Source organism: Lysobacter sp. HA35, from assembly GCF_054061195.1.
Genome location: NZ_JBSSDY010000001.1, coordinates 2246481 through 2304151 on the forward strand (window position 1 = coordinate 2246481; position 57671 = coordinate 2304151).

General features: G+C 68.0%; 44 protein-coding genes, 1 tRNA gene and 2 pseudogenes (2 of these 47 cut by a window edge). 24 read left to right on the top strand and 23 right to left on the bottom strand.

Features of this window, described 5'->3' with window-relative positions:
* Together ACVWZN_RS11120 and ACVWZN_RS11125 are read left to right on the top strand one after the other, a co-directional pair.
* Positions 1–577 carry the end of a family 1 glycosylhydrolase gene (locus ACVWZN_RS11120; protein WP_456953862.1) on the top strand. 740 nt of this gene lie to the left of the window's left edge, so 577 of the gene's 1317 nt are visible here — the last part of the coding sequence; the start codon falls outside the window, past its left edge; the stop codon is at positions 575–577.
* Between the two features lie 10 nt (positions 578–587).
* Positions 588–1331 (top strand): SDR family NAD(P)-dependent oxidoreductase, encoded by a 744-nt coding sequence (locus tag ACVWZN_RS11125; protein ID WP_456953863.1) that lies wholly within the window; start codon positions 588–590, stop codon positions 1329–1331.
* A 48-nt stretch (positions 1332–1379) separates the two neighbouring features.
* Here ACVWZN_RS11125 and ACVWZN_RS11130 read toward each other — a convergent pair whose 3' ends face one another.
* Positions 1380–3881 carry an Ig-like domain-containing protein gene (locus ACVWZN_RS11130; protein ID WP_456953864.1) on the bottom strand — a complete coding sequence of 834 codons (2502 nt, stop codon included), beginning with the start codon at positions 3879–3881 and terminating at the stop codon, positions 1380–1382.
* A gap of 392 nt (positions 3882–4273) precedes the next feature.
* Here ACVWZN_RS11130 and ACVWZN_RS11135 point away from each other — a divergent pair, with 392 nt between their 5' ends.
* On the top strand, positions 4274–5470 hold the full coding sequence (locus ACVWZN_RS11135) for a sensor domain-containing phosphodiesterase (protein ID WP_456953865.1): 1197 nt from the start codon (positions 4274–4276) through the stop codon (positions 5468–5470).
* Here ACVWZN_RS11135 and ACVWZN_RS11140 read toward each other — a convergent pair.
* Positions 5467–7077 (bottom strand): EAL domain-containing protein, encoded by a 1611-nt coding sequence (locus ACVWZN_RS11140; protein ID WP_456953866.1) that lies wholly within the window; start codon positions 7075–7077, stop codon positions 5467–5469. The genes ACVWZN_RS11135 and ACVWZN_RS11140 overlap by 4 nt on opposite strands.
* 476 nt (positions 7078–7553) lie before the next feature.
* Between ACVWZN_RS11140 and ACVWZN_RS11145 the strand changes: the two genes are divergently transcribed.
* From ACVWZN_RS11145 to ACVWZN_RS11155, 3 genes are all read left to right on the top strand, one after another.
* On the top strand, positions 7554–8330 hold the full coding sequence (locus tag ACVWZN_RS11145; RefSeq protein WP_456953867.1) for a hypothetical protein: 777 nt from the start codon (positions 7554–7556) through the stop codon (positions 8328–8330).
* Positions 8331–8652: 322 nt separating this feature from the next.
* Positions 8653–10842, top strand: a complete 2190-nt coding sequence (gene katG / locus ACVWZN_RS11150; protein ID WP_456953868.1) for a catalase/peroxidase HPI — start codon at positions 8653–8655, stop codon at positions 10840–10842.
* A gap of 87 nt (positions 10843–10929) precedes the next feature.
* Entirely contained in the window at positions 10930–11961 is a 1032-nt protein-coding gene (locus ACVWZN_RS11155; protein WP_456953869.1) for an NAD(P)H-dependent flavin oxidoreductase, read from the top strand.
* A 53-nt stretch (positions 11962–12014) separates the two neighbouring features.
* Here the strand turns inward: ACVWZN_RS11155 and ACVWZN_RS11160 are convergent, their stop codons facing one another.
* The 8 genes and pseudogenes from ACVWZN_RS11160 to dtd form a co-directional block, all read right to left on the bottom strand.
* Positions 12015–14279 (bottom strand): PAS domain-containing protein, encoded by a 2265-nt coding sequence (locus tag ACVWZN_RS11160; RefSeq protein WP_456953870.1) that lies wholly within the window; start codon positions 14277–14279, stop codon positions 12015–12017.
* 147 nt (positions 14280–14426) lie between these two features.
* Positions 14427–14855, bottom strand: coding sequence for a helix-turn-helix domain-containing protein (locus ACVWZN_RS11165; RefSeq protein WP_456953871.1), 429 nt, complete (start codon positions 14853–14855; stop codon positions 14427–14429).
* Positions 14856–15093: 238 nt separating this feature from the next.
* On the bottom strand, positions 15094–16206 hold the full coding sequence (locus ACVWZN_RS11170; protein WP_456954759.1) for an autotransporter outer membrane beta-barrel domain-containing protein: 1113 nt from the start codon (positions 16204–16206) through the stop codon (positions 15094–15096).
* 30 nt (positions 16207–16236) lie between these two features.
* Positions 16237–16488 (bottom strand): annotated as a pseudogene (locus tag ACVWZN_RS11175) (Ig domain-containing protein); the annotation flags it as partial.
* Positions 16489–16555: 67 nt separating this feature from the next.
* A pseudogene (locus ACVWZN_RS11180) lies at positions 16556–20434 on the bottom strand (beta strand repeat-containing protein); the annotation flags it as partial.
* A gap of 464 nt (positions 20435–20898) precedes the next feature.
* Positions 20899–20971 (bottom strand) — tRNA-Ile (locus tag ACVWZN_RS11185).
* 82 nt (positions 20972–21053) lie between these two features.
* A complete protein-coding gene (rpoD, locus tag ACVWZN_RS11190) occupies positions 21054–22907 on the bottom strand; it encodes an RNA polymerase sigma factor RpoD (RefSeq protein ID WP_027081704.1) in 1854 nt (617 codons plus the stop codon).
* Between the two features lie 95 nt (positions 22908–23002).
* On the bottom strand, positions 23003–23440 hold the full coding sequence (gene dtd, locus ACVWZN_RS11195; protein ID WP_456953872.1) for a D-aminoacyl-tRNA deacylase: 438 nt from the start codon (positions 23438–23440) through the stop codon (positions 23003–23005).
* Between the two features lie 91 nt (positions 23441–23531).
* Between dtd and ACVWZN_RS11200 the strand changes: the two genes are divergently transcribed.
* Together ACVWZN_RS11200 and ACVWZN_RS11205 are read left to right on the top strand one after the other, a co-directional pair.
* Positions 23532–24452 (top strand): lauroyl acyltransferase, encoded by a 921-nt coding sequence (locus ACVWZN_RS11200; protein WP_456953873.1) that lies wholly within the window; start codon positions 23532–23534, stop codon positions 24450–24452.
* A 24-nt stretch (positions 24453–24476) separates the two neighbouring features.
* Positions 24477–24776, top strand: a complete 300-nt coding sequence (locus ACVWZN_RS11205) for a hypothetical protein (RefSeq protein ID WP_456953874.1) — start codon at positions 24477–24479, stop codon at positions 24774–24776.
* Here ACVWZN_RS11205 and ACVWZN_RS11210 read toward each other — a convergent pair.
* On the bottom strand, positions 24766–25887 hold the full coding sequence (locus ACVWZN_RS11210) for a glycosyltransferase (protein ID WP_456953875.1): 1122 nt from the start codon (positions 25885–25887) through the stop codon (positions 24766–24768). The genes ACVWZN_RS11205 and ACVWZN_RS11210 overlap by 11 nt on opposite strands.
* Positions 25888–25966: 79 nt before the next feature.
* On the opposite strand from ACVWZN_RS11210, the gene ACVWZN_RS11215 reads away from it, so the two are divergent.
* Positions 25967–26731 (top strand): glycosyltransferase family 2 protein, encoded by a 765-nt coding sequence (locus tag ACVWZN_RS11215; protein WP_456953876.1) that lies wholly within the window; start codon positions 25967–25969, stop codon positions 26729–26731.
* Here ACVWZN_RS11215 and ACVWZN_RS11220 read toward each other — a convergent pair.
* The 4 genes from ACVWZN_RS11220 to def all read right to left on the bottom strand — a co-directional run bounded on the left by ACVWZN_RS11220 (position 26691) and on the right by def (position 31300).
* Complete coding sequence (locus ACVWZN_RS11220; RefSeq protein ID WP_456953877.1) at positions 26691–28394, bottom strand: ArnT family glycosyltransferase; 1704 nt, start codon at positions 28392–28394, stop codon at positions 26691–26693. The two genes, ACVWZN_RS11215 and ACVWZN_RS11220, sit on opposite strands and share 41 nt — an antisense overlap.
* A gap of 40 nt (positions 28395–28434) precedes the next feature.
* The gene (gene rsmB, locus ACVWZN_RS11225; protein WP_456953878.1) at positions 28435–29757 is read right to left on the bottom strand and encodes a 16S rRNA (cytosine(967)-C(5))-methyltransferase RsmB; all 1323 of its coding nucleotides are present in this window, start codon (positions 29755–29757) and stop codon (positions 28435–28437) included.
* A 7-nt stretch (positions 29758–29764) separates the two neighbouring features.
* A complete protein-coding gene (fmt, locus tag ACVWZN_RS11230) occupies positions 29765–30685 on the bottom strand; it encodes a methionyl-tRNA formyltransferase (RefSeq protein WP_456953879.1) in 921 nt (306 codons plus the stop codon).
* Between the two features lie 108 nt (positions 30686–30793).
* Positions 30794–31300 carry a peptide deformylase gene (gene def, locus ACVWZN_RS11235; protein ID WP_027081695.1) on the bottom strand — a complete coding sequence of 169 codons (507 nt, stop codon included), beginning with the start codon at positions 31298–31300 and terminating at the stop codon, positions 30794–30796.
* A 201-nt stretch (positions 31301–31501) separates the two neighbouring features.
* Between def and ACVWZN_RS11240 the strand changes: the two genes are divergently transcribed.
* The 10 genes from ACVWZN_RS11240 to ACVWZN_RS11285 all read left to right on the top strand — a co-directional run bounded on the left by ACVWZN_RS11240 (position 31502) and on the right by ACVWZN_RS11285 (position 41311).
* A complete protein-coding gene (locus ACVWZN_RS11240; protein ID WP_456953880.1) occupies positions 31502–32632 on the top strand; it encodes a LysM peptidoglycan-binding domain-containing protein in 1131 nt (376 codons plus the stop codon).
* A gap of 75 nt (positions 32633–32707) precedes the next feature.
* Complete coding sequence (dprA, locus tag ACVWZN_RS11245) at positions 32708–33832, top strand: DNA-processing protein DprA (protein ID WP_456953881.1); 1125 nt, start codon at positions 32708–32710, stop codon at positions 33830–33832.
* A gap of 85 nt (positions 33833–33917) precedes the next feature.
* Complete coding sequence (locus ACVWZN_RS11250; protein WP_456953882.1) at positions 33918–34406, top strand: DUF494 family protein; 489 nt, start codon at positions 33918–33920, stop codon at positions 34404–34406.
* 42 nt (positions 34407–34448) lie between these two features.
* Positions 34449–35216, top strand: coding sequence for a GYF domain-containing protein (locus ACVWZN_RS11255; RefSeq protein ID WP_456953883.1), 768 nt, complete (start codon positions 34449–34451; stop codon positions 35214–35216).
* Positions 35213–36169, top strand: a complete 957-nt coding sequence (locus ACVWZN_RS11260) for an RDD family protein (protein WP_456953884.1) — start codon at positions 35213–35215, stop codon at positions 36167–36169. The genes ACVWZN_RS11255 and ACVWZN_RS11260 overlap by 4 nt, the downstream gene beginning before the upstream one ends.
* Positions 36170–36363: 194 nt before the next feature.
* The gene (locus ACVWZN_RS11265; protein ID WP_456953885.1) at positions 36364–38889 is read left to right on the top strand and encodes a DNA topoisomerase I; all 2526 of its coding nucleotides are present in this window, start codon (positions 36364–36366) and stop codon (positions 38887–38889) included.
* A 4-nt stretch (positions 38890–38893) separates the two neighbouring features.
* Complete coding sequence (locus ACVWZN_RS11270) at positions 38894–39361, top strand: hypothetical protein (protein ID WP_456953886.1); 468 nt, start codon at positions 38894–38896, stop codon at positions 39359–39361.
* Positions 39358–39924 (top strand): Sua5/YciO/YrdC/YwlC family protein, encoded by a 567-nt coding sequence (locus ACVWZN_RS11275; protein ID WP_456953887.1) that lies wholly within the window; start codon positions 39358–39360, stop codon positions 39922–39924. The genes ACVWZN_RS11270 and ACVWZN_RS11275 overlap by 4 nt, the downstream gene beginning before the upstream one ends.
* 77 nt (positions 39925–40001) lie before the next feature.
* Complete coding sequence (locus ACVWZN_RS11280) at positions 40002–40703, top strand: DUF4124 domain-containing protein (protein WP_456953888.1); 702 nt, start codon at positions 40002–40004, stop codon at positions 40701–40703.
* Positions 40700–41311: a DUF4124 domain-containing protein gene (locus tag ACVWZN_RS11285; RefSeq protein ID WP_456953889.1), complete on the top strand. Its 612-nt coding sequence runs from the start codon at positions 40700–40702 to the stop codon at positions 41309–41311. The genes ACVWZN_RS11280 and ACVWZN_RS11285 overlap by 4 nt, the downstream gene beginning before the upstream one ends.
* Positions 41312–41336: 25 nt before the next feature.
* Here the strand turns inward: ACVWZN_RS11285 and ACVWZN_RS11290 are convergent, their stop codons facing one another.
* On the bottom strand, positions 41337–43433 hold the full coding sequence (locus ACVWZN_RS11290; protein WP_456953890.1) for a transglycosylase domain-containing protein: 2097 nt from the start codon (positions 43431–43433) through the stop codon (positions 41337–41339).
* Positions 43434–43646: 213 nt separating this feature from the next.
* Between ACVWZN_RS11290 and ACVWZN_RS11295 the strand changes: the two genes are divergently transcribed.
* On the top strand, positions 43647–43862 hold the full coding sequence (locus ACVWZN_RS11295; RefSeq protein ID WP_027081684.1) for a KGG domain-containing protein: 216 nt from the start codon (positions 43647–43649) through the stop codon (positions 43860–43862).
* Positions 43863–43946: 84 nt separating this feature from the next.
* On the opposite strand, the gene ACVWZN_RS11300 is transcribed toward ACVWZN_RS11295, so the two are convergent.
* Positions 43947–44726 carry an SDR family oxidoreductase gene (locus ACVWZN_RS11300; protein WP_456953891.1) on the bottom strand — a complete coding sequence of 260 codons (780 nt, stop codon included), beginning with the start codon at positions 44724–44726 and terminating at the stop codon, positions 43947–43949.
* 67 nt (positions 44727–44793) lie between these two features.
* Between ACVWZN_RS11300 and ACVWZN_RS11305 the strand changes: the two genes are divergently transcribed.
* Positions 44794–45024, top strand: a complete 231-nt coding sequence (locus ACVWZN_RS11305; protein ID WP_456953892.1) for a hypothetical protein — start codon at positions 44794–44796, stop codon at positions 45022–45024.
* 19 nt (positions 45025–45043) lie between these two features.
* Here ACVWZN_RS11305 and ACVWZN_RS11310 read toward each other — a convergent pair whose 3' ends face one another.
* From ACVWZN_RS11310 to ACVWZN_RS11325, 4 genes are all read right to left on the bottom strand, one after another.
* Entirely contained in the window at positions 45044–45454 is a 411-nt protein-coding gene (locus tag ACVWZN_RS11310) for a response regulator (RefSeq protein WP_456953893.1), read from the bottom strand.
* A gap of 136 nt (positions 45455–45590) precedes the next feature.
* Positions 45591–48587, bottom strand: coding sequence for an ATP-binding protein (locus tag ACVWZN_RS11315; protein ID WP_456953894.1), 2997 nt, complete (start codon positions 48585–48587; stop codon positions 45591–45593).
* 121 nt (positions 48588–48708) lie between these two features.
* Positions 48709–50598 (bottom strand): signal peptide peptidase SppA, encoded by a 1890-nt coding sequence (gene sppA, locus ACVWZN_RS11320; RefSeq protein ID WP_456953895.1) that lies wholly within the window; start codon positions 50596–50598, stop codon positions 48709–48711.
* A 70-nt stretch (positions 50599–50668) separates the two neighbouring features.
* Entirely contained in the window at positions 50669–52054 is a 1386-nt protein-coding gene (locus tag ACVWZN_RS11325) for an MATE family efflux transporter (RefSeq protein ID WP_456953896.1), read from the bottom strand.
* Positions 52055–52190: 136 nt separating this feature from the next.
* On the opposite strand from ACVWZN_RS11325, the gene ACVWZN_RS11330 reads away from it, so the two are divergent.
* Together ACVWZN_RS11330 and ACVWZN_RS11335 are read left to right on the top strand one after the other, a co-directional pair.
* Positions 52191–53456 (top strand): DUF3667 domain-containing protein, encoded by a 1266-nt coding sequence (locus ACVWZN_RS11330; RefSeq protein ID WP_456953897.1) that lies wholly within the window; start codon positions 52191–52193, stop codon positions 53454–53456.
* Positions 53446–53769: a DUF4286 family protein gene (locus ACVWZN_RS11335; protein ID WP_155914075.1), complete on the top strand. Its 324-nt coding sequence runs from the start codon at positions 53446–53448 to the stop codon at positions 53767–53769. The genes ACVWZN_RS11330 and ACVWZN_RS11335 overlap by 11 nt, the downstream gene beginning before the upstream one ends.
* A 7-nt stretch (positions 53770–53776) precedes the next feature.
* Here the strand turns inward: ACVWZN_RS11335 and ACVWZN_RS11340 are convergent, their stop codons facing one another.
* Together ACVWZN_RS11340 and ACVWZN_RS11345 are read right to left on the bottom strand one after the other, a co-directional pair.
* Positions 53777–54403: a DUF3106 domain-containing protein gene (locus ACVWZN_RS11340; protein ID WP_456953898.1), complete on the bottom strand. Its 627-nt coding sequence runs from the start codon at positions 54401–54403 to the stop codon at positions 53777–53779.
* A complete protein-coding gene (locus ACVWZN_RS11345; protein WP_456953899.1) occupies positions 54393–55301 on the bottom strand; it encodes a hypothetical protein in 909 nt (302 codons plus the stop codon). The genes ACVWZN_RS11340 and ACVWZN_RS11345 overlap by 11 nt, the downstream gene beginning before the upstream one ends.
* 444 nt (positions 55302–55745) lie before the next feature.
* Here ACVWZN_RS11345 and ACVWZN_RS11350 point away from each other — a divergent pair, with 444 nt between their 5' ends.
* Positions 55746–57671, top strand: partial view of a primosomal protein N' gene (locus tag ACVWZN_RS11350; RefSeq protein WP_456953900.1) — the 5' portion only. It continues 285 nt past the right edge of the window; only the first 1926 of its 2211 coding nucleotides appear in the window; its start codon is at positions 55746–55748; the stop codon falls past the right edge of the window.

The following is a 57671-nucleotide window of genomic DNA, read 5'->3' on the forward strand; positions in this document are numbered from 1 at the left end:
ACACGAGTACAAGCACAACTGCATCATGGGCAACGACTACTACGTCACCAACGAGCATCGCGTCTGCGCCGACGGCAGCACGCGCTCGTCGGGCGAAGTGTTCGGCTACCACGTGATCACGCGGCAGTACCACGACCGCTACCGCCTGCCCGTCATGCACACCGAAACCAATCTTCGGCAGGGCCCGAACGGCGACGAGCCGGTCAACTGGCTGTGGAAGGAATGGGCGAACGTGCTGCGCGTGCGCAACGACGGTGTGCCGGTGGTCGGATTCACCTGGTACTCGTTGACCGATCAGGTCGATTGGGACACCGCGCTGCGCGAGCCGAACGGACGCGTGTTCGAAGTCGGCCTGTACGACCTCGATCGCAAGATCCGACCGGTCGGCACCGCGTACAAGCAGCTCATCGCCGATTGGCAACAGGTGCTGCCGACGAACAGCGTCTGCCTGCAGGTCCCGGTGACGATGCCAGCGGACTACGCCAGCGCGCACGACGAAGAACAGAAGGCCGACGCCGCCGAAAAGCGCGACGACACGACGACGGCGCCCGCGAACACTCCATCGACCGAAACCTGAGGCACGCATCATGGATCGACGTTTCGAGAACAAGGTCGCACTGGTGACCGGCGGTGCGAGCGGTATTGGCCTCGCCATCTGCAAACGTCTCGCCAGCGAAGGCGCGCGCGTGGTGATCGTCGACTACAACCAGGCGAACCTTGATCACGCCGAACCCGAGGTGCGCACGGCCGGCGCGGCGGACGTGCTGACCAGCCTTTGCGACGTCAGCGTTGAAGCACAGGTCGAAGCGACAGTGAAAGCCACGCTCGATCGTTTCGGGCGTTTCGACGTGCTGGTCAACAACGCGGGCCTGATGCAGTTCAAGCCGCTGGAAGAACTGACCGGCGACGACTGGCTGCGCGTGCTCGGCGTCGACCTGCTGGGCGCGTTCTTCTTCACCAAGCAAGCGTTCCTGCACATGGGTACCGGCGGCGCGATCGTCAACGTATCGAGCATCCACGCGGTGGAAACCACGCCGCACGTGGCGAACTACGCGGCGGCCAAGGCGGCACTGGTATCACTGACGCGTTCGACATCGCTGGAAAGCAAGCCGCGCGGGCTGCGTGCCAACGTGATCCTGCCGGGCGCGATCGATACGCCGATGCTGCGCGAGAACCCGAACGTCAAGAGCGGCGTCGAGACCATCGACGAGAACGACGTCGGCAAGCCGGAAGACGTGGCGGCGCTGGTCGCGTACCTCGCATCCGACGACGCGCGCTTCGTGCAGGGCGCGGAAGTCCGCGTGGACGGCGGACGCCTGGATCGCCTGTAAAAAAAAAGCGCCCCGGTTAACCCGGGGCGCCGTTGTGTTGCGCGTTGCTTACTTCGACTGCAGGGACACGTCGTCGACGAGGAACGACGTCGCGACCTGCGAGCCTTCGACGCCTTCGAAGTACACGCGCACCGTCTGGCCGCGGTAGCTCGACACGTCGAAGGTCTTCTGCACGTAGGTCGAGCCCTTGTTGAGGTTCGAGTACGTCGCGAGCGTGGTCAGCACCGTATTGCCGGAATTGCGCAGCTGCACCTTGAGCGTGTCGTAAGCGCTGGTCGTGGTGGTTTCATCGCTTGCCACGCGCAGCCAGAACGACAGCGTCACCGTGATCGCGGTCGACGGAATGGCGATGGTCTGGTAGCCGTAATCCGTCGCGGCCGAACCGTAGCCGTTGAGCCACAACTTGTACGTGCCGCCGTGCGCCGCGTACGTGCTGCTGTTGGTGATGTCGCCGCTGGTCGCGGTCCACGAGGTGGTACCGGATTCGAAGCCACCGTTCTTGACCAGTTCGGTCGTGGTGGTCGTATTGCTCACCGAGAACGCGACGCTGGACGACGAACCCACATTGCCTGCCGCGTCGTAGGCCTTGGCGACCAGCGTGTGCGAGCCGTTGGCAAGCGTGGTCGAGTCGAGCGTCATCGAGAACGGCGACGTGGTGTCGCTGCCCTTGAGGCTGCCGTCGACGTAGAACTCCACCTTCGTCACGCTGACGTTGTCGGTCGCGCTCGCCGAGAATGTGACCGTGCCACTGGCGCCTGATTCGGACGCGCTCACCGTCGGTGCCTGCGTGTCGCCACCGCCGCCGCCCGTGCCCTGAGTCACCCACACCGGCGCGGACCACAGGCGAAGGCCGTTCGCCTGCGTGATCTGCGCGTAGTAGAAGTGCGCGCCGCTTGCGGGCGTGAACGTGGTGGTGTCGCTGCCTTCGTACAGCTGCGTCACCGTGCCGTTGCGGCCGGGCACGCCTTCGAAGATCTGCACGCGCTGCGCGCTCTGGCCGCTGGTGCTGGCGTAGTTCGCGGTGAGCGTGAGCGGGCCGCTGTTGTTGAACGACTCGCCCATCACATGCCCGTTCGCGGTGAGCACGAGCTGGCCGGTGCGGTCTTCGGTCGCGAACGTGCGACGCGCCTTGAGTGCGTCGTAGAAGTTCGTCGTGTTGAGGGCGGCGCCGTTCGGTAACAGCACGCCGGTGCGGTTGGTGAAGCTCAGGCCCCAGTTCGCGCAGTGGTTGTCCTGGTCGCTCGCGGGCGCCACCTTGTAACCGCGCTCGAGCAGGATGTTCCAGGCCGTCTGGTAGCTGCTGCGGCCGGTCTCGGTCTCGGTCATGTTGGTGGAGAACGCCGAGGAATTCAGCACTTCGGCGAGCACCATCACCTGCGCGCCGTTGGCGTCGTAGCCCAGCGCGGTGCCATTGACGAGGAACTGCCCGCTGCTGGCCGGATGATTGAACATGCCGATCCAGCTGTGCGCCTTCATCGTCGAATACAGCGCCGGGTAGTCGCTTTTCGGCGTGTTCACTTCGCCGATCAACTGGCCGGAGGAATTGGTTTCCCACTCGGCGAGCTGGTCGACGTTGAGGATGTTGAGGTGGCCGCCATTGCTGATGACGCCCCACTCCAGACCGTACATCGCGAGGAAGGTGGGATGCGCGCTGCGGTAGTTGCTCGCCAGCGTCAGGCCGCTGTGGAACAGGTTGATCGCGGTGGTCGGGTTCGCGCTCGCGTTAGTGCTCGTCGAGCCGTCGAACATGTGGTTGTGTTCGGACGTGAGCAGGAAGTCGCCGTGCGCCTGGTTCTGCATCATCGTGTAGGCGTCGGTCGGGCCGTAGGTGCCCGCCTGCGGGTTCTCCGCGCCACTGCACTGCGCGAGCGGCGTGCCGCCGTCGCTGTGATTGGTCTGGCTGTGCAGGTTGCCGTAGTAGACGGTGTAGGCGAGCCCGCCGGTCGCGGGCGCGGCCTGCGCGGTGAGCGACTGCGGCGCCGACTGCGCGGTCATCGTCTGCGTCGAACCCGCAGCCGACTGCGCACCGATGCGCAACGGCGCGCGCGGCGTGACGTGCGCGGGCGCGACGTTGCCGACCTGCACGTCGTAGCTCTGCTCGACGGTCTCGTCGCCGAACAGGCGGAAGGCTTCGTCGATGCGCGTGCCGATCGGGCGCGCGTCGCTGGCGTCGACCACGGTCGGCACCGCGCGCAGGCGCAGCGTGTAGTAGCCAGCGGGTGCGGCGCCGCCCTGTTGCATGCCGCCGTTCCAGGTCGCCGGCACGATGACGTGGCGTCCGCCGAGCTTGGTCAGGCCGCGGTCACTGGCGATGACGCGGCCATCGGGGGCGACGACATCGAACATCCACGCCGCAGCGGTGCGATCGCCGGCGCCGGGGTAGTCGAAGTGCAACTGCACTGGGAAGCGCCCGGCCTGCGCGTGGAACGGCGCCGCGATCGACGCGTCGAATTCGTAGTGGTCGGGATGGGCGAACTCGGTCGCGGAGGCGGCGGTCGCAATGGCGGTAACGGCCAGCGCGAGCGCGGCGGCAAGAGCGGATCGGGTCATGGGGGCGTCCGTGGGAGTCCGCATCCATGCGCGGGGTGTCCTGCCCGTCGATGGTCGACGCGGTTTCCGCCACTTTCGTGACGGAGCGCGCCATTTCCGACGAACGGCGGCCGGATCACTGATCGGAACTCGTTAGGTGAGTGCGATCGGGGCCGGCCGATCCCGACAATTCCCTTTCCCGACGCGGGTTTAGCCGTCCGCGGACCGCCAGCCCGGGTTCGCCCGCGCGTGACGGACTTCACGCTCTGCCGCTGCAATGCACCACGGTCCCGCGTGGCCGCCGCAGCCGACGGGCCGCCTGCCGCGGCCGGTTCACGCCTCGAATACCCGTCGATATGGAACCGTCGGAACGTCGGCGCGATATCGCCGGCGTCAACGGGATTCGGCTTCGCATGGACACGAATGCACATCCTTCGCCGCTGGCGCAGCTGGACGATGCCGCCGCGGCATTCCTGCAGCGCATCGCGACCTCCGCGCGCGACTACCTCGGCGCGCATGTCAGCTTCGTCGCCGAACTCACGCCCGACGCCAAACTCATCCGCGTGACCGCCGGCCCCGCCGACGCGGCCGGGCTGTCGGTCGGCACGCGCTTCGAGCTCGACGACACCTACTGCCATCGCATGCTGCAGGGGCGCCTGCCCGAAGCCATCTACGACGCCGGCCACGACGCGCGGTCCTGCGACATCCCGCTCACCGCGCGACTCGGCATCGACTCGTACATGGGCGTGCCGGTGCAGCTACCCGACGGCCGCGTGCTCGGCACGCTCTGCTGCATCAACTTTCCGCCGCATCCGGAATCGCGCACGCGCGATCTCGGCGTGCTGCGTTTTCTCGCCGGGCTGGTCGGCGTGCAGCTCGACGAATCGATGCGCGCGCACGACCTGCGCATGCAACGACACGACGCCATCGACGCGGTGCTGCGTCGCGGCGGCCCCGGCATGGTGTTCCAGCCGATCGTGTCGCTCGACGGACGCGGTGCGATCGGCGTCGAAGCCCTGTCGCGGTTCAATGCTCCGGTGCAGGCCGCGCCCGACATCTGGTTCCGCGAGGCCTGGGCGGTCGGGCTCGGCGTCGACCTCGAACTGTGTGCAGTGCGTAACGCGCTCCCCGTGCTCGAGCATCTGCCGCAGGGCATGTTCCTCTCGCTCAACGCATCGCCTGAAACCGTCGGGCGCGCGGAGTTCATGGAGGCGATCACGCGCGTCGATGCATCACGTCTCGTCGTCGAGATCACCGAGCACGCGGCGATCGACGATTACGCGCCGCTGCTCGATGCCGCGAAGCGCCTACGCGATGTCGGCGTGCGCATCGCGATCGACGACGTCGGCGCGGGTTACTCCAGCCTGCGCCATGTACTGCAGCTCGCACCCGATATCGCCAAGCTCGACATGAGCCTGACCCGCAGCGTCGACGGCGATCCGGTGAAGCAGGCGCTGGCCATCGGCATGATGGCGTTCGCTGCACACACGGGCGTCACCGTAGTGGCGGAAGGCGTGGAAACCATGGCCGAGGCCGATGCATTGCGCATGGCCGGGGTGCGCTATGCGCAGGGCTTCCTGTTCGGCCTACCGGATGCCACGCTGCACTAGAACGCGACCGTCGAATCGATAGGTGACAACACGGGCAGCCGCGCGACGAACTCTTCGGCCGGAAGCGGCTTGGAGAACAGCCAGCCCTGTCCGAACGGCACACGCCATTCGGCGAGAATCGCGGCCTGGTGTTCCTGCTCCACGCCTTCGGCGACCATCTCCAGCGACAGCCCGCGCGCCATTTCGACGATGTGGAACGCGACGTGGCTGGTCACCGCATCGCTGCCGACGGTGTCGACGAACGCCTTGTCGATCTTCAATGCATCGAGTTCGAACGTGGTGAGCTGCGCGAGGCTCGAATAGCCCGTGCCGAAATCGTCGACCGACACCTGCAGGCCCAGCGCGCGCATGCGCTTGAGCATCTCGCGCACTTCGCCGGTATTCGCGAACGCACGCTCGGTGACCTCGACGTGCACCTGCCCCGGCCTTGCGCCGGTGCGCTCGACGAGCCCACGCAACAACTCGAGCGTCTCGTTGCGCAGCATGTCGGCGGGCGACAGGTTGATCGACAGGAAGAACAGGTCTTCGCGCATCGCGAGTTCGGCGAGCACGGGTTCGACCAGCCGCAATACGCGTGCGGTCACCGCCTCGATCAGGCCGGCATCTTCCGCGGCGGGAATGAAAAGGTCCGGGCGCACCATGGCGCCGTCGGGCCGCTGCCAGCGCAGCAGCACTTCCGCGCCGACCCAGCGGCGATCGATCAGGCTGACGATCGGTTGATACACGGCGAAGAATTCGTCGCGCTGCAGGCCGCTGCGGATCGCTGCCGCCGATGTCATTTGCGAGCGCGCAGCGCGCAGCGTCGCGTAGGCCATCAACACGCCGAGCAGCACGCCGATCGGCACCAGCACGCGCGCGACACGCGCCACCGCGCCGCTGTAGCTGCCGGGGTCGAGCGTGGCCACCGCAACGATTGCGAAGTGCTTCGACCGGTATTGCGCGACGGTACGGCTGTCGACGGTGAACGTGCGATGCGCGCCCGGCTTCAGCGACGTCGCGCCCTTGGCCCACGCCGGGTCGAAGCGCCCGCGCGTCGCGAGCAGGCGATCCTCCGTCAACGCGACGACGGCGAGCGACGTGCCCGATTCGGTGACCGTGGTATCGACCGGCAGCAATTTGTGCACGACCGCCGCGAAGTGGCCGTTGTCGACGACGATGAAGCGGTTGGTTGGTGCAAACGGCAGCGCCACGTTCTGGCGCACGTGGATGCCGACGGAGGACGTGTAATCGACCGGCCCGAGGTCGATGGGCGGATCCAGCGCACCGTACGACGAGCAATACAGCAGGTTGCCGCGCAGTATTCCGATCGACTGCACGTAGCTCGACGATGCATCGATCCCCTGCAGCACGTTGCGCGCGGCCGGGCCGCAGCTGTCGACGCCGGGCGTTGCGCCGAGGCGCTTGAACGCGTCCTGGATCTGGCCGGCGGCACTGTCGCTACGGCGCAGCACGTCCTGCGCATAGACCGATGCACGGCGCCCCTGGTCGGCTCTCGCCTGCTCACGCGCCAGCAGCAGCGATGCGACAACGGGCAATGCCGTGGCCACGACGATCAATGCGACCGCGATCCAGGCCACGCGCGAGCGATGGATCTCTAGCGACGTCATGTCGGCTCCGATCTTCCTGTCGCGGCCCGGCGCCCGGGGCCGCTTGCCGATCATGCGCGCGGGCGCTCGCGCATTGCACGTGCCGGTGGACGGTATTGGGACGGGGTCGGCGGCCGGCCGTCAGCTTGCAACGATGAGGCGTCCCTTGGCGCCGCGGCCCCTGGGACGGCTCGGCTACCATGCGGCCGAGGGAGGGACCATCGATGCGCAAGCTACTCGTCTTCGGTCTGATGGCCGTGCTGCTGGCCGGCTGCGCGGGCATGCACGCGACGCGCGATGGCGGGCCGACTGCGGTGATGTCGGTTCCACCACCACCACCGCCACCACCGCCACCGCCTCCTCCGCCTCCTCCGCCTCCTCCGCCGCCTCCGCCGCCTCCGCCGCCGCCATCTGTCGACGATGGGTCGGCGCGGGCTGCGGGGTCAGCGACGCCGCATGCATCACGTCCTTCGCGGCGCGCGGCTTCATCCGCAGCGATGACGTCATCGAACGACGCCAACGCGTCGACGCCCACAACACCGGCAAGCAACACAACGTCGGCAGCGACGGCGACGCGCGCAAGCGACGCACCGGCAACAACGCGCGCGAGCCAAGCGGATGGGAGCGACACCGCGACGCCGCGAACTGCAGCATCGCCCGACGATGTCACCACGAGCGCAGCAAGCTCGACCGCCATCGTCGACCGCCTGCTCGCCCAGCTGCAGCCCGGCCACGTCGCGTTCAATGCGCCGCAGGCGGTGAACATCGAGCAGACCGTGCTCGTGCAGCTGGTCGTCAGCCCCGATGCCAGCGAAGCCACGCTGCGCGAGCGCATCGAAGGGCCGGGCAAGGTTGCGAGCGAGTCCGTGCAGGTCGCCAACATGATGCAGGCGCGGCTTACGGGCGAAGGCTTCCGCATCGTCGCGCAGACGCCCGAACGCCAGCTGGTGTCGTCCGGCGTCACCGAGTGGGCCTGGGAGATCACACCGCAGGCGCCCGGGCATCACACGCTCAATCTCTCGCTGGACGCGCTAGTGTCGCTCGACGGCCAGACCGTGCCGCGCACGCTGCGCACCTTCCGCAAGCCGATCGACGTCGACGTCACCACGCGCCAGCGCGTGACGTCGTTCCTCGACGCCAACGGCAAGTGGGTCTGGACCACGCTGCTCGTACCCGCTTTCGGCTGGTTCGCGAAGAAGCGCAAGGATGCGAAGGCCGCGAAGGACGAGCTCGCCAAGAACGATTCAGCGAAGAGTGACGACGCGAAGAGCTGAGCGTCGTCGCCAGTCATTGTCCAAATGCATCGCGCGTCGACATCACGCACGGTGACGGCGCATCCGGACAACTTCCGCCTCGGCGCCTATAGCCCCGCGCTATAGCAGCGATCGGAACGTTCGATTTTCGTAATCGGCCGTGCAGGCCTACGTTAGGCCGGCGACGACGCGGCGATAGCGTCGTCGGCCGCACCCTGCATCGCCATGCACCGCGACGTCGACGTCTAGATGCAGTCGCTCATCACGGGCAGGTCGCCCACGAATCCCGCATGCACCCAGGTCGCACCTGCCAGCGCATGCAACGCCCAAGGAGATCTATCGAATGAACGCCGAATCGAAGTGTCCGGTCGCCCACCATCCGAAGCAGACGCGCAACAACGCGCACTGGTGGCCCGACCAGTTGAATCTCGGCGTCCTGCATCAGCACTCGGCCTTGTCCGACCCGATGGTCGAAGGCTTCGATTACAAGGCGGAGTTCCGCAAGCTCGACTTCGATGCGGTGATGCGCGACCTGCATGCGCTGATGACCGATTCGCAGGAATGGTGGCCAGCCGACTACGGCCACTACGGCCCGTTCTTCATCCGCATGGCGTGGCATGCCGCGGGAACGTATCGCATCTTCGACGGCCGCGGTGGTGCGCGCTCCGGCGAGCAGCGTTTCGCGCCGCTCAATTCATGGCCCGACAACGGCAACCTCGACAAGGCGCGCCGCCTGCTGTGGCCGATCAAGCAGAAGTACGGCAAGCGCCTGTCGTGGGCCGACCTGATGATCCTCGCCGGCAACGTCGCGCTGGAATCGATGGGCTGCAAGACGTTCGGTTTCGGCGGTGGTCGCGAAGACATCTGGGAACCGCAGCCGATCGACTGGGGCCCGGAATCCACGTGGCTTGGCGACGAGCGCTACAGCGGCGAACGCGAACTCGCGAACCCGCTTGCCGCGGTGCAGATGGGCCTGATCTACGTGAACCCGGAAGGGCCGAACGGCAAGCCCGATCCGGTGGGCTCCGCGCGCGACATCCGCGATACGTTCGGCCGCATGGCGATGAACGACGAAGAGACGGTCGCACTCGTCGCGGGCGGTCACACCTTCGGCAAATGCCACGGCGCGGGTCCTGCGCATCACGTCGGCGCCGAACCGGAAGGTTCGAACATCGAGGAACTCGGCTTCGGCTGGAAGAGTTCGTACGAAAGCGGCATCGGCGCGCACGCCATCACCAGCGGCCTCGAAGGCGCGTGGACCGCGACGCCGACGCGCTGGGACATGAGCTACTTCGAGACGCTGTTCGGCAACGAATGGGAGCTCACCACGAGCCCCGCCGGCGCACAGCAGTGGAAGCCCAAGGGCGATGCGAACCGCAACGTGCCCGACGCGCACATCCCCGGCAAGGTGCACCAGCCGATGATGACCACCGCCGACCTCGCGCTGCGTTTCGATCCGGTCTACGAAAAGATCTCGCGCGACTTCATGGCGAATCCCGACAGGTTCGCCGATGCGTTCGCGCGTGCCTGGTTCAAGCTCACGCATCGCGACATGGGCCCCAAGGTGCGCTACCTCGGCCCGCTGGTGCCGCAGGAAGACCTGATCTGGCAGGACCCGCTGCCGCCGGTCAACCACGCACTCATCGACGATGCCGACATTGCGTCGCTCAAGCAGCGCCTGCTCGATTCGGGTCTCGCGATCCAGCAACTGGTCAAGACGGCTTGGGCGTCGGCTTCGACGTTCCGCGGCACGGATCTTCGTGGCGGTGCGAACGGCGCACGCATCCGTCTCGAGCCGCAGAACAACTGGGAAGCGAACGAACCCGCCGAACTCGCGCAGGTGCTGTCGACGCTGGAAGCGATCCAGCGCGACTTCAATGCATCGCAATCCGTCGGCAAGAAGGTGTCGCTGGCGGATCTCATCGTGCTCGGCGGTTGCGCGGCGGTCGAAGCTGCAGCGCGCAAAGCGGGACACGATGTCACCGTGCCGTTCACGCCGGGCCGTGTCGATGCATCACTCGATCAGACCGACGTCGATTCGTTCGAAGTGCTGGAACCCGCCGCCGACGGCTTCCGCAACTACACGCGCGCCGGTAATGAAGCCGCCGCCGCAACCGCGCTCATCGATCGCGCCGCACTGCTCACGCTCACCGCACCGGAGATGACCGTGCTCGTCGGCGGCCTGCGTGCGCTAGATGCGAACACCGGTCACGCACCGCACGGCGTGTTCACCTCGCGGCCCGGCACGCTGACGACCGACTTCTTCATCAACCTGCTCGACATGCGCACCGCGTGGCAGAAGTCCGAATCCAACCCGGGCGTGTTCGAAGGCCGCGACCGCAAGACCGGCGAACTGCGCTGGACGGCGACGCTGGTCGACCTCATCTTCGGCTCCAACTCGCAGCTGCGCGCGCTGTCGGAGGTGTACGCGGCCAGGGATGGCGAAGCCGACTTCGTGCACGACTTCATCGCCGCATGGACGAAGGTGATGGAGCTGGACCGCTTCGACCTGCGTTACCGGCAGGCGGCGTAACCGGCTGCAACGAACACGACGGCATCGACACGCCGTCGCGTTCACCGCGGTATCGTCGCAATGCGGCGGCCCCGCGCGGAGCGATGCATGAGCGTCCTGCAATCCCTGGGAATCGCACTGCCCGTCATCCAGGCGCCGATGGCAGGCGTGCAGGACGAAGCGCTCGCGATCGCCGTGTCGTCGGCTGGTGCGCTCGGCTCCATGCCCTGCGCACTGCTCGGTCGCGAGCAGATCGAACGCGCGCTCGATCGTTTCGCGTCGCTCGACGCACCCATCAATCTCAACTTCTTCTGCCACGAGATGGCGGAGCCGGACGCCACGGAACTGCAGCGCTGGCGTGACGCGCTCGCGCCGTACTACCGCGAAGCCGGCCTCGAGATCCCGCCGCCGAGCAACGCAGGCGCGCGACGACCGATCGATGCCGAGACCGTGGCGCTGCTCGAACGCTATCGACCGCGCGTGGTCAGTTTCCACTTCGGCCTGCCGGCGCCCGAACTACTGGCGCGCATCAAGGCCTGGGGTGCGCTGGTGCTGGCCTCGGCTACAACACTCGACGAAGGCCGCTGGCTCGAACGCAACGGTGCGGATGTCGTGATCGCGCAGGGCATCGAAGCCGGCGGCCATCGCGGGCATTTCCTGTCGGACGACCTCGCGCAGCAGCCGTCGACACTCGATCTCGTCGCATCGCTGTCGTCGAATCTTTCGGTGCCGATCCTCGCGGCCGGTGGCATTGCCGACCGCGGCGACGTGCAGCGTGCGCTCGCCGCCGGCGCCATCGCGGTGCAGGTCGGCACGGCGTATCTCTCCTGCGCGGAAGCGACAACCACGTCGGTGCATCGCGCTGCACTGAAGGATGCGGAACGCGAAACCGCGATCACCAACCTCTTCAGCGGCCGGCCCGCACGCGGCCTGGTCAATCGTCTGATGCGCGATCTCGGCCCGCTGTCCGATCTCCCGCCGACGTTTCCGTGGGCATCGCAGGCACTCGCGCCGTTACGCGCGCACGCGGAAGCATCGGGCCGCGACGACTTCACGCCGCTGTGGTCGGGCATGAAGCGCAGCAGGTTCGACGGAATGAGTGCCGCGGAAGTGACGCGTGCACTGGCAGGCGTCGACTAGAAAGGAGCGCGGTTGTTCGACACGCAGTCGAACGAAACGTCGTCGAACGCAACTCAGTTCGAAGCGCGCACGCCGTCTTCCATCGACTTCAGCAGTCGAATCAGTAACGGAATCGCCACCGGCTTCACCAGATGGTGGTCAAAGCCCGCAGCCAGCGCGCGTTCGCGATCGGTCGCCTGACCCCAGCCGGTGAGTGCGACCAGCGGAATCGTCGCGCCTTTCGAGCGCAGCATCGCGGCGACGTCGTACCCGGTCACCTGCGGCATGCCGATGTCGACGATGGCGACGTCCGGACGAAAGCGGTCATAGGCCTCCACGCCGCTGGTGCCGTTGTCTTCCACCTGTACCTCGGCACCGGCCATGCCCAGCGTCTGCGCGAGGCTGTTGCCGACGTCGACATTGTCGTCGACGACCAGCACGCGCAATGACAGCTGCGGCAGCGATACGTCCACGGCTACGGGTTCCGTCATGTCGGCGCCTTCGACGCACGGAAGCGTCAGCGTGAACGTGCTTCCGGTGCCCGGGCCGGCGCTGGTCGCGTCGAGCGAACCGCCGTGCAGCGTCGCCAACCGCCGTGCCAGCGCAAGCCCGATACCGAGCCCGCCCTGATGCGTCGCCTTGACGCGATCGCCGCGCGTGAACATCTCGAACAGGTGCGGAATTTCCGAGGGTTCCATGCCGATGCCGGTGTCGCGGATCGACAACATGACGTTGCCGGATGCGGCGGACGCCAGCACTGCGATCCGTCCATCGGGATCGGAATACTTCGCCGCGTTGTTCAACAGGTTCGCGACGATCTGCGCGATGCGCACGCGATCGCCCTGCAGCCAGACCGGTTCGTTCGGAAGTTCGATAGACAACTCGTGACGTCCGGCATCGATCACCGGCCGCGCCGCCTCGACCGCGCTTTCGATCACGGACTCGAGCGTGAACGTCTCCATGTGCAGCGGCACATTGCCGCGCGTGATGCGCGACACCTCCATCAGGTCATCGACGAGGCGAACCAAGTGGTTCACCTGTCGCTCCATCATCGAATGCACGCGCGCCTGCGGTCCGGTCGCGTCGGACATCCGTCGCAGGATTTCGACGCCGTTGCGCAGCGGCGCGAGCGGGTTGCGCAGCTCGTGCGAAAGCGTCGCGAGAAATGCGTCCTTTGCGCGATCGGCGTCGCTCAGGCGGTCCGCGTGGTCGCGCACGATCTGCTCGGCTGCCTTGCGTTCGGTGACGTCGCGCGTGGTGCCGGCGACCGCGACCACGTCGCCCGAGGGGTCGAGCACCGGCGCGAAGATGTAGTCGTAGATGCGCCGGCCATTGGTGCCGGTGAATGGAATCTCGCCGCGTATCGGCGCCTTCGTGGCGATCACCTGCGCGAGTTCGCGGTCGTGCATGTCGGCGTGCCACTGCTCGTAGCCGAGATCCATCCACGTCTTGCCGCGCACGTCGTCCACCCCCCAGACCTTCAAGAGCGCCTCGTTCGCGTAGAGCGCGCGGTGATCGATATCGAAGATGTAGACGAAGTCCGGCGTGTTGTTGAGCGCGGTCTCGTACAGGCGCGCCTGGCGCTCCGCATCGAACGCGACACGCTCGCGTTCCTGCTCGGCCAGAACCTGCGTGGTGACGTCGCGGAAGTAAACGGAAATACCTTCCGGCGCGGGATACGCGGTCACTTCGTACCAGCTGTCCATGCCCGCGTAGAACGCGGTGAACGAACTCTTGCGACGCTCCTGCATGGTGCGCCGATAGTGGTCACCGAAGGCGCTGTGCTCACTGCCCGGGAACTGTTCCCAGATCAGCTTGCCGCGCAGCGAGCCCGGCTCATGCCTGAGGATGCGGTGTGCCTCGGGATTCACGTAGTTGAAGCGCCACTGCCGGTCGAGCGTGAACACGCCTTCGGTCATCGCATCGAGGATGGCCGTCGAACCGCTGCGGGCCTCGGTCGCTGCATCCTCCGAGTGATGGAGGATGTAGGCGACGTTGCCGTCGTCATCGAAGATCGGCGTGTTGAACGCCGACCAGTAGCGCTCTTCGAATCGGCCGGCTTCATGATTGAAGACGTCGAAGCGTTGCTCGTGACGCGCCGCGAAGCGCGCCGCGATGACGTTGTCGAACGAAGCGGCGAGACGCGCAACGCTGCCCGGCGCTTCGGGTGATTCCGGAAAAACATCGAAAAGCGGCCGGCCGATGACGTCGTTCGCGTCCGCCGCGAACCCTGCGAGCTGGCGGCTCACCGCCACGATCGGGTAACCCGGCACGGCGCCCAGCAACGCGTAGTTGCCCGGAAGGCACTCGATCACGCGCATTGCGTCACGTGAATTCATGTCGAGCGCCGAGCCGTGGGAGCGCGGAGTTTACGTCAGGGGTACGCAGCGCCGCGTGGACGGCGGCGCTGTTCGGGGTCGGTCGGGGCGCGCGCGGTTGTCGAAGAACGTCCCGCGAAGGAGCGGCCCGACCGCGCCGTCAATCGCTCAGGACAGCGCCTCGAGACGCTTGACCGCCTCGCGCTTGCCCAAGCCGCGCACCGCGGCGAGCGCAGCCTGCTGGCCGTCGCGCGGCACCGTCTTGCCGGTTTCCCAGTTGTAGACCGACTGGCCGCTCGCGCCGACCAGGCGTCCGAAGTCCGCGGCCGACAGCCCGAGCCGCGCGCGCAGGGATTTCAGGCCCTTTGCGACGAAACGCGTACGCACGCCGCCTTCGTCGTCCGCGGGTGCCGCCGCCCGCGTCGTCTTCGACGAAGCCTTGAGCTGGCGCTGCAGCTGCGCCACCTGGCGCTTGAGCTCCGCGATTTCCCGGCGGTAACCCGCATTGGACTTACGAAGCGGATCGACCGCCGTCTTGATCTCCTTGCGGGCCAGACGCGTGATCTCGCTCTTCAGGACAGTACTGAGGTTGGGCATGGGGGCAGCCTTCGGAATAAGTGCCGTCACTCTATACACCTAAGGCGACTTCGTTCAGCCGTGCGGGTCCTCACGAAGTGGTCCTGTCGACGTTCGACAGCGAATCGCCGAGCTTCCTATCCGCTCCAATTCATCACGCGCCGCTTTCAGCATCGCAGCACCGCCGAGGCGACCCTTCCGGATCCGCCTCGGCTGCAATGCGGGGGCCACTCGTGGCCGATGGCGCGCGCTTAGGTCCTCAATACGACTTCTGGAAGTTCAGCTGGATGCCGTTGTCGCGATCGCCCGACGTTCCAAACATGCCGCGATAGTCGAGGCGGATCGAGAAGTCATTGCGCAGCACCCACGTGGCGCCGGCGCCGATGAGATAGCGCGTGCGGTCGAAGCCGACGACGGTCGCGGTGTACAGCGCGCCGGACGGCAGGTCGGCGTAGTGCATCGACGCGTCCCCATCGTCCTGGAAGTCGTGCTGGTATTCGACACGGAACTCCGGCGCGAATGCACCCCACGACGTGGCGCGGCGCGTGCCGAAGCGAATGCCGAGATCGCCGGTGGTGCCATCGACCGACTGCTCGTTGTACGCGAGCGCGTACAGAGCATCGCCGTGTTCGGTGTACGCATCGAGCGTCGCGCGGGTGATGTCGACACGCGCGTACGGCGTGACCAGCCAGCCGCCGTGCAACAGGTCGGCGCCCGCCGATATGGAACCGAACCACTGGCTACCGTCGCGCGAGCCTTCGACCGTGCCGCCGTTCACCGTGACATGTCGACGCGTGTCGAACGACAGTCGCTCGTAACCGACGAGACCGTCGATGAAGAACGCGCCGCCCGGATGGAAGCTCGCGTAGGCGGCCAGCGCGTAGGACTCGCCCTTCGTGCGCGTGTCGAAACTGCCGATGTCGGTGGCATCGCGGCCGTAGCCGACGCCTCCACCGATCGCGAACGTATCGGTGACGCGGTAGTCGGCACCGGCACTGACGCCGTCGGTTTCGAAGTCGAGCGACGAGGAGCCCGAATGCCCGCCGGTGCTACCCGAGCGCAATGCACCGCCGATCCAGAGGCCGCCAGCAGACGACGCTTCCCTCGCGGTCGGACCGTTCGATGCCTCCACATCTGCACCGCCCGCGTCGGCCGCGCCGATGCCGGGGCGTTCGATGCGTGTATCGATGCAGGCATTCGTCGAGTGCGGATTGTCGCTGCAGTGCGCGCTGTCGCTGAAGCTCAGCGAATTGTGCGAGCTGCCTTCGCGACCACCGCCGTGCAGGCTCTCCAGACGCGATTGGAAGTTGTTGATCTGCGCGTCGGCAAAGCGGTGTGTCGCCTGTGCCTGCGCATCGACGAGGCCACGCACTTCCGCGTCACGCGACGGATCGGGACGCGGAGCGACTGTGAACGCATACGCACGCGTTGCGGTGAAGCCGAGCGCGTCGGTCGCGGTGACGGTGAACGCAAATGTGCCATCCGCGGTCGGCGTGCCCGACAGCCCGCCGTTCGACGCGACCGAAAGACCGGCCGGCAGCGTGCCCGCGCTGATGGTGAAGCGATACGGCGCCGTGCCGCCGCTCGCGCTCAATGCCTGCGAGTAGGCCGTGTTCGCGACTCCGGCAGGCAAGGTGGCCGGCGTGATCGCGATGGATGGCGCCGACAGCGTCAGCGTGTAAGCGATGACGATCGATGCCGGGCGCGCCTGCGGTGCTGTCGGTCGCGCGGATCGAGATCGGGAACGCGCCTGCGACGGTCGGGGTGCCGGACAGCACGCCGTTGTCGGCATTGAGCGTCAGGCCCGCGGGCAACGTGCCGGATGCGAGCGCGTAGTGGTACGGCGCGATGCCACCGCTTGCGACGAACGTCTGCGTGTAGGCCGTCTCCGCGGTACCGGTGGGCACGGTGGCAGGCGTCATCGTCAGCGTGGGCGCTGCGATCGACAGCGTGTAGTGCGCACTCGTCGCGCCAGGCGTGCCGGCCGTGGCGTCGCTGACATTGACGTCGAACGCGAATGAACCGGACTGCGTCGGCGTGCCCGACAGCGTGCGCGTGGCCGCGTCGAACGTGATGCCGGTCGGCAGCGTGCCGGCCAGCGTCGTCGTATACGGCGCGATGCCGCCTGTCACGGCGAACGCCTGCGAATACGGCGAGCCTGCGGTGCCGGACGTGACGGTCGTCGGCGACAGCGCGAGCGTCGGCGCCGCGATGTCGAACGCATAGGCTTGCGTAGCCGACTGCCTGTGGACATCCGACGCGCGGACGGTGAACGCGAAGTGGCCGGAAGCTGTCGGCGTGCCGGATACCAGGCCGTTGGACGCGAGCGTCACGCCGGCAGGAAGGGTTCCGGCGACCACGTCATAGGTGTACGGCGCAACGCCACCGGTCGATGACAGCGACTGCGAGTACGCAGCGGTCGATGCGCCGTTCGGCAGCGTCAATGGCGTCAGCGAGATCGATGGCGCAACGACCTGCAGCGTGTATGTCTGCGACGCGGTGAACGGCGCGCCGGCGCCGGTCGAGCCGGTGTCGGTCGCGGTGATCGTAATGCCGTAGCTCCCCGGCGCGGTCGGCGTGCCCGACAGCGTGGCGCCGTTGAACGACGTGCCAGCCGGCAGCGCACCCGTAAGTGCGTAGGTGTAAGGACCGACACCGCCGGAAGCGGCGAATGCCTGCGTGTAAGCAGTGCCGTAGGGCGCAGTGAGCGAGCCGCTGGCCGGCGAAAGCGCAAGCACGGGCGCGGCGACCGTCATTACGAAGGTCTGGCCAGCGGCATACGGACCGTTGCCGGTGCTGCTGTCGGTGGCCTGCACGGCGACGTTGAACGTACCTGCCTGCGTCGGCGTGCCGGATACGGTCACGCTGTTCGTAGCGTTCGATGTGATCGAGACGCCCGCGGGGAGACCGGTTACCTGGTACGCGTCGTACGGCGCGTTGCCGCCCGACCACGTAAACGTCTGCGTATATGCCGCACCGACGGTCGCGTTGAGGCTGCCGGACGGCGTGACGGTGACGGTCGCATCACTGATCGTGATCGTGACGGTCGCGGGCGCGGTCGTCGTCAGGCCGTCGTTCGCGGTGTACGTGAAGCTGTCGGCCCCCGCATAACCGGCCGCGGGCTGGTAGGTGATCGTCGTGCCGCTCGCGATCGCCGTGCCGTGCGACGGCGCCGTTCCGATCGCGACGGACGTCGCCGTGCCGAGGATGTCGAGCGTGATCGGCGTGGCGCCTGCCGCGTACGACACCGTTGCGCTAACCGGCCCGGCAGCGAGCGGCGGCTTCGGCGTAACGGCATCGGACGGCGTCGATGCAGCGCCCGCACCGGCGGTGTTCGTCGCGGTAACGGTGAACGTGTATGCGGTGCCGTTGACGAGACCGGACACGACGATCGGGCTCGACGCACCTGATGCGGTAAACCCACCCGGTGCCGACGTCACGGTGTAACCGGTGAACGCCGCGCCGCCGGTGTTCGACGGCGCCGTGAACGAGACCGTTGCCTGCGCATCGCCCGCGACCGCGCTCACCGAGGTCGGCGCCCCAGGAACGACGGCATTGACGGTGAAGCTGCGACTGACGCGAGACGCGGGCATATACGCGGCATCGCCCGCCTGGTCGGCGTCGATCATGCATGTGCCGGCGGCAAGGAACGTCAGCGTGCCCGACGACGTGACCGAGCACACCGCGGGCGTCGACGAATCGAACGACACCGGCAGGCCGGATGTCGACGTGGCAGTCAGCGTCGGCGAGGTGCCGTACGACTGCGCGCCTGGATTCGCGAACGTGATGACCTGCGGTCCTGCCGGGGTAACGCTATTGGATTGCGACGACGCTGCGCCTGCGCCCGCCGAATTCGTCGCGGTAACTACGAACGTGTACGCGACACCGTTGGTGAGGCCGTTGATCGTGATCGGCGACGTACCACCGGTCGCGGTGATTCCGCCCGGCATCGACGTCACGGTGTAGCTCGTGACCGCGGCTCCACCCGTCGAGGCGGGTGCGACGAACGAGACGATCGCCTGCGCGTCGCCTGCGGTCGCAGTGCCGATCGTCGGCGCACCCGGCGCGACGGCTGCGACGGTGAAGCTGCGCGACACGGTCGCCGCGGCATTCGTCGCGCTGTCGCCCGACTGATCCGCATCGATGCTGCAGGTGCCAGCCGATACGAACGTCAGCGCGCCACCCGAGGTGACGGTGCAAACGCCGGTCGTGGTCGAGCTGAAGGTTACGGTCAGACCTGAGGTCGACGTGGCCGTCAGCGTCGGCGTGGTGCCGAACGCCTGCGTGCCCGGGTTGGCGAAGCTGATGCTCTGCACGGCTTTCGGAGTGACCGTCGCGGATGCGCTCGACGCTGGACCCGTGCCCGCGGAGTTGGTGGCCGTTACGGTGAACGTGTACGCGGTGCCGTTGCTCAACCCGCTCAGCGTGATCGGGCTTGTGCCTCCGGTTGCGGTAATCCCACCCGGTGCCGAAGTGACGGTGTAACCGGTGACCGACACGCCGCCCGTGTAAGCCGGTGGCGTGAACGTAATCGTGGCGGCTGCGTCACCCGCTGTGGCGGCGGTGATGCTCGGCGCGCCCGGAGCGACCGCATTCACTGCGAACGATTGCGCGACGACGGGTGCCGCGGAGAACGCGGCGTTACCCGCCTGGTTCGCGTTGATCGTGCAGGTGCCGACCGACACGAACGTCAGCGCGCCTCCGCTGGTGACGGTGCACACGCCGGTCGTGGTCGACGAGAAGTTCACCGACAAGCCGGACGAAGCCGTGGCCGTCAGCGTCGGTGCGGTACCGAAGTTCTGCGCGCCGGGATTCGCGAACGTGATCGTCTGCGGCGCGGTCGGTGTGACGCTATTGGACAAGCCCGACGCGGCGCTCGTACCCATGATGTTCGTGGCGGTAACCGAGAACCGGTATGCGACGCCATTCGTGAGGCCGGTAACCGTGATCGGGCCGCCGGTGCCGGTCGCGGTGAATGCGCCCGGGGTCGACGTCACGGTGTAGCTGTCGACGGGGTAGCCGCCGTCAAAATCCGGCGGGTCGAACGCCACCGTGGCCTGCGTGTTGCCCGGCGTAGCGGTGCGAATGATCGGTGCGTCGGGCTGGCGCGGCGCAGCGAACGAGACGACCAGCGTGTTGGTCGCGCCACTGCGCGCAGCGCCGGTCGGGCGCGTTGCGCGCCAACGCCCGATCGCCGAGATGCTGCCGATCGCGACATCCATCGCCTGCGTCGTGTACGTGAACGTGCAGTTCTTGGTCGTGCCCAGGGCCGCCGGCATACCGGGGCAACTCAGCGCGGACATCCCCGCGGGGCCGCCGCTGGTGAACGTCAGCGAGTCGATATCGGTGTTACCGGTCGACAGCTGCACGTTGAACGTGAGCACCTGGCCTTCGCGCGCGAAGGTCGCCGGCCTCGAGCCGGTGATCGTCACCGTCGTGGCGTTCTGCGCTGCCACTGGAGTCGCGACCAGAGCCGTCAGCGCCAGCAGGGCTGCGCCCGCGAACCGTCGAATACGGGTCCGGAGACCAACGGACGAATTTTCCGCGGACGATCGAACGCCCACGCCGAACCGGCGCGGGTTCGCGCTCTGCTGCCACATGTGACTTCCCCCTGACGATCCGCGGCGCAGGTCACCCCAAACGTGTGACGGGCTGCGCGGCGAAGCGCGTATGAGATCACATTTCGTTCACGAAGGCTCGTGTTGACACCCGGGGCGGCTCGGGCGGTCAAGGCGCTATCGCGCAGGACACGCGGAACCCGGGGTTTCCGGCGATCGCGCACTGGGCTAGAAAACTGTTCCGGCGACGCGCGGTTCGGAAAGCTTTATGCGTCGACGATCCCAACCATCGCTGCACGTCCGCGGTGTTCCCTATGCGTTGGCTCGCGTAGCAACACTCGTGCGAAACGGAATGACGATAACTAGCTCGCCCCCATTGCATCACGTGCGACATGCGCTACGTCGACGCCGCGCACTTAAATGCTCGTCAGCCCAATCAGCGAAGCCGCGAAGCGGTCACGCGGGCGATGAGACCACTACGTCGAGGCCGCGCGCGCAGCTAGCAATGGGCCCACCAGGATTCGAACCTGGAACCAAGGGATTATGAGTCCCCTGCTCTAACCGTTGAGCTATAGGCCCGCAGCGGAATCGATTGTAGCGGCTGCATAAACGACGAGCCCGCCAATCGGCGGGCTCGTGTGCATTGCGGTGGCGCGTTCGATCAGTCGATGTCGAGGAACGAGCGCAGCTGTTCCGACCGGCTCGGGTGACGCAGCTTGCGCAGCGCCTTCGCCTCGATCTGGCGGATCCGCTCGCGGGTCACGTCGAACTGCTTGCCGACTTCTTCCAGCGTGTGATCGGTGTTCATGTCGATGCCGAAGCGCATGCGAAGCACCTTGGCTTCCCGCGGCGTCAGGCTGGCCAGCACGTCGCGCACCGTTTCCGACAGGTTGATGTCGGTGGTCGCGTCGATCGGGGACATCACGTTCGTGTCCTCGATGAAGTCGCCGAGGTGCGAATCCTCGTCGTCGCCGATAGGAGTTTCCATCGAGATGGGCTCCTTCGCGATCTTCATGACCTTCCGGATCTTGTCCTCCGGCATGTCCATTTCCTTCGCCAGCTCCTCCGGCGTGGCCTCGCGGCCGTACTGCTGGAGCATCTGGCGGGAAATGCGATTGAGCTTGTTGATCGTCTCGATCATGTGCACCGGGATACGGATGGTGCGCGCCTGGTCGGCGATCGAGCGCGTGATCGCCTGGCGGATCCACCACGTGGCGTACGTCGAGAACTTGTATCCGCGGCGGTATTCGAACTTGTCGACCGCCTTCATCAGGCCGATGTTGCCTTCCTGGATGAGATCGAGGAACTGCAGGCCGCGGTTGGTGTACTTCTTGGCGATCGAGATCACGAGGCGCAGGTTGGCCTCGACCATCTCCTTCTTCGCCTTGCGCGCCTTCGCTTCGCCGTAGGCCATCGCGCGGCTGATTTCCTTCAGCTCCGCCAGCGTGACCTTCATGCGCTGTTCTTCGTCGATCGTCGCCTGCTGTTCGAAGACGATGCGATCCTTGACGTCGCGCAGCGCCGACGCCCACTTCTGCTTGCGCTTGAGCAGCTCGTCGACCCACTCGAGGTTGGTCTGGTTGCCGTCCCACGCGCGGATGAAGTCCTTGCGCGGCATCTTCGCGATGCGCACGGACAAGTCGAGGATGCGGCGCTCGTGCTCCTTCACCTTCGCGACGGACTCGCGCAGGTTGCGCACCAGTGCGTCGGTGAGGTTCAACGGAAGCTTGAGCGTGACGAAGATCTCCGCCATTTCCTCGCGGATCTTCTTGGTCGCCTTGTGATCCGGGCCGTTCTTGGCGTGCGACTTCTCGAACTTGCCGTAGAGGTCGGCCAGCGCGCCCATGCGATTGGCGACTTCCAGCGGATCCGGACCGGTCGGGCCGGCTTCCTCGGCCGTATCGTCACCCTCGACGTCGTCTTCCTCGACTTCGGCATCGACGTCCACGACTTCCGGCACCGGTGCCGGCTCCGGCACGTCATCGATCTGGTCGAGGAACCCGACCACGACTTCGGCGAGGCGCTTCTTGCCGCCCTTGTGGAGTTCGTAGTCGCCGAGGATCTGCGCGATCGTGCCGGGGAACGACGCGAGCGAGGCTTGGACCTGGACCAGGCCTTCCTCGATCCGCTTGGCGATGGCGATTTCGCCTTCGCGGGTCAGCAGTTCGACCGTGCCCATCTCGCGCATGTACATGCGCACCGGGTCGGTGGTGCGGCCACCTTCCGAATCCAGCGACACGAGCGCCGCCGCGGCTTCTTCCGCCGCGGTGTCGTCGACTTCGCGGTTACCGCTGGCTTCGCCTGCGAGCAGCAGCGTCTCGGCATCGGGCGCGGTCTCATGGACCTGGATGCCCATGCCGTTGATCATGCCGATGATGTCTTCGATCTGTTCCGCATCGACGACGTCATCAGGCAGGTGGTCGTTCACCTCGGCATAGGTGAGGTAGCCCTGCTCCAGACCCTTGCTGATCAGTTGCTTGATGTCCGACTGCGGGGTCTGACGTTCGTTGGCCATGGGCTGCGCCACCATCTAAAGGGAACAAGGGAACCGTCTATTATACCAGCGCCGCTTCCCGGGCAGGCCGGATGGCGGGCTGGAATCTGAGCGGGTCAGGCCCGCAGCAGGAACGTGACCGGGCCGTCGTTGACCAGGCTGACCACCATATGGGCACCGAAACGTCCGGTTTCCACCACCGGATGGCTCGATCGGCAGGTCTCGACGAGGCGGTTGAAGAGGGGTTCAGCGATTTCCGGCGGTGCGGCAGTCTGAAACCCCGGCCGCATGCCCGAGGCAGTGTCGGCCGCCAGCGTGAACTGGCTGACGAGCAGCAGTCCGCCGCCGGACTGCGCCAGCCCGAGGTTCATGCGGCCGGCCTCGTCAGCGAACACTCGATAGCCGAGCAGGCGCTGCGCCATCCGCGCGACCTGCGCCTCGCCGTCGCCGGGCTCGATGCCGACCAGCGCGAGCAGGCCCGGCCCGATCGCCCCGACCGTCGCGTCATCCACCGTCACTTCCGCGCGCGTTACGCGCTGGATCAGGGCGAGCATGGGCGGGCGCCGGCGGTCATGCCGCGAGGCTAGCAGAGGCCTCACGTCGTCGGCCGCGTCGCGCAAAACGCGCGCCCCTTAGACTGGCCGGATGCCGCGTGTTCTTGCCGCCCTCCTCTACCTGCTTGCCGCCGCCGTCGCGCGCCTGCCGTGGCGCTGGCTCGCCGCGCTGGGCGACGCGATCGCCCGGCGCGCGATCCGCCGCGACAGCCGCGAATCGCGCATCACCCTGCGCAACATCGAACTCATCGCGCCCGAACTGCCGCCCGACCGGCGCGAATCGCTGCGACGGGACATCGTCCGCGTCACTGCGCGCCAGGCCATCGAGACACTGCGGTTCTGGACGCGTCCGCACGAGCGCAACCTTGCCGATATCGCCGAACTGCACGGCGTCGAAACCTTCGACGCAGCGATCGCCGCCGGCCGCGGCGTCATCGTGCTGGCGCCCCACTACGGCAACTGGGAACTGCTCAACCAGTGGCTGGCCTCGCGCACGCCGCTGGCGATCCTGTACGCGCCGCCGGAATCGGCAGTCGGTGATGCCTTCCTGCAACGCGTGCGTGCAGCGCATGGCGACGCATCGCGGGTGACGCAGATCCGAGCCGAAGCCGCCGGTGCACGGCAGTTGTTCAAGTGGCTGCAAGGCGGTGGTGTGGTCGGCATTCTTCCGGACCAACAGCCCAAGCAGGGCGACGGGGAATTCGCGCCGTTCTTCGGCCGGCCTGCGCTGACGATGAGCCTGGCCGGGCGTCTCGCATCACGCACCGGTGCGACGGTGCTGATCGCGTGGTGCGAACGCATCGGCAACGACGCACGCGGCCCGCGATTCGCGCTGCATGTCGAACAGGTCGGCGACGCCATTGCCGATCGTGACGTCGCGACGTCGGTTGCCGCGCTCAATCGCGCCGTCGAGCAGGTCGCGCGGCGCGATCTTTCGCAGTATCAATGGACCTATAAGCGCTTCTCGATCCAGCCCGACGGCACCAATCCGTACTGGCCGGACTGCTACTGACGACAGGGGAACGATATGCGGACGATGTGGGGATCGGCCGCGCTCGCGCTGGCGCTTGCCGGCTGCGGCGCAGTGGACACGATGAAGGAAGGCTTCCAGCATTCGCAGGAAGTCGCGAGCGATCTCGAGAAGTCGGTCGGTGTGAAACCGCAGGTCGGCTTCAACTGGGCGAACGGATCGCTGGTCAACGTGAGCGTCGTGTTCGATGGCATTCCGGCGGCGCAGAGCAATGCGCAGATCGCGCGCCTGAGTCGCGAGTCGATTGCCTCGCGCTTTCGGCAAACGCCGAAACAGGTGACGATCAGCTACGTCGTCACGAACTGACGCCGGCTTCCGCGGCGACTTCGAGCAGCATGGCTTCGTAATCAGCTGCCATGCGTTCGCGGCTGTAGCGCGTGAGCGCCGCGGCACGTGCGGCGGCGGCGAGGTGCGCCGCTTCCGCATCGTCGCGAAGCAGGTGCTCGAGGACATCGGCGAGCGCGACGGGATCCTTCTCCGGCACCAGTCTCCCGTCGACGCCATCGCGCAGTGTTTCGCGCACGCCGGGCACCGCGGTACCGACCACCGCGCAGCCCGCGGCCATGCCTTCGATCAGCGCCAGCGGCATGCCTTCGTAGTGCGTCGACAGCACACAAATCCGGTGGCGCATCAGCAGCGACGGCACGTCGCGATGCAGGCCGAGGAACTGCACCTGGTCACCGAGACCTAGTTCGCGCACCAGCCGTTCGACCGGCTCACGATGCGAACGCTTGCCGGCACCCGCGAACAACACTGGCGGTGCGAGGCCACGCTCGCGCAGCAGACCGACCGCACGGACCAGCGTCGCGTGGTCCTTCTGCTTCGAAAAGCGCGCGACCATCACGATGCCCGGAACACGCGCCTGCACGGGCGTTTCGATGCGCAGGAAGGGCGTGACGCGAATGCCGTTCGGAATCGCGATCGTGCGATCGGCGGGCATGCCCATGTCGAGCAGCACCTGCCGCACGCCTTCCGAGCAGCCGACGATGCGCGCGGTGCGTTGCGCGAGCCATCGCGTCTGCCGGCGCCGCCACGACGTGTAGCGCTCGCGCGTGTTGTGCTCGACGTGCACGAGCGCCGGCACGTGCGCGAGCAGCCCCGCGTAGCGTCCCCAGATATGCTCGGAAAAACCGTGCGCGACAAGGACATCCGGCTTCCAGCGTCGGCAGAGGCGCACGAGCGACAGGATGGTCGCGACGTGCGCGACACCCGTGACGACTTCGACCGGTGTACCCGCCTTGCGCAATTCGTCTATGCGCGCGGGATCGGTTCGTCGCTTGCGTCGAAGCACGAGCAGCGGCTCGATCGCGTCGCCCGCGCGATGCGCATTCACCAGCGCGATCGCCACCTGCGTCGCCCCGCCGGAGAAGCCGCCGGTGACGAAATGGATCACGCGCAGGGGACGATCGAGGGCCATCGGAACTCCTTGGTCGTCGACAGCCTAAGGCCCGCAGCGCCGCGCGCCTATACTCGCGGCGCATCCGAAGCGAGCGCCCATGCCCGAACCGCTGCCCCTGTCCGGCGTCGTGATCACCCTCAACGAGGCCGATCGCATCGAACGCTGCCTCGCCTCGATGCGCGAGGTCTGCGACGAAGTGATCGTGCTCGATTCGGGATCGACCGACGGCACGATCGAACTCGCACGCGGCTTCGGCGCGCGCGTCGAGCATCGCGATTGGGACGGTTTCGCACGCCAGAAAAACGCGGCGATCGAGCGTTCGCGCAACGAATGGGTGCTGCTGCTCGATGCGGACGAATGGCTGGGATCGCCCGCGCTCGTTGCATTGCGTGCGCTGTTCGCAGGCGATCTGGAAAGCGCGGATTGCTGGCTGTTGCAGCGCCGCACGCACTTCCTCGGCCACACCATGCGCGCCGGCAGCTTCGCGCACGAACCGGTGCACCGCCTGTTCCGCCGCGAGCTGCGCCACGGGGACGTGCCCGTGCACGAATACCTCGACGTCAAAGGCTGGCGCGTGCGCATGTCGGACATCGCGCTGGAGCACGACACCGCGCGCAGCGAGGACGAGTACTGGGGGAAGTTGCAGCGGTATGCGCGGCTATGGGCCGAAGCGCGCGTCAGCCGTGGTCGTGCACCGTCGCCTTGGCGTGGCGCTGCGGCGGGCGCCGCGTACACGCTGAAAAACATGCTGCTACGCGGCGGCGTCATCGACGGTCGCGCCGGCTGGCGCTTCCATCGATTGCATGCGCGCTACTCGATGCTCAAGTACCGCCTGCTACGGGAGCTGGTGCGCGCAGGTTGAGCGCAGCGCAGCTCGCGTCCGCCGCGGCCGGCACCAGCCACCATTCACGGCGATTGCTATGACCGACGAACGTGGCGCGGCTGCGGTCGATGCACGGCGCGAGCGCGTCGTCCTCCACAAGGATCCAGCGCTGGGACGGGTTTTCATGCTGCCAAATGAGAGCATCGTGCAGCTGGGCGAGTGGGTCACGCACGAAGCCGAACGTGCGCGCGGGTCGGTCCGCCATCAGCAGGTTCTGTTCTTTCCACGCGACCAGTGCCAGTTCGTCGGTCGGCCGCAGGATCGCCGCGGTTCGCTGCATGAGGCCGCGTGCGGAACTTGCGTCATTGAGCAGCGGTTGCGCGGCGAGACCGACGATCAGCCACAACCCGGTGAGCGTGCCGAGCAAGGCGGGCACGCCGCGCCGCACGCCGAACAGCAGCAGCATCGCGGTGCCCCACGCGCCGATCGCGAGCATCACCCAGCCCAGCGCGTATGCGCCGCCGACCATGCCGCGCGCTTCGTCGAGGCGTTGCTCGAACCCCGGGTGCGCGAACACGACCAGCGCGCCGCCGACCAGCATGACCACCGTGATCAGCGCCGCCAGCGCGAACGCGAAGCGCTTCGCGCCCGCGCGTTCGCTCGCGGCCGGCAGCCACGCGCCCAGTGCTAGGCAGAACATCGGCAACGCGGGAAGGATGTAGACCTCGCGCTTGCCCGCGCTGAGGCTGAAGAACAGCACGACCAGACCGACCCACGACAGCAGCAATGCGAGCCGACCATCGCGCTCGCGCAACGCGGTGCGCCAACCACTCCAGACCCACGGCAGCGCGAACATCGCAGGCAGCCACTGCGTGAGCATAACGACGGGGAAGTACCAGATCGGCTGCTGGTGATGCCACGGATCCGCGTAGCGCTTCGCGGTCTGCCGCAGCAGGATGTTGTCGGCGTAGTCGTGCAGCGCAGGATCGCTGCTGTGCGCGACGGTCCACAGCATCGGCGCGAGCCACAACACCACGGGCACGAACAGCGCCACAGGCCCCAGCCACGTCGATGCGCGACGCCAGCCCATCGGGCCGACGTCCTTCCACCGCTTGGCATGCAGCACCGCCGCTGGAATCAGCACCAGCAGTGCGATCACGCCAACGCCCTTGGTGATGACGCCAAGCCCCGCCGCGAACCAGCCCAGCCACCACATGCGCAGGTCCGGGCCGCGCAACACGTGACGCAGCAGCCCGTACATCGACAGCGTCACCCAGAACACCAGCAGCGGATCGATCTGCGCGCGGCGCGCCTGGAACGTAAACGCGAAGGTGAAGAGCAACGCCCATGCGGCGTACGCGCCCGCGCGACGGTCGTATAGGCGCGCGCCGAGATCGCGTAGCAGCGCGAGCGTACCCAGTGACGCGAGCAGCGACGGCAACAGGAACGCGACGCGCAGGTTGCCGATCAGCGTGATCGCGATCGCCTGCAGCCACATGAAAAGCGGCGGCTTGTCGGCATAGAGCTCGTTGCCGCGCATCGGGAACAGCCACTGGTGGCTGTCGACCATCTGCTTGGCGACCAGTGCGAAACGCGGCTCGTCGGCCGGCCACGGATCGCGCAACCCGAGGCCCGCGCCGAGCACGAGCAGGGCGATGAGCCAGAACAGCCAGCGTTCGCGGGATTCGGCGGTCTTGAGCATGCGGGCGATGATACGGGCAGCGCCGCGGTGCGCCGTCGCGTCAGGCGGTCTTGACCAGACGCGCGTAGAAGAAGCCGTCGCGACCGCGCTCGCCCGGTAGTACCTGTCGGCCCGCACCGCTTTCGCGGCCGAAGCGATCGTCGAGCGGCGTCGGCGTTGCATCCGGCGTGCGCGACAGAAAGGCGTCGACCTGCCGCTCGTTCTCGTCGCGCAGGAGGGAGCACGTTGCGTAGAGCAGGACGCCGCCCGGCGCGACGGTGGTCCACAGTGCATCGAGCAGGCGCGACTGCAATACGACCAGTGCATCGAGATCGCTTTCGCGACGATGCAGCACGACGTCGGGTTGCCGGCGCACGATGCCGGTCGCCGAGCACGGCGCATCGAGCAGTACGGCGTCGAAGGGTGTGCCGTTCCACCAGCGCGCGACGTCGGCCGCATCCGCGGCGAGCAGCGTTGCGCGCCCGTCGAAGCCGAGGCGATGCAGCGCGCCTTCCACCTGCTTCAGGCGCGCGGCTTCGATGTCGATCGCAGTGACCTTGATCGACGGGTCGCGTTCGATGAGGTGCGTGGTCTTGCCGCCGGGCGCGGCGCAGGCGTCGAGCACGCTTGCACCGGGTGCGAGCGACATGGCGTCGACCACGGCCTGCGCGGAGGCGTCCTGCACGGTGACGACGCCTTCGTCGAAACCGGGCAATGTTGACACGGGCACGGCGTGTGCCAGACGCAGTGCATCGGGCAATGCTTCGTCGGCCAGCGTTTCGATGCCGAGCTCGGCGAGTCGCGCAGCGTAGTCGTCGCGCGTCGTGCGCTGGCGATTGACACGCAACCACATCGGCGGCGTATGGGCGCTTGCGTCGAAGATCGCGTCGACGTCCTGCGGCCAGTCGGTTTCGATGCGCGACGTCAGCCACGCCGGCCAATGCGCGTGGGAGTTGTCCTGCGGAATGCCGTCGCGTTGCGCGCGTCGCAGCAATGCGTTCGCGAGGCCGGCGCGATGCGTCTGTCCGCTCGCGTGCATCGCATCCACCGTCGCCGCGACCGCGGCGTGTGGCGGTAGCCCGAGCGGGTCGAGCTGGGCGAGGCCCGCCATCAACAACGCGCGCACGGCGCTGTCGCGTCGCGGCAGCGGCTTCGGCATCCATGCATCGAGCGCGGCGGCGTAGCGTGCAGGCGCGCGCAGCACGGCGAACACGATGGCTTCGGCTAGAGCGCGATCGCGTGGATCCGGTAGCGTCGACAGCGCGGGGCCGAGTTCCGCACGCAGGGAATGATGCTGGTGCAGTACTGCATCGAGCACGCGTGCGGCGGCGAGCCGAGTGGCGACGCCGGGCGTCTTCATCGATGCGGCGTCGCGCGTGCCCATGGCGACGTCAGGCGACGCGCAGGTCCTGGCGCGCGTTCAAGAAATCGGCAGCGGTGATCGCACGTCCGCCTTCGCGTTGCAGCACACGCACGCGCAGCACTCCGTCACCCGTCGCGGTGTCGAGGCCCTCGCGGCCCGCACGCAGCAAGGTGCCGGGTGTGGCGGACGTCGCGTCGTCAACGGCGATCGCGCCATGCACGCGCACGCGCTCGCCGGCGATCGTCGCTTCCGCCATCGGCCACGGATTGAACGCGCGCACCTTGTTGGCGAGCACGCGCGCCGGCTGCGACCAGTCGAGCTTCGCTTCGGCCTTGTCGAGCTTGTGCGCGTAGGTCACGCCTTCATCGGGCTGCGGCTGCGGTACGGGACGCATGCCGGCGCGCAGCAGGCCGAGGCCGTCGCGCAGCACCTGTGCACCGAGTTCGGCGAGTCGATCGTGCAACTGGCCGCCGGTTTCGTCCGCAGCGATAGCAATGGACTGCGAGAGCAGCACAGGACCGGTGTCGAGGCCCTTCTCCATCTGCATCAGGCAGATGCCGCTCTCGGTATCGCCGGCTTCGATCGCACGCTGGATCGGCGCGGCGCCACGCCAGCGCGGCAGCAGCGACGCATGCACGTTCCAGCATCCGTATTCGGGAATGTCGAGCACCGACTGCGGCAGGATCAGCCCGTAGGCGACGACGATCATCACGTCCGCCTGCAGCGCGCGCAGTGCGTCCTTCGACACCGCGGCCTTGAAGTTCTCCGGCTGCAGCACGGGGATGCCGCGCAGCAGCGCTTCCTTCTTCACCGGCGACGGCGTGAGGCCGCGACCGCGCCCCGCGGGGCGATCGGGCTGCGTGTAGACCGCGACCACCTCGTTCCGCTGCGCAGCCGCGCGCAGGCAGGGAACGGCGAACTCGGGCGTGCCGGCGAAGACGATTCTCATGCGGGGGACGTCAGCGAAAGACGGCGGAGGATAGCGGGTGCGATGCGAGCATCACGCATGCACGTCCCGATGCGTCCGCGCGATGCACGGACGCGGTGCCGCATCCGATCAGGCGCGCTTCCGCTTCGCGAGCTTCTTGCGCACCATCTCGCGCTTGAGCGGCGACAGGTAGTCGACGAACAGCTTGCCGGCGAGGTGGTCCATCTCGTGCTGCACGCACACCGCGAGCAGGCCGTCGGCCTCGAGCTCGAACGGCGCGCCGTCGCGGCCGATCGCGCGCACCTTGATGCGGTTGGCACGCGTCACGTCGGCAAAGATGTCGGGCACCGACAGGCAGCCTTCCTGGTAGACCTGCTCGCCCTCGCGCTCGAGGATCTCCGGGTTGACGAACACCATCGGCGCCGAGCGATCGTCGGACACGTCGATGACCATGAAGCGCTGGTGCACGTCGACCTGGCTGGCGGCCAGGCCGATGCCCGGCGCCTCGTACATCGTCTCGAACATGTCGTCGAGGCGAGCCTGGAACGCGGGCGTGGTCACGTCCGCCGGCTCGACGGGCTTGGCGACCGTGCGCAGTCGGGTGTCGGGGAATTCGAGGATTTCGAGAATGGCCATGGCGGGATCCGGGGCGTCGCCGGCGGTTCGGGCGACGCGGCGCGTGCGCGACGCGCGAGAAATGGGGGTCACCGTCACAACCGCAGGACGGGACGCCATTCTACCGCCCCGACGGCATTGCATCCGTCGAGGCGGCGTGGGCTATAGTGCCAGCGCCCTTCAAGGAAGGGGCTCGCCTGCTGGGGAATCAGGTCCATGGCCATGATGAAATCTTTCCGCGCGGTCGCTGCCGCTGCGCTGCTGACCGTCGCTGTGTCCGCCGTTTCTGCGGACCATCCGGATACCTACACCGTCAAGCGCGGTGACACGCTGTGGGACATCGCAGGGCATTTCCTGAAGCGTCCCTGGCTGTGGCCGGAGATCTGGCAGGCGAACCCGCAGATCCGCAACCCGCACCTGATCTATCCGGGTGACGTGATCTCGCTGGCCTACCTCGACCGCGTGGCGGTCGCGCCCGGCCCGCGTGGCGATGCGCCGATCACCGGCGTGCCGCTGGCCGAGGTCGAGCCGTTCCTCAAGGATCTGCGCGTCGTCGATCGCGTCGACGACATGCCGTACGTCGTGGGCATCGAGGAAGACCATCTGCGCGCGGTCGGCAAGCAGGTCGTCTACATCAAGGGTGTCGATGCACAGCCCGGCCAGCGTTGGGCCGTGGTGCGTCCGACGGTGCGCTACACGCACCTGGACCGCACCCAGTGCTGCGACATCATGCACAAGGACGACCTCGACTTCCGCGGTGATCACCTCACCGATTACGAGAACCTGTGGACCGCGACCGTGCTGCCGGACAAGGGCCACGAGCTCCTCGGCTACGAGCTGATGCAGCTGGCGACCGGTACGGTCAGCCGTGCGGCGACCGGCGGCGTCGATGCCGCGACGCTGGTGCTCGACGGTGTTGGTCGCGAAATCCGCGTCGGTGATCGCCTGATCCCGGTGGCGGCGCAGCCGTACGATCTGCAGTTCTTCCCGCATGCCCCGAAGACCCAGTTCGAATACGGCCGCGCACAGGTGCTCGCCGTCGCCGACGAACTGAGCCACGGTGGCCAGCACGACGTGGTCGCGCTGTCGGTCGGTGCCCGCGACGGCGTCGACAACGGCACGGTGTTCTCGACCTGGCGCGTCGGCAGCCTGACGCCGGATCGTGTCCGCATGGGTGACGAGCGCGATGCCGACACGATCTCGCGCGCCGACCACGTCCGCCTGCCGGACGAGTTCGCGAGCCACGTCATGGTGTTCCGCACCTTCGACAAGGTCAGCTACGCGCTGGTCATGGACGGCATCCGCCCGACCGCGATCGGCCAGGAGCTCAAGCATCCGGACGCGACGCAGTAACGTTCGGAGAAATCCGACAGCAACACGCGACGGCGCCTTAGGGCGCCGTCGTCGTTTCAGGGCGACGCTGGCGGGATGCACGACGACGCCCTTGCCCTTGCCACCCTGGTCGCCGCCGGCGGACCGCTCGCGCCGCGGCGTGCCCTTCTCGAGGCGGCGGGCAGCGCGACTGATGCGCTCGCTCATTCGGGGCACTGGTCGGGCCACGGCCTCAGCGCAGAGCAGCTGGACGCGCTGCGTCGTCCCGCGCCTGCGATGCTCGAGGCGATGCGCATCTGGCTCGCCTGCCCCGACCACCGCATCGTCGGCTGGACCGACGCCGACTACCCGCCCGCACTGCGCACCGCCGCAAGCCCACCACTCGCGCTGTTCGTCGCGGGCGATCCCGCGCTGCTGTGGCGCCCGGCGGTCGCGGTGGTCGGCAGTCGCGGGCCGACGCCGGGCGGGCGCGAACACGCCGGCGATTTCGCCAAAGCCTTCGCACGGGCCGGCTTCGTAGTCGGTAGCGGGCTTGCTGCCGGCATCGACGCGGCCGCGCATGCGGGTGCACTCGACGTCGGCGGGGCGACGGTCGCGGTTCTGGGCACCGGTCCTGACGTCGTCTATCCGCGCAGCAATGCGTCACTGCACGCGCGCATCGAACGCGACGGCGCGCTCTTCAGCGAACACCTGCCTGGCACCGGCCCGCGCCGCGAGCATTTCCCGAGTCGCAATCGCCTGCTCGCCGCGCTGTGTCTTGGGACAGTCGTCGTCGAGGCGGCCGAGCGCTCGGGCGCGATGATCACCGCGCGCCTTGCCGCGGATGCGGGGCGCGAGGTGTTCGCCATCCCTGGTTCGATCCGCAATCCGCTCGCACGCGGCTGCCATCGGCTCATCCGCGACGGCGCGACGCTGGTGCAGTCGCCGGACGACGTGATCGAGGCGCTTGGCGGGGCTGCGGCGGCGCAGGCGGCGTCCCATCGCCTCGCGCTCGGCGCGGATGCGGTCGCCGAGCCTGAACCGTCGCCCCGCGACGGTTGGGGCAACGGCAACTCCGACCACGATCTGTTGTGGAAATCGCTGGGTTTCGACCCCACAGATATGGACCGCCTCATCGAACGCACTGGATTGACGCCCTCCCGGCTGTCCTCCATGCTGCTCGTCATGGAGCTGGAGGGTCGCGTGGCCCAGCAGCACGGTCGGTTCTTCCGGGTGGCCTAGCCGCTCGATCGAATCGGCCCTGCGGGTCCCGCGCAACGGGGGTTCCGGACCCACCGCGTCGCCCTGGCGACGCAGGCCGAGGGACATGAAAGAAAACATCCTCGACGTACTGCTCTACCTGTTCGAACACGTCCTCGATGCCGACACTGCCCTTCCGGACGACCCGGATGCCCGGCAGAGCGGCGCGCTGCTCGGCGAACTGACCGAGGCCGGGTTCACGCCCGCCGAGATCAACAAGGCCTTCGACTGGCTCGACGAACTCGCGCGTGCGCGCCCCGTCGCGCAGCCCGCTCGCGCAAACGGTCCGGTGCGCGTGTATGCCGGTCCGGAGCTCGAGAAACTCGACGCCGAGTCGCGCGGATTCCTGATGTTCCTCGAACAACACGGCGTGATCGATGCCGGCCAGCGCGAGCTGGTGCTCGATCGCGCGCTCGCGCTGGAGCAGGACGCGCTCGATCTCGACGATCTGAAATGGGTCGTGCTGATGGTGCTGTTCAACCAGCCCGGCAGCGAGGCGGCGTACGCCTGGATGCAGACCCAGATGTTCGACGACGAGCCCGAACCGGTACATTAGCGTCGAGGCCCTGGGGAGGGCCGACGCTCATTGGGGGACACCTTGGATTGGTTCTATCACGACCCTGGACAGGGTCGCGTCGGGCCGCTTTCGGCCGAAGAATTGCGCAACCGCTATCGCGATCGCCGCATCCAGCTCGATACGCTGGTCTGGCGCGAAGGCCTGCGCGAATGGCAAGCGCTCGATCGCGTGGGCGAGGAACTCGACCTGCTGTCGGTCAAACAGGACAGCAGCCGCCCGCCGCCGTTGCCGCCGGGCCCGGTGCCGGGCGTCGGCGCCACCGCTTACGCGGCTGCCGGCGCACCGGGTGGTTACGCGCCGGCCTACGCGGGCCGCACCGCACCGCCCGGTTATCGCGCCGCGCCGCCGCAGAAACGCGGCATGTCGGGCTGCCTGATCGCATTGATCGTCGCGGGCGTGGTCGCGGTGCCGATGATCGCAATCCTCGCGGCGATCGCGCTTCCCGCCTACAACGACTACACGGTCCGGGCGAAGGTCGCGCAGCTGGCGGACAGCCGCGCGCCAGCGATCGAAGCGAGTGTCGCGGAAGCGCATCAGCGTCTCGGCCGCTGCGCGAAGGACGCCGCCGAAGCAGGCGTCGACGATGCGAACGTGCACGTCGGCCAGTTGCAGGACGGACGTTGCGCGTTCGAGATCACCTTGCGCGACGCGAAGCCGCAACTCGACGGCAAGACCATCATGTACGCGGAACCGACCCCGCCGTCGACGCAGTGGGACTGCACCGGTGGCGACCTGCCGGCCCGCTATCGCCGCATTCAATGCAAGCCCGCTTCGGAGCCCAGCCCATGAAGACCTGGTACTACAGCGACAGCCAGCGCAACCGCCTCGGGCCGGTGGAAGCTGACGACCTTGCGCAGTTGCATGCCGGCGGCCAGCTGGCGCCCGACGTGCTGGTCTGGCGCGAAGGCATGCCGGAGTGGAAGCCTTGGCGTGAGGTGATGAGCGAAGTGCTCGGTGCCGGTGCGGCCGCGGTCGGCATGCCGGCAGCGCCTCCGAAGGCGACCTTCGCGGTCGCGCGCGAGGATGGCGGTGGCGGAAATCCGTACGAGATCGTCGAGCGTGTCGCGCCGCCGGCATCGCCCTACGCGGCTCCGGCGGCGGCAATCGGCGGCGGTTACGCGCAGGTCGTGCGCGACGGGGACGTCGTGTATGCGGGCTTCTGGAAGCGCTATGCGGCGTACTGCATCGACGGTTTCATCGTCGGCATCGTCGGCTTCTTCGTCCAGATGATGGTCGCGGGCGTCGTATTCGGCGGGATGGCGGCGATCAGCCGCAACCCGGGTGAGGCACTCGGAACTGCCGGCGGGATCGTCGGACTGCTCGCGATGTACGTGACGCCGCTGCTGATCGCGGCGACGTACTTCGGGTTCTTCCATGCGTCGGCGAACCAGGCGTCGCTCGGCAAGATGGCCATCGGCATTAAGGTCACCAACGACCAGGGTGAGCACATCTCGTTCTGGCGCGGGTTCGGTCGCTACTTCGGACTGCTGCTGTCGAGCATTCCGCTCTGCATCGGGCTGATCATCGCCGGCTTCACCGACCGCAAGCGTGCCCTGCACGACATGATCTGCAGCACGCTGGTCGTCGACAAATGGGCGTTCACGGCCCATCCGGAGCGTCAGCGGCCCGAGCTCGGCACGGTCGCGATCGTCATCATCGCGCTGTCGCTTCTGGCGGTGATCGGCTATGTCGCGCTGATCGGCGTATTCATCGCCGCGGTGGCGAGCGGCGCCGGCCACTGACGCCCCATCCCACCGACCGAGCTTGACAGGCCCGGTCGGTGCGTGATGACACTAGATATAGAGAATCGGCGCGCCCGCGGACATTTCCGCGGGCGTCGCCGCTTCGATGCCCCGGTTTTTCACGTAATTCTCTCGCGGCGCGCGGACCCTCGCGCGACGGGAGCCCCGGGCCGCCCGCCCCACGGAGCGCCGCCATGGCCAAGAACCTCCTCATCGTCGAGTCGCCTGCCAAGGCCAAGACGATCAACAAATATCTCGGCAAGGATTTCACCGTCCTCGCCTCGTACGGCCACGTGCGCGACCTCGTCCCGAAAGAGGGCGCGGTCGATCCCGAGCACGGCTTCGCCATGCGCTACGAGCTGATCGACAAGAACGAGAAGCACGTCGACGCGATCGCCAAGGCCGCCAAGTCCGCCGAACACCTGTTCCTGGCGACCGACCCGGACCGCGAGGGCGAAGCGATCAGCTGGCACATCGCGGAGATCCTGAAAGAGCGCGGCCTGATCGGGACCCGTTCGCTCGAGCGCGTGGTGTTTACCGAGATCACGCCGCGCGCGATCAAGGAAGCGATGACCAAGCCGCGTGCGATCGCGGTGCCGCTGGTCGACGCACAGCAGGCGCGTCGCGCGCTCGACTACCTCGTCGGCTTCAACCTGTCGCCGGTGCTGTGGCGCAAGGTGCAGCGCGGATTGAGCGCGGGCCGCGTGCAGTCGCCGGCGCTTCGCATGATCGTCGAGCGCGAGGAGGAGATCGAAGCCTTCATCGCGCGCGAGTACTGGACGATCGAAGCCGAGGCGACACATCCGTCGCAGCCGTTCACCGCCAAGCTCACCCGCCTCGACGGCAAGAAGGTCGAGCAGTTCACGCTGACCAACGAAACCGATGCGCACGCCGCGCGCGACCGCATCTCGCGCGACGCGCAGGGCATGCTGCAGGTCACCGACGTGACCAGCAAGGAACGCAAGCGCCGTCCCGCGCCGCCGTTCATTACCTCGACGCTGCAGCAGGAAGCCGCGCGCAAGCTCGGTTTCTCCACGCGCCGCACCATGCAGGTCGCGCAGAAGCTGTACGAGGGCATGGCAATCGGCGAGGAAGGCACGGTCGGCCTGATCACGTACATGCGTACCGACTCGGTGAACCTGTCGCAGGACGCGATCGTCGAGATCCGCGACGTGATCGCGCGCGACTTCGGCACGCGCGCCGTGCCGGACAAGCCGAACACGTACACGACCAAGTCGAAGAACGCGCAGGAAGCGCACGAAGCGATCCGCCCCAGCTCCGCGCTGCGCACGCCGGCGTCGGTCGCGAGATATCTCGAGGACGATGCGCGTCGCCTGTACGAACTGATCTGGAAGCGCGCCGTCGCGTCGCAGATGGTGCCGGCGGTGCTCAACACGGTGAGCGTCGATCTCGCCGCTGGCAGCGAGCACAGCTTCCGCGTGTCGGGCACGACGGTGGTCGATCCCGGTTTCCTCGCCGTCTACGAGGAAGGCAAGGACACGCGCACCAGCGAGGACGACGAGGAAGGCCGCAAGCTGCCGGCGATGAAGACGGGCGATCGCATGCCGCTCGCCGCCGTCGTTGCCGACCAGCATTTCACCGAGCCGCCGCCGCGTTTCTCGGAAGCGTCGCTGGTGAAGGCGCTGGAGGAATACGGCATCGGCCGGCCGTCGACGTATGCGTCGATCATCGGCACGTTGCTCGCACGCAAGTACGTCGAACTCGACAACCGCCGTTTCCGCCCGACGGACGTCGGCCGCGCGGTGGCGAAGTTCCTGTCCGCGCACTTCACCCGCTACGTCGACTACGACTTCACCGCCAAGCTCGAAGACGAGCTCGATGCCGTGAGCCGCGGCGAAGAGGAATGGGTGCCGCTGATGGAGCGGTTCTGGAAGTCGTTCAAGGAACTGGTCGACGACAAGAAGGACAACATCGATCGCGCCGACGCCGGCTCCGTGCGCGTGCTCGGCACCGACCCCAAGACCGGTCGTCCGGTGAGCGCGCGCATCGGCAAGTTCGGCCCGCTCGTGCAGATCGGCACCAGCGAGGACGAGGAGAAGCCGCAGTTCGCATCGTTGAAGCCCGGCCAGAGCATCTATTCGATTTCGCTGGAGCACGCGCTGGAACTGTTCGGCCTGCCGCGCGATCTCGGCGAAAGCAACGGCGAGAAGGTCAGCGTCGGCATCGGCCGTTTCGGTGCGTTCGCCAAGCGCGGCAGCGTGTATGCCTCGCTTGCGAAGGAAGACGATCCGTACGTGATCACGTTCGAGCGCGCGGTCGAGCTGATCGATCAGAAGGAAGAGATCGCGCGCAACCGCATCATCAAACAGTGGGACGGCTACGACGTGCAGGTGCTCAACGGGCGCTTCGGTCCGTACCTGTCCGACGGCAAGTTGAACGGGCGCATCCCGAAGGATCGTGATCCCGCGTCGCTGAGCCTGGTCGAAGCGCAGCAGATGCTGGAAGCCACCGGCAAGCCGATGCGCGCGCGCTTCGCTAAGAAGGCGACGAAGAAGGTCGCGGCGAAGAAGGCGGCCAAGACGGCGAGCACGGATGCGCCGGCGAAGAAGGCCACCAAGAAGGTCGCGAAGAAGGCCGCCGGAAAGAAGTCGGCGACCAAGAAGGTCGCGAAGAAGGCGGCGGTCAAGAAAGTCGCGGCGAAGAAGGTCGTGAAAAAGGCTACGGTGCCTGACGACGGCGCGGACGACGCGCCGTTCTGATGGCATGCGCGGTGATGCCGGCCCGCTGATCCACGACGCGGCGGCCTCGGACGAGGTCGCCGCGATCGATGCGCTCATCGCTGCGTTCTATTCGCTGTTCGACAACCGCGACGGCCTGTCGCCGTTGCTGCGTACGCCGGAACGCGTGTTTCTTCCTGACGTCACCATCGTGCGTCGCGATGCCGATGCGATATCGGTGATGTCGCTGCACGACTTCATTAAGCCGCGTCGCGCGTGGCTGGCCGACGGCACGCTCGTCGACTTCCACGAATGGGAAACGCAGTCGCGCACGTTCGTGGCCGGCGACATCGCGACGCGCCTGTCGCGTTATCGCAAGCAGGGTTTTCGCAGCGGCGTCGCGATCGACGGCGAAGGCGCGAAGTCGTTGCAGCTCGTCTGCACCGAGGCCGGCTGGCGCATCGCATCGGTGCTCTGGCAGGACGGCGGCGACCTCGACTGGTGCGAGTCGTGAACGCGCAGGATCTCAACATCGCGACCGCCGTTGCCGTGCTGATCCGCGGCGGCGTCATCGCGTATCCCACGGAAGGCGTGTGGGGCCTGGGCTGCATTCCGTTCGATGGCGAGGCTGTGCATCGGCTGCTCGCGATCAAGCGCCGGCCGGTCGAGAAAGGACTGATCGTGGTCGGCGCGGATGCATCGCAGTTCGATGCGCTGGTCGACTGGACCGCGCTCGACGGCGATTCGCGCGATCGCGCGCTGGCGAGCTGGCCCGGCCCGCACACGTGGGTGGTGCCGGCATCGACCGCTGCGCCCGCATGGATCACTGGCGGACGCGATTCCATCGCGGTGCGCGCGAGTTCGCATCCGGTCGTGGTCGCGCTGTGCACGCGACTGGGCGGGCCGCTGGTGTCGACCAGCGCCAACCTCACCGGCGAGCAACCTGCGCGCGATCGCAGCGGGCTGTCGAGCGCGCTGATCGCGCTCCTGGACGGCGTCTGCGAAGGCGAGACCGGTGGGCGCGACGCACCGACGCCCATCCGCGACGCGCGCACGGGTGCGGCGATCCGCGACTGACCGCCGCGGCTGAATCGGTACGAACGCGCGCCGCCGTGTGGCGAGCGGCCTCACGCCACCGGGTGCAAGATCCGCGGATGTCGCGATCCACCGCGCTCCTTCTATCCATCACCCTTGCCGCTGCGCCCGCGGGCGCGGCGACGCCGCCCGCGAGCACGCCGGGCGTCACCATCTATCGCTGCACCGATGCGCGCGGCCACCTCGCGCTGCGCGATTCGCCCTGCCGTGCCGGCGAGCATCAGGAAGTGCGGACGATGGTCCGGCCGACCGACCCTCCGCCGCGCGCAACGGTGGTGATGCGACGTCCGCCGCCAACCCAGGGCGGCGCGATCACGCACGAAGTGATCTATCGCAGCGCGCCGCGCCCTCTTTACGAATGCACGACGCCGGACGGCGAGACCTACACCAGCGAAAACCCGGAAGGGAATCCGCGCTGGGTGCCGCTGTGGACGTTCGGCTATCCGGTGGTGGTCGGCGTGCCCGTGTTCCCGCGGCCGACGCCGCACGGTGGTGGCGTGGTGGTGCAGCGCCCGGGCGGCGCGGTCATCGGGGCGGGCGGTGGTCGTCGCCTGCCTCCGGTCGAGATGGCGACGGTGCCCGGTGGCAGTTGGGTCCGCGACGCCTGCTATTCGCTGCCGCCGTCGGAGGTCTGCTCGCAGATGCGCGACCGGCGCGCGACGCTGGATCGCCGCTGGTTCAGTGCTCTGCAGGGCGATCGTGACGCGATCGAACTCGAGCAGCGCAGTCTCGATGCCCGTCTCTCGGAGGAATGCGGATGAAGCCGGTTCTCGCGCTCGTGCTTGCAACGCTGGTCGGCAGCGCCGCCGCCGCGCCCAGCGTGGTGATCTATCGCTGCGTCGGCGCCGACGGCCAGGTGACCATCCAGAATGGCACGAAGTGCCCGAAGGGCAGCCATGAGCAGAAGCGCGTGGTTGCGACACCGACCTCGACCCCGCGTCCCGTGGTCGCACCCGCGCCGGCGCCCGTCGCGCCGGTGGTGCCGATCGCACCGACTCCGGTGGTCGATGCGACCAACGCGACCGTCGCCACCGCAAAGACGCCCGTGCCGCTAGCGCCCGCCCCGCCAATCTTCGTCTGCCTGACGTCCGACGCGCAGCGCTACTACAGCGAGGCCGAGCAGAACTCGCATTGCGCGCCGCTGGATACGGTCGGGCTCGACGGCGTGAGCGCGACCAATGCCCAAGCCTGCGAGACCGTCGACGACCACTGCGAGGCCGTGGCCGAAGCCGATCGCTGCGCCGCCTGGGCCGAACGCCGCCAGCGCGCGGTGCAGGCACTGACGTTCTCGCCTGAGCAGATCGACCAGGCCCGCGCCGAGCTCGCGCATGTCGACGCGATGATCGCCAAGACCGCCTGCGCGCGTTGACGTTCGACCGCTGATTCCCGACCCGCTACTGACCGTTGTCGTCGTCCGTCGGCGGCGGCTCGGGCGCGGGCAGCGGCGGAGCTTCCGTCGCATCGTCATCCGGGGGAGCCGCCTCAGGCGGTGCCGGCAGATCGCCGGGCGGCGGCTCGGGCGCGGTCATGTCGTCCGGGTTCTCCTCGTCGATCGGCTCGGGCAGCACCTCGCCCTCGCCGCCCGCCATGACTTCGTCATCGGGCTCGCTGATCGGCGCCAGCGGCGGTGCGATCTGGGGCCGCTGCAGCATGCCGCCCGGCGCCAGGCGCACCGCGCTGGTCATGAAGTCGTGCCACATGCGGGCCGGCATCGCGCCGCCGGTGACGCGGCGCATGGGCGTGCCGTCGTCGTTGCCGACCCAGACACCCACCACCAGGTCGCCGGCCATGCCCACGAACAGCGCGTCGCGATGCTCCTGGGTGGTGCCGGTCTTGCCGAAGGTGGGGATCGCGAGGCGCGCCGCGCGACCGGTTCCGCGATCCACGACCTGCCACAGCATGTCGAGCATTTCCGCGCGCAATGTCGGGTCGATCGCCGACGATGGCGGCACACTCGCGCCCGGCAGGCCATGCGGCGTGACCGGTGCGGCGCCCTGCGCGAACGCGGCATAGGCCGAGGTCAGCTCGAGCAACGTGACTTCATAGGTGCCGAGCGCGATCGACGGATCGGTGCCCAGCGGGCTCGACACGCCGAGGTCGCGCGCGGCCTGCACCACTGCGCTCGGGCCCACCTGCTGCACCAGGCGCACCGCGGCCACGTTGCTCGATTTCGCGAACGCATCGCGCAGCGGGATCGCGCCCGAGTACTCGCCGTCGTAATTGGACGGCGACCACTTGCCCAGCGTGATCGGCGCATCGTCGACCAGCGTGTCCGGCGTCGCCCCGCTGCGCAGCGCGGCGTAATAAGTGAACAGCTTGAAGGCGGAGCCCGGCTGGCGACGCGCCTGCGTGGCACGGTCGAACTGGCTCTGCGCGTAGTCGCGGCCACCGACCAGCGCGAGCACCTCGCCGTTCGGCGTCATCGCGACCATCGCCGCCTGCGTGGCGCCGACGCGGCGACCCTCGCCCGCCAGCCAATGGTTGACCACGCGCTGGGCAAGCTTCTGCATGCGCGCATCCAGCGTGGTGTGCACACGGATCTCGCCGTAGTCGGCATCGAACGCCTCGCGGGCCTGCGACGACACCCAGTCGGCGAACCAGGTGCCACCGTTGAGGCGCTCGGTCGACGCCAGCACGCGCGGGTCGCGCACCGCCCGGGCCTGCGATTTGGTAATGACGCCGCCATCGGCCATCGCCTGCAGCACCAGGCGCATGCGCTTGAGCGCTGCCTTGCGGTCGTGCGTGGGCGCGAGCGCGCTGGGCGCCTTGACCATCCCGGCCAGCATCGCCGACTCGCCGATCGACAGGTTCTCCGGCTCCTTGCCGAAGTAGTGATGGGCCGCGGCGCGCAGCCCGTATACGCCGTCACCGAAATAGATGGAGCTGAGATAGCGCGACAGGATCTCGGCCTTGCTCAGCCGCGCCTCGAGGTACACCGCGATCATCGCCTCGCGGACCTTGCGGCGGATCGTGCGGTCGGGCTCGAGGAACGCCGTCTTGGCGAGCTGCTGGGTGATCGTGCTGCCGCCCTGGCGCACGCCACCCGCATGCCAGTTTCTGACCAACGCGCGCGCCAGACCGCGCGGGTCGATGCCGAAGTGGTGATAGAAGCGCCGGTCCTCGATGGCGATGAATGCGCCGGTGACGTGCGGCGGCAAGGCGCGTGCGTCGACCGGGGGTTCCTTCACCGCGCCACGCTGCGCAAAGGCCACGCCGTTGCGGTCGAGCAGCACCAGCGTGGGATCGGCCAAAGGCTGCAGCGCGCGATCGAGCGGGAGCCGCCATGCGATCCAGGCGAACGCGAGCACCACGAACGCGAGCACGACCAGCGCCGCGCGAACGAGGCGTCGCCGCAGGAACGGAACGGGGGTTTCAGGCGATGAGGGTGTCGCGATATCGGGATCGGGCATGTCGCCGTCACCGTCGAAAGGCATCTTCAGCATGTCGACGGTGTACCACCGCGCACGTGAGCGCGACAGGTGCACGTGCATCGAATGCATCTCAGCGAGCCGCGCCAACGCTGTACGCGAACACTGAAACAGCTGAATCACGTTAGTTGTGCTTTCACCATGTCAAAGCCGGCTGCTAACGGCAGTGCGCCTAGGATCGATGTCGGGCCGGGGTCGTGACTGCGACGACGTTGGCCTGGAGACGAAGACCCTTTCCCCCCACGCGACCCAGATCGCAGACAAGGAGCTTTGGCAATGGCGAACAATGACGGCAACAACGGCGGCCGCAGCAATCGCGGTTTCGCTGCAATGGACCCACGCGAACAGCGTGAAATCGCCCGCAAGGGCGGCGAGGCGGTCAGCCAGGACCGCGAACACATGGCGGCGATCGGTCGCAAGGGCGGCGAAGCCTCCGGCGGTGGCAACCGTCGTGGCAACCAGAACGAGCAGGGTGGCCGCGAGAACCAGTAACACCGCATTCCTGGCACGGTCGAAAAGCGCCCCACGTGGGCGCTTTTCATTTGTGCAGACGAGGCGGGCGCAGGCGTCGCGCGATCAGAACCCGTAGCGCAGGAAGCCGCCATCCACCGCGATGCATTCGCCGGTGATGTACGCGGCCGCGGGCAGGCACAGGAACGCGACCGCCGCGGCCACTTCCTCCGGTTCACCCACACGGCCGAGTGGCGTTCGCACCAGCACGTCGTCGAGATAGTCGGGGTCGGACAGCTTGGTCGAGGTGCGCCGCGTGCGGATGTACCAGGGCGCGACCGAATTGACCCGCACGCCGTCGTCGGCCCACTCGATCGCGAGGTTGCGCGTCATCTGGTGCAGCGCGGCCTTGGACATGCCGTAGGGCGCACCGGTGCGCACATGGGTCAGGCCCGACACGCTGCCCACGTTGACGATGCTGGAGCTCGCATGCCGCGTCAGCAGCGGATGCGCATAGCGCGACAGTTCGAACGCCGAGAACAGGTTGACCTCGAACACCTGCCGCCATTCCTCGTCGGCGTAGTCGGTCGCCGGCTTGCTGAGGTTGCCGCCCGCATTGTTGACCAGGATGTCGAGCTGGCCCTCGGCCTGGTCCTCCACCCAGTCCAGCAGTTCGCGCCGCTGCTCGTCGATGCCGACATCGGCGGTGAACGCCATGATCAGGCGATCGGGAAACTCGTCGGCGAGTTCGCTGCGTGCGATGTCCAGTGCATCGCCGTCGCGCGCGGCGAGCATCACGTCGGCACCGAAGCCCAGCAGTTCGCGGGCGATGGCGAGGCCGATGCCGGCGCTTCCGCCGGTGATCAGCGCGAGTCGGCCGTCGAGTCTCCAGCGTCGATCGTCCATGCATCCTCCGGCGGGCTGGCGCGTAGGATAGCCGTCGACGGACGCGCCACGTCCGCTGGAGATCGTCATGACCCGAGCGTTTGCCGCCGTCGCCGCCCTCGCCCTGCTCGCCGCCTGCTCCAAGCCGGAGATGCCCGACAAGGACAAGCCGGTGGAACCGCAGTCGGCGGCACGCCACGACGATCTCAAGCGCGCGATCGACGACCCGATCAACAAGGCGAAGGGTGCGCAGGCCTCCGTCGACGCCGCGGCGAAATCGCAGGATGACGCGATCCAGGCCGCCGAGTCGGGCAACTAGCCCGACGCGTTACCGGCGCTCACTGCAGCGCCGAGTCCGCCGATGCGCCCTGGCAGCTGCGGACCATGCCGAGCAGCGCATCCACCGACGCCGGCTTGCGCAGCACGCGGCAGCCGTAGCGCGTGCGCAGGTCGCGCGAGACGTTTGCATCGACGTTCGCGCTGAGCACCGCGACCGGAATGTTCGAGCCGTGCTCGCGTGAGCGCAGCACGTCCAGGAACTGCCAGCCGTCCATTACCGGCATCGACAGGTCGAGCAGGATCAGGCACGGCGATGCGTCGTTGCGATCCAGGCTCGCAAGCGCGTCCTCGCCGTTGGCGGCGAGCTGCACGTCGAAACCTTCCAGCTCGAACAGCGTGCGGAAGGTGTCGCGGATATCGGGGTTGTCCTCGACGATCAGAATCGCCTTGCCGGAGCTGCTCGGTTCCATGGGGGCACGTACTGCGACCGCGCGTGGCCGGTTCGTGGCCACTGTCGGGTGCGGCGTCCATAGCACGCGTGAAACGCGGCGGTTCCTGCGGTTCGCGTTCAGCGCGCGAACAGGCTCGTCCGTGCGGTGTATGCGGTCAGGCGAGCAACTGGATCAGCGCAGCGGGGTCGACGGGTTTGGTGAGGTGCGCGTCGAAGCCGGCCTCGCGTGTGCGCTCGCGATCCTCCGCGCGGCCCCAGCCGGTGAGCGCGACTAGTCGTGTCGACGCGGTGCGCGGGTCGGCACGCAGGTGCCCGGCAAGCTCGTAGCCGTTCATGCCGGGCATGCCGATGTCGAGGAACGCGACCTCGGGCACGAAATCGCTGACCACTTCCAGCGCCGCCACCCCGCTGCCGGCGCTGCGAACGTCGTGGCCGTCGAGTTCGAGGAAGGCGGTGAGCGTGAGCGCCGCGTCGGCGTTGTCGTCGACCACCAGCACGCGACGGCCGCCGCGCGAGAGTTGCGGTGGGATGACATCGAGCTCGCGCTGCGCGTGCTGCGCGACCGGCAGCTCCAGCACGAACCGGCTGCCGCGCCCGGGTCCTTCGCTTTCCGCGTGCAGGCGGCCGCCGTGCAGTTCGGCGAGCCGGCGCGCGAGCGTCAGGCCGATGCCGAGGCCGCCCTGCTCTTCCGAACCTTCGCCGCGCGCGAACATCTCGAAGATGTGCTCCATCTGCGTCGGCGCGAGACCGATGCCCGTGTCCGACACCTCGATGCGCAGCCATGCGCCTTCGCGACGCGTGCGCAGGCTGACGCGGCCGCCCGCCGGGGTGAACTTGGCGGCGTTGTTGAGCAGGTTGGTCAGCACCTGCGCCAGGCGCGTGTCGTCGGCATCCAGCGGCGTTTCGGGATCGTCGACATCGACATCGAGCGTGAGCCCCGCGGCATCGATCAGCGACGTGCTGGTTTCCAGCGCAACGTCGAGCACGTCGCCGATCTCGACGATGCGACGCTGCAACGCGATCGCGCCGCGGGTGACGCGCGACAGATCGAGCAGGTCGTCGATCAGCCGCACCATGTGGCCGAGCTGACGCTCCATGACTTCGCGTGCGCGCGACGCGACGGCCGCGTCATCGGTCATCTGCATCAGCGCGAGGCCGGTGCGCAGCGGCGCCAGCGGATTGCGCAGTTCATGCGCGAGCGTGGCGAGGAACTCGTCCTTGCGGCGATGCTCGTCCTGCAGCTGCAGGTGCAGGCGCGCGTTGTCGACCGCGGTCGCCGCGCGTCGCGCCAGGTCGGTCGCGAACGCGACGTCACTTTCGTAATAGCGACGCTCGCTTTCGGCATACACCAGCGTGAGCACGCCGATCACTGTGTCGCGCGCGATCAGCGGCACGATGATGTACGAATGCAGTTTCAGGCTGAGCAGGAGACGCGACTGGTCCGCATCGATCGCGTTGTCGATGATGAACTGCTCCGGCAGGTCGGCGACCCATTCCGGCCGGCGCGTTTCGATCACGCTCCACGCACCGCTCTGGCCGCGGCGCGGCGGATAACGCTCGAAGAATTCCTTCGCGATCGCGACGCGCGCGGGATCCGGGTGATACACGGCCACTCGCTCGAGTTCGCCGGCCTCGGTGATCAGGTCGACCGCGAACCAGTCGGCGACCTGCGGCACGACAATGCGCGCGAGGTTGTCCAGCGTGGTCGCGTAATCGAGCGACGCACCTAGGGCTTCGCCGGCGTCAGCGAGCAGCCGCGTCGCCGCTTCCGCGCGATGGCGTTCGGTGACCTCGACGGTGATGCCGAACATGCGTGCGGGGTTGCCGTCGTGGTCGAACTCGACCTGCCCGCGCGTCTGCACCCAGCGCTCGCGGCCCTGCGTGGTGCGCAGCCGGTACTCGAGCATCTCGAACACGCCGGTGCGCATCGCCTCGCGCGATACAACTTCGAGCTTGGGCAGATCCTCCGGGTGGATCGTGCGCATGAACTCGTCACGCTGGCCGACGTCGGTGCCGAAGAATTCGCGCGCATTCGCCGAGCACTGCACGTGGCCGCTGGCGAGGTCCCAGTCCCAGGTCACCAGCCCGCCCGCCATCAGCACGCGGTTGAGACGTTCCTCGCTGCGCAGCAAGCGCGCTTCGGCGCGGCGTGCATCGGTGACGTCGTCGTGCACCAGCACGACTTCGCGGATCTCGCCCGAGTCGTCGTCGCGCACGGGATACGCGTAGGCGCTGACCCAGCGCGTGGCTTCGAGATGCGTACTCGCCGAGGGCAACGTTTCGTGCGGGTCGTACGCGATGGTCGGCAGCATCGTCGGCGTGCCGGAGAACGCGCGGCGCAGCAGCGGCGCGATGCCCTTCTTCTCGAGCTGCGGGTCCTCGAGCATGTTGTAGTCGCCCAACGCGTCGAGCGTCAGCCCCCACAACTTTTCCCAAGCCGTGTTGACGCCGATCGTGCGGCCGTTCGGCGCGAGTCGCTGCGTCGACAGCGGCGACTGCTCCATGATCGCGCGGAAGCGATGCTCGGACAGGCGCAGGTCGGCCTCGGCACGTTCGCGACGCTGCAACTCGTCCTGCGCAGCGCGATACAGGCGCGCATTTTCGACCGCCAACGCCGCGCGGCGCGCGAGCTCTTCGGCGAGCAACTGATCATCGTCGTCATAGCGACGATCCGATTCGGTGATGCCCAGCGACAGCACGCCGATCACCTGCCCGTGCGCGAGCATCGGCACGGCCAGGCTCGATCGCACGCCGATGTCGCGCATCAGCTGCAGGTGGTCGGCGTCGAGTGTGTGGCTGGCGAGCGCGTCGAGCGTCACCACGTCGATGCGTTCGGTGCGTCCGCTGGCGAGCACGCGGCCGGCGGGGGACGGCGAGCGCGTCGGGTTCGAGTACTGCGCGGCGAGCCGGTCCATCAGCACGCGCTTGTCGTCGCGCAGGTGCTCGGCGGCGACGCGTCGCAGGCCTCCGCCTTCGACCACGTCGACGACGCAGTAGTCGCCCAGCTCCGGAATCGTCAGCCCTGCCAGGCCGGTCAGCGTGGTTTCGTAGTCGAGCGATGCCGCGAGCCGCTCGCCTGCAAGCGCAAGGAACGCGAGCCTATGCAGCGCGCGTGTTCCTGCGTCGGGCGACGGGCGGGACGGATCGGACATGCGGCGACGACCGAACGGAGGGCCGCCACTATAGCGGCGTGCCGTGCAGCCCTCGTCGCGGCCGCCGGGCCAGAAAACGACGAAGGCGGCCGAAGCCGCCCCCGTCCCATGCATCAGCGGATCAGAGCCCGCAGAAGCAGTACGCAACCGCCTTGACCGGTGCACCGCCGCGATCGTTCGCCGAGGCTTCGAGGAACTGCAGGTCGCGCGCGGCCTGCGGCGCCGTCTTGACCAGCAGCGCGCGCGCCATGTCGGACTCGCGCAACAGACCCATGCCGATGCGGCTCTGTGCGAGTCCGGTGAAGAACTTCTCGAACGGCGTCGCGGTCTTCTCGATGTAGCGCACGTCGTAGTCGCCGCGCTTGCCGAGCTTGGCGCGATCGGCCGCGTAGTCGAGTGCGTCCTGCAGGCCGCCCATCGCGTCGACGATGCCCCGCTCCTTGCCCTGCGCGCCGCTCCACACACGGCCCTGCGCGATCGCATCGATCTGCTCGACCGTGCGCCCACGCGCCTTGGCAACGCGACCGGTGAAGTCGCGGTAGCCCTTCTCGATCACGCTCTGGATGACGTTGCCGACCTGCGGGTCCAGCGGACGCGTGAGGTCGAACGCACCGGCGTACGGTGAGGTCGCGACACCGTCGGTATGCACGCCGATCTTGTCGAGCGCGCGTGCGAAGTTCGGCACGACGCCGAAGATGCCGATCGAACCGGTGATGGTCGAGGGGTCGGCATAGATGCGATCGGCATTCATGCTGATCCAGTAGCCGCCCGACGCTGCGACATCACCCATCGACACCACGACCGGCTTGCCGGCGTCCTTCAGGCGCGCGACTTCGCGGCGGATCTGCTCGGACGCGAACACTTCGCCACCGGGCGAATTCACGCGCAGCACCACGGCGGCGACGTTGTCGTCGTCATGCGCCTGGCGCAGCAGCTCGCTGGTGGAATCGCCACCGACCTTGCCCGGAGGCGCGTCGCCACCGGTGATCTCGCCTTCGGCCACCACCACCGCGACGTGCTTGTCCGGCACCACGCCTTCAATGCCCTTGTCGAGGTGCGCGACGTAATCGTCGAGGTCGATGCGACGGAAGCCGCCGGTCGCGTCGTCGTCGGCCACGCCGCGCTTGCGCAGCATGTCCCACACTTCCTGGCGCGTCTTCAGGCCATCGACCAGGTGCTGGTTGAGCGCGAGTTGCGCCATGTCGCCCTGCACCGCGAGCACGCCCTGCGGCAGGTTGTTCACGTCGTCGGTGAGCTGCGCGACGGTGAGCTTGCGCGCGGTGGCGATGTCGCCGAGGTAGCGCTGCCACACGTCGTTCATCCAGAACAGGTCGGCTTCCTTCGACGCCGGCGACGCGGCATCGAGGATGTACGGCTCCGCCGCCGACTTGTACGTGCCGACCTTGAACAGGTGCACGTCGATGCCGAGCTTGTCCTGCAGGCCTTCGCGGAAGAACTGGCGGTATCGCGACAGGCCTTCGAGCGTCACCTGCCCCATCGGGTCGAGGTAGACCTCGTTCGCCTGCGCGGCGAGCAGGTACTGCTTCTGGTCCATCTGTTCGGAGAACGCGACCACCTGCTTGCCGCTGGCGCGCAGGCGCGCGATGGCCGCGGCGACTTCGCGCAGCGAGGCCATGCCGCCGCCCTGCAGGTCGTCGACATGCAGGAACACGCGTTCGATGTTCTTGTCGCGCTGCGCCGAATCGAGTGCACGCAGCACGTCGCGCAGCTGCAGCTCTTCGCTGTGCCCGCCCATGCTGCGGGCGAACTGCCGGCTCACCGGATCGCTGGTGAACTGCTCGACGAGGTTGCCTTGCGGCGCGATCACCAGCGTCGTGCGCGGCAGCAGCGGATGCGCGTTGCCGCCGGCGAGCGATGCGATGAACAGCAGCGCGAACAGAAGCAGCAGGCCGAAGAAGACGATGTTGACGATCAGCCGGCGCGTGAAATTCATCACGTCCCACAGGCCGACGAAAACGCTCGCGATGGGGCCGCGACGGGTGGAGTTCATCGGGGATTTGTCTCGGAAAGATTGCAGTGACAGGGTACCGGGCCGGGCCGCGGCGGTCATGCCCCAGAGGTCACCGGGCCGTTTCGGCTGCCGCCAGCCGGGCCACGCGCTCGGGCCTGCTGGACCGCGCGAAGCGGCTGCACAGCAGGATGGCGGCGACGGTGAGCCCGGCGATCAGCCCGGTCCACATGCCTTGCGGCCCCCAGGCCCGATTGCCGAGCAGCCCGAGGCCCAGCGTCGCCCCTAGCGGCATGCCGATGCCCCAGTACGCGAAGGCGGCCAGGCCCATCGGTACGCGCGTGTCCTTGAGCCCGCGCAACGCACCGGCCGACAGCACCTGCACGCCGTCGGGGAACTGGAACGCCGCGGCGTAGAGCAGCAACGAGGCCGCGAGCGTCGCGACCTGAGCGTCGTGCGTGTACAGCCGCACCACCGCGTGGTTGCCCGCCAGCAATAGGCACGCGGAGATCGCCTGCGTCGCCAGCACGATCACGTAGCCGGCGAGCGCGGCGCGGCGCAGGCCCGCGGCATCGCCACGTCCCAGTGCATGCCCGACGCGCACGGTCGTGGCTTCGGCCACCGCGAGCGGCACCATGAAGCACAGGCTGGCGACATTGATCGCGATCTGGTGCGCGGCCGCCGGCACCGGACCGAGTCGCGCCACCAGCAGCGCGGTGGCGATGAACAAGCCGCCTTCCATCAGCACGGTGACGCCGATCGGCAGGCCGGTCGCGAGCAGCCCGCGGATGGTCGGCCAGTGCGGCGCATCGAAGCGACCGAACACGCGGATGTCGCGCATGCGCGGCGCTTTGGCGTGCACTGCGGCGAAGCTCAGCGCCTGCATCCACATCATCACCGACGACGCGATGCCGAGCCCGCCCGCGCCGAGTTCCGGCAGGCCGAACGCACCGAAGGTCAGCACGTAACCCAGCGGCACCAGCACGACGAGACCGCCACCGCCGAGCACCATCGTCGGCAGCGTCCAGTGCAGGCCTTCGGCGAGGTAACGCATCGCGAGGTAACAGGTCAGTGCCGGCACGCCCCAGCGGATGCCGTGCATGAAGGCGGTCGCGCCCGGAACGATGTCGGGCGCGATGCCGAACGGTGCGAGCGCGCGCGGCGCGAGGGTCAGGAACACGAACATCAACAGGCCGAGGCCGAACGCGAGCCACAGCGACTGGCGGAACAGCGCGCCGATCTCGCTGCGCCGGCCCGCGCCATCGAGATGCGACACCGATGGCGGCATCGACATCAGCGTGCCCATCGGCACCATCATCGGCAGCCAGAACAGGGCAGTGCCCACAGCGACTGATGCCAGCGTCGACGTGCCGTGCTGGCCGGCGATGCTGCTGTCGACGAAACCGATCAGGCCGGTCGAGACATGCCCGGCGACGAGCGGCGCGGCGAGCGTCGCGGTGCGGCGGATCTCGTGCGGGAAGCGTGCAGGCGCGGACACGATGGGCTCGGACGCGGCGGGCCATCGTAGGCCGCGGCGGCGTCGATCGCTACCGTCGCGGGCCTTATGACGATCGACCGGTCGCACAAACCCGCTGCGCGTGCTGCAATGCGCGCCGAGCCGCGAGGGGACCGCGATGCACGCTGAAGCAACCACCGCCTGCGAAAACTGCGGGACGATCCTGCAGGGTCATTACTGCCATGCCTGCGGACAGAACGCGCACAACCCGCTGAGCAGCTTCTCCCACGCGCTGGAAGAAGTGTTCGAATCGTTCTGGCATCTCGACGGCCGCGCGTTCCGCACGTTCCGCGACCTGTTCGTGCCCGGCCGCGTCGCCTGCAATTACCTCAGCGGCCAGCGCGTGCGTTACATCCCACCGCTGCGCGTGTTCCTGGTGCTGGTCGTCATCACCTTCTTCGTCGGACGTTTGACCGTCAGCGACGATGGCGATACGTCGACCGGCAAGACCAACATCCACGTCGTCGACACCGGCACGGGCGATTCGACGTTCGCGAACGCAACGACCGAAGCCGAGGTGCAGAAGAAGCTCGACGACGCGCTCACCGGCATCGCGACGGCACGTGCCAAGGGCAAGGACGTGCCGTTCGTGGGCGTCGCCATGGACAAGTCCGAAGCCGAAGTGCGTGCGCAAGCCGCGGCACGCATTGCCGAATTGCGCCACGCCGCCGGGCCCGCGGTGGTTACGCCGCCGGTGCCGCCGAAGGGCGTGTCGTTCGGTATATCGCCGGGCGACAAGTCCGCGAAGGCCGCCGCCAAACCCGGCAACGAAGCCGACGACGACGGCGATGGCGACGACACGCGCGAGTCGATGGACAAGATGGTTCGCGGCATCAACGGCGCGAAGCTGCGCGATCCGAAACTGCCGTGGGATGCGAAGACCAATCCGGTCGACGTGCCTTGGCTGCCGGACTTCGGCGATCGCTGGTTCAACCATCGCATCGCGAACTTCGCCGACAACGTCGACCGCATGCAGCACAACGGCACGTTCGTCTTCCAGTTGATGCTGGCCGCGGTGCCGTCCGCACTGTTCCTGATGCTTCCGCTGTTCGCGTTGATGCTGAAAGTGCTCTACATCGGCACGCGCCGCACGTATCTCGAGCATCTGGTCGTCGCGCTGTACAGCCATGCGTTCCTGCTGCTCACGCTGTTCGCGAGCTTCGTGCTTGCGCTGTGCCCACTGTCGGCGGCGATCACCGTGCCACTCACGTTGCTGCTGTGGCTGTGGGCCGGTGTCTACCTGCTGCTGATGCAGCGCCGCGTTTACGGCCAGCACTGGGCGATCACGATCGGCAAGTACCTGGTCGTCGCGTTCCTGTACCAGTTCCTGATCATGCTGGCGTCGATCTACGTGGCGTTCGCGGGGCTGACCAGTGCGCACTGACATGCTCACCTACGAAGTCACCGCCGACGTCGACGCCGACCTGCGCACGCAGTACCTCGACTGGCTGGGCCCGCATGTCGCGGAGATCCTGGCGCTGCCGGGCTTCACCGGTGCGGATGTCGACGAAGTGCTCGACCCTGACGATCCCGACCGCATGCGCGTCTGCATGCGTTACCGGCTGACCGATGCGGATGCGCTCGATGCGTATCTCCGCGAACACGCACCGCGACTGCGCGCCGACGGGCTCGCGCGCTTCGGCGATCGCGTGCGCACGCAGCGTCGCGTCATGCGACCGCTCGACTACATCGCCTGATCGCGGCTCAGCGCTCCAGGCGCTGCATCAACCACGCCGCGCGATTGCTGTCCGCGGTCGACACCAGTTCGCGACGCAGGGCTTCGCGCGCCTGCGGTGGCGTGCGCTGCACCAGCACCGCGAGTTGCTCGCGTTCGTCCGGCGTCATCGCGCGCAACGTGCGTAAAAGCTCGGGCGCGTCACCGGCCGGCATCTGTGCCAGCAACGGTTGGAGGCGCGGATAGACGACGCCGAGCGACGGCCCGAGTCGCCAGCCATGGCGCTCGCTCGCATCGAGCGCATCGAACTGCGTGTGCAGTGCCTGTCGCGTCACAGGATCGAGCGCGGCGTACTGCGCGGCGGCCGCGCGCACGCGGGCCTGATCGTCCTGCGGCAATTGGCGCCACGCCTGCCAGTCGGCGCGGCGCTCCTCGCGCTCAGTCAGCGGCAGGCGATCCCATGCATCCGCGCGTTGCTTGAACGCGGCTTGCTGCGAAGTCGTCCACGTCGACCAGATGCGCGCGTGCGCTTGGAGCGCGGCGCGCTGCAGCGGTTGCAGCACCGCGGCGACGTCCTGCAGGTCATCGGGCAGCGCCTGCGCACTTGCCCAGCCGGCGATGCACAGGGCGACGAGTGCGAGAGCTTTACGGCGCATCGGTCGCCTCGCTGGTTTCGGGCGCATCGGCTGCGTTGGGTGCATCGTTGGTGGCGGGCGCGTCGGTCGTCGGTCGATCGACGTGACCGACCATCCAGCTCAGGAACGCGGCGTCCTGCGCGAGGCGTGCGCCGTCGGGGTCGGCCAGCTGTTCGAAGTCGGGGTGGGCGATCAGCCCGGAGTCGTGCTCGTAACGGCTTGCGGGCTCACCGGCCGGCGGCAGTGCGGCGATGCGCACCTCGCCATCGCGCGCGCCGTTGAACCAGCGCAGGCCGAAGAACGCGAGCAGCGCGACGACCACCACCGCGGCAATCCATCGCGGCCGGCGATCGGGACGCTGCGGGAAGAAGCGTTCGGCCGGACCGGCCAGCGCGCCCTCTCGCATGCGTGCCAGCTGCAATGCACGCGATGCCGGCAGATCGCGGATGCGTTGCTGCACGTTGCGCTGCAGCTGCGTCCAGGCGCTGGCGTCGGGCGCCCCGTCGGGCAGCGTCGGCAGCGCGCGGATCACCGCGGTGCGCAGCTGGTCGACGGTGACGCCGAGTACATCGGCGGCCGCGGCTTCGTCGAGCCCGGCGGCGAGGCGCAGCAGCAGCGCCGAGCGCACGGCGGCGGATGCCGTCGGCAATCCGTCGATATGGACATCCCGCGCATTGCGCAGCGCCGGCTGGCGCAGCAGCAGCGTCCAGAACAGGCGCGGCCAGTCGGCCATCGGCGACTCGAGGGCGGCCTCGCGGAAGATCGCCATGGCGCGCGTCAGCGCGGCGTCGCCCACCGTCGGCGCACCGGTCTGCAGCTCGGCGAGGACGGCGGCGCGGCGGTCGACGCCGCGAAGGAAGGCGGCCAGCGCGGCGGGCTGGGCGAGCGCCGGGGCAGGCGCCGAAGCGGGAAACGACATGGCCGGGATGATAGCCGTCGCGTCCGTCGGCACCCGCCGGATCGGCGAGCGCGGGTGCTTGACAGGACGGTTCTTCACGGCTCCACCCTTATGTGACGCGGTTCCACGGCCGAATGCGTTGTGCACAGCCGTCATCTGGCCGTCATTCGCAGCTTTTGCGACGTTTCGCAGGCAGCATGACAATCGTGTTTCACGCCTAACTGATTGATCGCGCTGGAAATATCCGGCATGGCGATTTTTTAGCCAACCCACGGCCGCTGCCCGTCTTTACGGGCTCGCGCACATCGGCCGACAGTCCATTCACAGACTTATCCACATCCGATGTGGATAAGGGCCGATCTTCAATACGGACGCGGACTTACGTTCGATTCATCACCACGGCGCGAGCAATGCGGTCCAAGCTCGGCGCCCGTCCGGACCGCCGCCGCCCCTAGACTTCACCCGATGCCCGCTTCCCCCTCCAACCGCGCTGAACAGGCCATCGATCCGGTGTGGAAGGTCGCGATCGGCGGCCTGCCGCTGGCCCGCCTGTTCGACTACCGGCCGGTCGAGGGCGACACCGGCGACGTGGTCGGTTGCCGGGTCCGCGTGCCGTTCGGGACGCGCGAACGGGTCGGTGTCATCGCGGCGGTCGGCCCGGCCGACGGCGATGGCGCCGAGCTCAAGCCGGCGCTCGAACGCCTCGACGCCCAACCGCTGCTCGCCGGCGAACTTTGGGATTCGCTGCGCTGGCTGGCGCACTACACGCACGAGCCGTTCGGCGAGGTCGTGGCCACCGCCCTGCCGACGCTGCTCCGCCACGGCGAGCCGCCGCCACCCACCGATCGCATCGGCTGGCGCCTGAGCGCCGCCGGTACCGAAACGCTGCCCCGTCTCCGCCCCGGTCGCCCGCGCCGCCTCGCCGAACGCCTGGCCGACGGCCCAATCGCAGAGGACGAACTCGACAGCCTGTTCGACGACTGGCGCGCCGCGCTGCGCAGCCTCGACGGCCGCGGCCTCGTCGAATCCGTGGTGATGACGCCCGCGACCACGCCAGCGCGTCCCGGTCCCGAACCCAATGACGAACAACGCCTCGCGATCGACGCGATCCTCGATTCGCGCGATGCATTCAACGCCTTCCTGCTCGACGGCATCACCGGCAGCGGCAAGACCGAGGTCTACCTGCACGCGATCGCCGACTGCCTCGCGCGCGGCAAGCAGGCGCTGGTGTTGGTGCCCGAGATCGGCCTGACGCCGCAGACGCTAGCGCGCTTCCGTGCGCGCCTCGGCGTGCCGGTGTACGCGCTGCACTCGGGCCTGTCCGACGGCGATCGCGCACGCACGTGGGCCGCATGCCTGCGCGGGCAGGCGCGCGTCGTCGTCGGCACGCGCAGCGCGGTATTCCTGCCGCTGCCCGATGCCGGCCTCATCGTCGTCGATGAAGAACACGACGGCAGCTACAAGCAGCTCGACGGCATCCGCTACCACGCACGCGACTTCGCTCTGTATCGCGGCCACGCGCTCGGCGTGCCGGTCGTGCTCGGCAGCGCGACGCCGTCAATGGAATCGCTGCGCAACGCGCGCACCGGCCGCTACACGCACCTGCCGTTGCGACATCGTGCAGGCGTAGCGAAACCGCCCGCCGTGCGCGTTATCGACGTGCGCAAGCGGGCGCTCGATGCCGGCCTGTCGAACGAACTCATCGACACGCTGTCACGCACGCTCGAAGCCGGCGGCCAGGCGCTGGTGTTCAAGAACCGACGCGGCTACGCACCCGTGCTGCTCTGCCACGACTGCGGCTGGACCGCGGAGTGTCCGCGTTGCGATGCATCCATGACCGTGCACGCGAAGGGTCGTCGCCTGCAGTGCCATCACTGCGGCGCGTCGAAACGTTCGCCGGACGCATGTCCGGCCTGCGGCGGGCTCGCATTGCAACCGCAGGGCGCGGGCACCGAGAAACTCGAGGAAACGCTGGCCGCGCGTTTCCCGCAGGTGCCCGTCGTGCGCATCGACAAAGGCACCACGCGCAATCGCGACGCGCTTGCCGGCCATCTCGAAACACTGGGCGACGGCCCCGGTATTCTCATCGGCACGCAGATGCTTGCGAAGGGCCACGACCTTCCGGGCCTGACGCTGGTCGCGGTCGTCGGCATCGACGAAGGCCTGTTCTCCGCGGACTTCCGCGCGCCGGAAAAACTTGCGCAGTTGCTGGTGCAGGTCGCCGGACGTGCAGGCCGCGCCGACAAGGCGGGCGAAGTGCTGCTGCAGACGCACCATCCCGAGCATCCGCTGCTGCACACGCTGCTCACCGGCGGCTATCCGCTGTTCGCGAACGAAGAACTCGCGTTGCGCGAAGACGCGCAATTCCCGCCGTTCGCCCACATGGCGATG

What these genes read in the sequence shown, in the direction of transcription:
- ACVWZN_RS11125 (WP_456953863.1), top strand. Translation starts at nt 588, where the DNA reads ATGGATCGACGTTTCGAGAACAAGGTCGCACTGGTGACCGGCGGTGCG.
- ACVWZN_RS11130 (WP_456953864.1), bottom strand. Translation starts at nt 3,881, where the DNA reads ATGACCCGATCCGCTCTTGCCGCCGCGCTCGCGCTGGCCGTTACCGCC.
- ACVWZN_RS11135 (WP_456953865.1), top strand. Translation starts at nt 4,274, where the DNA reads ATGGACACGAATGCACATCCTTCGCCGCTGGCGCAGCTGGACGATGCC.
- ACVWZN_RS11140 (WP_456953866.1), bottom strand. Translation starts at nt 7,077, where the DNA reads ATGACGTCGCTAGAGATCCATCGCTCGCGCGTGGCCTGGATCGCGGTC.
- ACVWZN_RS11145 (WP_456953867.1), top strand. Translation starts at nt 7,554, where the DNA reads ATGACGTCATCGAACGACGCCAACGCGTCGACGCCCACAACACCGGCA.
- katG (WP_456953868.1), top strand. Translation starts at nt 8,653, where the DNA reads ATGAACGCCGAATCGAAGTGTCCGGTCGCCCACCATCCGAAGCAGACG.
- ACVWZN_RS11155 (WP_456953869.1), top strand. Translation starts at nt 10,930, where the DNA reads ATGAGCGTCCTGCAATCCCTGGGAATCGCACTGCCCGTCATCCAGGCG.
- ACVWZN_RS11160 (WP_456953870.1), bottom strand. Translation starts at nt 14,279, where the DNA reads ATGAATTCACGTGACGCAATGCGCGTGATCGAGTGCCTTCCGGGCAAC.
- ACVWZN_RS11165 (WP_456953871.1), bottom strand. Translation starts at nt 14,855, where the DNA reads ATGCCCAACCTCAGTACTGTCCTGAAGAGCGAGATCACGCGTCTGGCC.
- rpoD (WP_027081704.1), bottom strand. Translation starts at nt 22,907, where the DNA reads ATGGCCAACGAACGTCAGACCCCGCAGTCGGACATCAAGCAACTGATC.
- dtd (WP_456953872.1), bottom strand. Translation starts at nt 23,440, where the DNA reads ATGCTCGCCCTGATCCAGCGCGTAACGCGCGCGGAAGTGACGGTGGAT.
- ACVWZN_RS11200 (WP_456953873.1), top strand. Translation starts at nt 23,532, where the DNA reads ATGCCGCGTGTTCTTGCCGCCCTCCTCTACCTGCTTGCCGCCGCCGTC.
- ACVWZN_RS11205 (WP_456953874.1), top strand. Translation starts at nt 24,477, where the DNA reads ATGTGGGGATCGGCCGCGCTCGCGCTGGCGCTTGCCGGCTGCGGCGCA.
- ACVWZN_RS11210 (WP_456953875.1), bottom strand. Translation starts at nt 25,887, where the DNA reads ATGGCCCTCGATCGTCCCCTGCGCGTGATCCATTTCGTCACCGGCGGC.
- ACVWZN_RS11215 (WP_456953876.1), top strand. Translation starts at nt 25,967, where the DNA reads ATGCCCGAACCGCTGCCCCTGTCCGGCGTCGTGATCACCCTCAACGAG.
- ACVWZN_RS11220 (WP_456953877.1), bottom strand. Translation starts at nt 28,394, where the DNA reads ATGCTCAAGACCGCCGAATCCCGCGAACGCTGGCTGTTCTGGCTCATC.
- rsmB (WP_456953878.1), bottom strand. Translation starts at nt 29,757, where the DNA reads ATGGGCACGCGCGACGCCGCATCGATGAAGACGCCCGGCGTCGCCACT.
- fmt (WP_456953879.1), bottom strand. Translation starts at nt 30,685, where the DNA reads ATGAGAATCGTCTTCGCCGGCACGCCCGAGTTCGCCGTTCCCTGCCTG.
- def (WP_027081695.1), bottom strand. Translation starts at nt 31,300, where the DNA reads ATGGCCATTCTCGAAATCCTCGAATTCCCCGACACCCGACTGCGCACG.
- ACVWZN_RS11240 (WP_456953880.1), top strand. Translation starts at nt 31,502, where the DNA reads ATGATGAAATCTTTCCGCGCGGTCGCTGCCGCTGCGCTGCTGACCGTC.
- dprA (WP_456953881.1), top strand. Translation starts at nt 32,708, where the DNA reads ATGCACGACGACGCCCTTGCCCTTGCCACCCTGGTCGCCGCCGGCGGA.
- ACVWZN_RS11250 (WP_456953882.1), top strand. Translation starts at nt 33,918, where the DNA reads ATGAAAGAAAACATCCTCGACGTACTGCTCTACCTGTTCGAACACGTC.
- ACVWZN_RS11260 (WP_456953884.1), top strand. Translation starts at nt 35,213, where the DNA reads ATGAAGACCTGGTACTACAGCGACAGCCAGCGCAACCGCCTCGGGCCG.
- ACVWZN_RS11265 (WP_456953885.1), top strand. Translation starts at nt 36,364, where the DNA reads ATGGCCAAGAACCTCCTCATCGTCGAGTCGCCTGCCAAGGCCAAGACG.
- ACVWZN_RS11270 (WP_456953886.1), top strand. Translation starts at nt 38,894, where the DNA reads ATGCGCGGTGATGCCGGCCCGCTGATCCACGACGCGGCGGCCTCGGAC.
- ACVWZN_RS11280 (WP_456953888.1), top strand. Translation starts at nt 40,002, where the DNA reads ATGTCGCGATCCACCGCGCTCCTTCTATCCATCACCCTTGCCGCTGCG.
- ACVWZN_RS11285 (WP_456953889.1), top strand. Translation starts at nt 40,700, where the DNA reads ATGAAGCCGGTTCTCGCGCTCGTGCTTGCAACGCTGGTCGGCAGCGCC.
- ACVWZN_RS11290 (WP_456953890.1), bottom strand. Translation starts at nt 43,433, where the DNA reads ATGCACGTGCACCTGTCGCGCTCACGTGCGCGGTGGTACACCGTCGAC.
- ACVWZN_RS11295 (WP_027081684.1), top strand. Translation starts at nt 43,647, where the DNA reads ATGGCGAACAATGACGGCAACAACGGCGGCCGCAGCAATCGCGGTTTC.
- ACVWZN_RS11300 (WP_456953891.1), bottom strand. Translation starts at nt 44,726, where the DNA reads ATGGACGATCGACGCTGGAGACTCGACGGCCGACTCGCGCTGATCACC.
- ACVWZN_RS11305 (WP_456953892.1), top strand. Translation starts at nt 44,794, where the DNA reads ATGACCCGAGCGTTTGCCGCCGTCGCCGCCCTCGCCCTGCTCGCCGCC.
- ACVWZN_RS11310 (WP_456953893.1), bottom strand. Translation starts at nt 45,454, where the DNA reads ATGGAACCGAGCAGCTCCGGCAAGGCGATTCTGATCGTCGAGGACAAC.
- ACVWZN_RS11315 (WP_456953894.1), bottom strand. Translation starts at nt 48,587, where the DNA reads ATGTCCGATCCGTCCCGCCCGTCGCCCGACGCAGGAACACGCGCGCTG.
- sppA (WP_456953895.1), bottom strand. Translation starts at nt 50,598, where the DNA reads ATGAACTCCACCCGTCGCGGCCCCATCGCGAGCGTTTTCGTCGGCCTG.
- ACVWZN_RS11330 (WP_456953897.1), top strand. Translation starts at nt 52,191, where the DNA reads ATGCACGCTGAAGCAACCACCGCCTGCGAAAACTGCGGGACGATCCTG.
- ACVWZN_RS11340 (WP_456953898.1), bottom strand. Translation starts at nt 54,403, where the DNA reads ATGCGCCGTAAAGCTCTCGCACTCGTCGCCCTGTGCATCGCCGGCTGG.
- ACVWZN_RS11345 (WP_456953899.1), bottom strand. Translation starts at nt 55,301, where the DNA reads ATGTCGTTTCCCGCTTCGGCGCCTGCCCCGGCGCTCGCCCAGCCCGCC.